Source organism: Portibacter lacus, assembly GCF_021533215.1.
Classification (GTDB): domain Bacteria; phylum Bacteroidota; class Bacteroidia; order Chitinophagales; family Saprospiraceae; genus Portibacter; species Portibacter lacus.
In genome coordinates this window covers 115,344-173,014 of the sequence record NZ_JAJNKA010000008.1, presented here as the reverse complement: position 1 = coordinate 173,014, position 57,671 = coordinate 115,344, and the positions used below count along the sequence as shown (strand labels likewise).

The window sequence follows — 57,671 nt, the reverse complement described above, 5'->3', positions numbered from 1 at the left end:
AACGCATACAATACTTATGGTGCTGGAAGAGGGACCATCATTTATGGAAGCGAAGGATCTGTATTCATTGATAGAAGTTTGTATAAACACTTCGATAGAGCTGGAAAATTAGTCAAAGAAGTTAAATCTGACTTTTCGGAAGGAGGTGTTAATTTAGGTGGTGGAGGTGGAATGACCAATATTCATGTCCATAATTTCCTAGAAGCTGTAAGAGGAAAAGCTAAGCAAAACTCGAATATCGAGGATGGTGCAATCAGTACGAACTTGTGTCATTATGCTAATATTTCTTACAAAATGGGAAATCAAGCATTAGACATTGATCCAGCTACAGGTAGATTCACAGATAAAAATGTAATGAAAAAACATTGGGCTAGAACGTACGAAAAAGGCTATGAACCGCCTAAGGTTTAGCGCTTTAATCAATCTCTATCTTGACTTCAAAAGAGATTGATCATTTAATACGAGTAAATCAATTTAAAATATTATCATGAATCCTTTCTGCTAACATGGAAAGGATTCTTTTATTTATGCTCTTCTGATGCTGCAAATAAAATGAAAGCTCTTTTTCAGTAAACATTGCTACACAAATTCCCATCATTTTATGTTTTATACTCTGATCTTTTATAAGTAGCTGGTTAATTTTATTTCTCAATTCTTGCTCATCTAACCCACCAACATCTATTTTTCTTGTAACTAATTCATGATTGAACAAATTCACTAGTAAATCATTCTGGAACTTTAAAATTGGCCGAAGCACTTCATTTTGAAATATCAGTTCTTCAGAAGCCACACTCGCATTATAGGCAAGCGCTATACTAGGTCTACATTTTCTTAATAATTCATCCCGATCTTCCATTTCTAACTTTTCCATGTAGATAACGCATCTAACATTGACATATATAAACCGAATTTCAAGCTGAATTGTTCTGATTTATATTTGCTATCGACAAGTTATGAGCACAGAAACAAACTCTTACGAATGGTACATTTGAATTCCACTATCAATCAAATCTACAAGTTCATTTTTATTCCTTTTTATCTCGCCGAGTAAATCAAGTATCTCCATCTCTAACTTATCTCCATTAAACTTTCCTGTTAACTCTAAAATCTCAAGCAACAACAGCCACTCCTTAGGATATCCATGAACATAAGCTTCTAGTTTTTTAATAATGCCCATGTTAAATTCAGCCTTAAATCGAATATCTCGCACATCTTGATACGTGTTTTCTTTATCAATAATAACCTGAGACTTATTCTTGTTCTTAAACGAAGGTGACAATTCATGATCTCTTAAATCAAAAGCGTATACGTCTGAGAGTCCCGCAAAAGCAGAAACTACTTTCTTCCCAACAGCCAAATGGAACATATTATCCTTACTTTCAAATAAGACTTCCTGAGCATCTCGAACCGTACAATTCGTTAAACTAATCAGCATAATTTTCCCTTGCAGATTCCGTGTCCCAGTCACTACTCGTCCTAAAACCTCAATGCCTCCCTCATATTTCAAGGACAACTCTTTTCCTTCATAAATCCCGTAAGTTTCTAAGTCTAAAGGAGACATATCTTCTATTGCTAGGTTAATCCCTTTCAATTTTCCTAGTGGAGTAATAAAACCTTCCTGATATTCCAAGGTAGAATGGCCGATTAACTCTTTATTTCTATATGCTAAGGAAGTCAATCCAGTCGTAGAAATATAACTTACTTTTCCATTGTATGATTTAACTTTATCAAAAACACCTGTAATTTGAAGACCTGTGCTTAGCTCAATTGTACCGATAGATTGAGAATCAATTAACATTTCCACACCCACTACGCCACCTTTTCTAAGCGCCATTCTTTCAGCAAACTCTTCTAGCACTTTACTCAGATATGCAAAATTCGGCGTAACGAAAAGCTTCGGTTGTGGACGAGTAATATCAAACTCTACCTCAGCTGCATCTATAGAATAAGGAATTTTCTCAACGTTGTCCTTTAGACACCATATACTCTCCCCTATTGACGACAACAAACCTGCTCCATATATTTTATAATCATCTAAGCTCCCTATCAATCCATATTCAACCGTCCACCATTGTAAATTCCTGATTATGGACATTTCTGACGCTGGTACATCCTTTGACTGCAGTTCATCAACCTTCCTCTGCGCTGCGGCAATTGCTCTTTCATCTGGCTCTTCTTGCTCTTTTAATTGCGACAACTTTCTTACTGCATCATACACATCCCAGTCATGCTTAGAAGAAATGGCTTTACTTCCAATCTCTCCTAATCTTCTTAGGTACTCAGAATATTCAGGATTGGCAATAATAGGAGCGTGACCTGCAGCTTCGTGAATGATATCTGGAGCTGGAGTATACTCTATGTGATCTAATGTTCTAATATCCACAGCGATCACCAGAACATTATAAGCTTGAAATTCCATAAATGCTGCAGGAGGTATAAACCCATCCACAGCTGCTGCCGCCCATCCTATTTCCTTCAAAATCCTATTCATTCCATACATATCTGGAATTTCATCAATAGAAACACCTGTCATCTTAAGTCCATCGACATAGGAGTGATGCGCCACTTTACTTAGAAAGGTTACATTTTTACGCATGACATACCTCCATACAGCTTGGTTTATAGAAGTATAATCTGAGTAATGCTGCGGAATAATATATTGCCGTAGATGAGGTGGCAATTTATCCAATATCGGATTAGAAGGTATATTATTCATATGTTCTGTGTTTTAATACAAATATAGAACAAAGAAGTTATATTTAGCAATATGCAATAACATTACCAACAAATACTAGAAGAATCAGAAACACAAATGGAGAACTACCACATTGTAGCAGGGAGGCTGAAAGGTAAATTACTTAATCGCTCAGGAAGGAACATAAACATGCCTAAACTGCATATGCAATTCAAAAAAGCATAAAAGAAATAATATATGTACGAAATTATAACTCCTTCAAGAAAGCAAGTACCACGAAATCAATCAAACGATTTTAGCCTCTCACCTCTTTAATCAAAGCCAATGAAGATCTAACTTTCTCTTCTAGACCTGCGTAATCTTTATTTTTCAAAACGGTAGAGCTAATCAATTGAGAGCCCATACCTACACAAGTCACACCAGCATCAAACCAACCACGAAGATTACTTTCATCTGGAGAAACTCCACCTGTTGGCATTACTGATGTCCAAGGTTGAGGCCCTTTGATAGACTTTACAAAGCCTGGCCCGTATGTTGAACCTGGAAAAAGCTTTACAATTTCGCATCCTAATTCCTCAGCCTTGCATATTTCAGTCAATGTTCCACAACCTGGAGACCAAAGAACTTTTCTTCTATTACAAGCGATCGCTATATCTTCTCTAAAAACTGGAGTCACTATAAAATTGGCACCTAATTGCATATATAAACTCGCTGAACCTGCATCCGTAATAGAACCAACGCCCATAATCATCTCAGGTAATTCCTCAGCGCAAAATTTATTTAATTCTCCGAAGACCTCATGAGCAAAGTCTCCTCTACTCGTGAATTCGATTAAATGAGAACCACCATTATAGACAGCTCTAAGGATTTCCTTTCCTAATTCAATATCTGGGTGATAGTATAAAGGAACCATTCCCTGGGTTTCCATTTTAGCTACTACTTGTAATCGTGTAAATCTTGCCATTGTTTTATTGTTTGTTTATCTAGCAACTCTGCCTGAAGCATCACCACTCATTAATTTTTCGACTTCTGCTACAGTTGATAAATTTGCATCACCATAAATAGTATGTTTCAAGCAAGATGCTGCAACTGCAAAACCCAAAGCTTTTTCATCATTTCCATCATAAGTAAGTAATCCATAAATTAGGCCGCCCATGAAACTATCTCCACCACCTACTCTATCTACGATGTGTGTTATTTGATAGGTCGGTGCCTCGTGCAACTTCTCTCCGTCATATAGCACACCAGACCAAGAATTATGCGAGGCACTTATCGAGCCTCTAAGCGTAACAATTACTTTTTTGCACCTTGGAAACTTTTTCATTAACTGCTTACATACAGATATATATGCTTTCGCATCAATAGTATCACCGTGAGTAACATCTACTCCTTCAGGATGAATATCAAAATGCTTTTCAGCGTCTTCTTCATTACCTAAGATAATATCACAACCTTTCACAAGTTCTGGCATAACCTCACTTGGCTCCTTACCATACTGCCATAAATTCTTCCTATAATTAAGGTCCGTAGAAACAGTTATTCCCATATCATTTGCCACTTGAATAGCTTCTAAGCATGCATCAGCGGCACCTTGAGATATAGCAGGTGTTATTCCTGTCCAATGGAACCATGTTGCATCCTTGAACACTTCCTTCCAATCCACCATCCCAGGCTCGATAGAAGCCATTGCAGAATGTGCACGGTCATACACAACTTTACTTCCTCTACTCACTGCGCCTATTTCTAAAAAATAGATCCCCAATCTCTCACCACCTCGCACAACATGACTAACTCCTACGCTTCTCTTTCTCATCTCCATTAAGGCACATTCTCCGATATCATTCTTAGGAAGACGTGTAACGAATTCTGTAGGCAACCCATAGTTTGCTAATGAAACGGCAACATTGCTTTCGCCTCCTCCGTACACAACATCAAATTCGCTAGCTTGAGAGAATCTCTTAAAACCTGGAGGGGTTAATCTCAACATTATTTCTCCAAAAGTTACTATCTTTTTCATTGTTTTGTTATCGGTTAAATCTGGATTAAAAACTATTTTCAAAATTTAGGAAGGCAAGAAATACACTAGAACATCTGCTTATAATAGAAGCAGCGCTTGAAAAATCACATTTTCACCTTCTGATAACAAGTAGATATACCAATTTATGTATGGCTACTGTAATTACCAGTCCAAAGAAAGTAAATCAAATGGAATAATTCCTAAAATAAAGAATAAAATTTATGCTTTAATTGCCTTGATCCCAGGAAGTTCTTTTCCTTCTAGGAATTCTAGCATAGCACCACCACCAGTAGAAATGAAACTAACTTTTTCAGATAGTCCAGATTTATTAATCGCCGAAACAGAGTCTCCACCGCCTATTAGTGAAAATGCGCCTAGCTGAGTCGCATCTGCTACTGCTTGGGCTATTGAAAATGTTCCCTTTGAGAAAGAAGACATTTCAAAAACACCAACTGGACCATTCCAAAGAATAGTCTTAGAACTTAAAATAACATTTCGGTAATCTTCGATTGCATACGGCCCGATATCCAGTCCCATCCAACCATCAGGAATCTCCATACTTGCTACCGTTTTCATGTTAGCATCGTTCTTGAAATCATCAGCAATTTTAGAATCCTGAGGTAAATGTAATTGTACACCTTTTTCTTCACACTTCTTCAGCAACTTTTTAGCTAAATCAACATAATCCTCTTCGAAAAGTGAATTCCCAATAGAACCGCCCTTTGCTTTCAAAAAAGTATAACTCATTCCGCCTCCTATCAAAATATGATCAGCGAATTCAGTTATTTTATCTATCAACTGAATCTTATCCGAAACTTTTGCACCTCCGATGATCGCTGTTACAGGATGATCAGGATTATCCATCAATTTTGTCCCATTAGCTATTTCGGACTCCATTAGATACCCGAAAGTCTTATGATCTGCATCGAAAAACTGGGCAACTGTAGTTGTGGAAGCATGAGCTCTATGTGCTGTTCCAAAGGCATCATTTACAAACAAATCAGCAAGGGATGCTAATTGTTTAGCAAAATCTACATCTCCTTTTTCTTCTTCTTCATGAAATCGAGTATTCTCTAATAAAAGTACTTGACCAGGCTCCAACTCTCCAGCTTTCTTAGTTGCCTCCTCTCCTACACAGTCTGAAGCGAAGTTAACTTGAACACCTAGTAATTCCGTTAAATGGTTAACCAAATGTTGCAATGTGAATTTCTCGACATCTAACGTGCCATCTTCCTTCTTTTTCTTCAATGGTCTTCCCAAATGACTCATAAGAATTAAAGCTCCACCATGATCCAAAATATATTTTAGCGTAGGAAGTGCTTTTTGAATTCTGGTATCATCCGTAATTTCATTTGCACTATTTAAAGGAACATTAAAATCAACTCTTACAAGTACTTTTTGTTTATTGAAATCTAAATTCATTGAATTGTTATTAGAAAGGAAGAAAAAAGGCTTGAACCTATTAGATTCAAGCCTTCGAATTATTTATACCATATCAGTAATATCTGCTAATCTTGCAGAGTAACCAGCTTCGTTGTCATACCAACTTACGATTTTCACCATTTTACCTTGAACAGCAGTAAGACCTGCGTCAAATATAGATGAATGTGGGTTTCTAAGAATATCAGCAGAAACAATAGGATCTTCTGTATACTCAAGAATACCTTTTAATGGACCTTCTGCCATTTCTTTAAATTTAGCATTAACCTCTTCTACTGAAGTTTCTTTTTCAGAAAGGAAATTAAGCTCAATTAATGAACCAGTGATTACAGGAACACGTAATGCCATAGCAAACATTTTTCCTTGAACCTCAGGAACAACTTTACCAACAGCAATAGCAGCTCCTGTAGATGTAGGAACGATATTATAAGCTGCAGCTCTAGCTCTTCTTAAATCTTTATGTGGTGCATCCTGGATATTTTGGTCAGCAGTATATGCGTGTGTCGTAGTTAAAGAACCTTGAACAAATCCCCAGTTATCTACAACTATCTTAGCTACAGGAGCTAAACAGTTAGTTGTACAAGAAGCATTAGAGATTAATGTATCTGTATCTAATAATTCTTTGTCATTTACTCCTAAAACGATAGATCTAAATCCTTCACTTTTTGCAGGTGCAGATAAGATTACTTTTTTAGCTCCAGCTTGGATGTGAAGAGACGCTTTATCTTTAGTTGTGAAAATACCAGTACACTCAAGTACAACATCAACGCCTAATTTAGCCCAAGGTAAATCTCCAGGATTTCTTTCAGCCGATGCTATGATTTCTTTCCCATTAACAATAAGAGTTGAATCAGTTGCAGTGACTGTACCTTCGAAAGGTCCTTGTGCACTATCATACTTTAATAAATGTGCCAATGTATGGTTATCTGTAAGGTCATTTATGGCTACAACTTCAATGTCCGGATTTTTCAATAAGTTTCTGAAAGTCAGTCTTCCGATTCTACCGAATCCATTAATAGCTACTTTTTTGCTCATTTTTTAATTTATTAACAGTCAAGAAAAAATTTATAAGTTGACAAAAATAAGTTTTTAAAATCAAAAACGAGGTGTATTAATTTTAATTTTGATGATTATCCATCTAGCCAAACAATTCTAAGTTACCACCTAAAATCATTCCATTAATTTTGGCACTTTCCCCAAACAACCTCATTAACTACGGGAGACTCAGCTCAAAATTCAACGTATTTTCATACACTAGAGGCTATCAGCGCATTATATTTGACTATAATCCATTAAATCAACTATTCATGCTTGGGTATATAATCTTGACTAAAAAGACACGTTAGCTATCAATGCCATTTGATGCTTATGCATTTGTAGCAACACAAGTAAAACAATAGCAATTCATTGATAAAAAGTCTCTTAATCCAACTTCTCAACATAGACATAAAAGGCATTACATTGATCTCCATTTTCCATATCAAAATAAGCCGTTAATTCTGTTTCTCCTGTTTCAACTTGCGCTTCGAGAATAGCTGCTTGATCGCTATTGTTTAGGTCTGTCGTATACTCTTCATCTCCTATTTTCAAGTAAGCTTTTTCAAACTTCATGGCATTCCCATCTATTGACTTATCCATATAGGGCAATGCAGGAAATCCATCATTCACAGATGCCCCTAGAGCTAGACCGCTTTCAGCTGGCCATCTTCTTAAACTAAACTTATATTTTCCAGCTTCTACAAATTTTATAGTGAACTTTGCCGGCTCCATTACATCTCCTTTACGAATCATTTGCTGATTCCATGGCGGATACTTATCAGTTGTACGTGCATCATGACAAGTAATCACATCAACTGAATCAAGGCCTAATTCAATTACAGAAAACTTAGTTTCACTGATCACATCTTGCCACCAAGAATCATAAAAAGCATTCATTTCAGCAACTTTTTCTGGAAACTCATCAGCAATATTATCTATCTGTCCAGGATCCTTACTGATATCATACAATTCTTTTCCTTTGATCAATCGCCATTTATCATCCATCACACAACTGTTCCTTCCTTTTACAGGCCAAGGAACTCTTTGCGTATCGGTAACCAGCATTCTCTTAGGAGCTTCCTTTTCCCCTAATAAATATCCGCTTATATCTGTGCCGTCCATTGTCTTGGTAGGTTCATAATCGATTCCTGTTAAGCTTGCAAATGTTGGCAACATATCCACATGAGCAGTTAATGCAGGTAACTTTTTTCCTCCGGTCAGCCCTCCGTCAGGCCATCTTACTATAAAAGGTACTCGATGTCCGCCATCATAAGCACTCCCCTTTGTTCCCTTCATTCCAGCATTATAACCATAAGTAATATCTTCCTTCTTATCATATCTATACCCACGCGAAGTACCATTATCTGTGGTAAAAACAACAATTGTATTATCAGCAATTCCAAGCTCTTCTACTTTCTTTAATAACCTTGTGAAATTGTCATCTATATTGGTAATCATCCCATAAAATCTATGCTGTATATCATAAATTTCAGTATTGTCTTTGTAAATATTATAGTATTCTTCAGGAACATTATATGGACCATGTGGAGCATTTAGACTTAAATAGCATAAAAATGGGTCCTCTTTTTTATTTTCAATGAAATCAATGGCTTCGTTAAACCAGATATCTGTGCAGTATCCAGATTGTTTTTCCGGAACACCATTTCTAAAATAGGTATCATCGAAATAATCATTATTCCAGTAATCGGGAGTCTGCCCGACACCTCCACCACCGTGATAGAATGCCTCATCGAAACCTCGATCATTAGGCCGAAATGGGTGATTATCTCCTAAGTGCCATTTTCCAAACATCCCCGTTCTATATCCATTATCTTTAAATACATCTGCAAGAGTCGTTTCTTCCTTGTTCAACATGGACGCTCCCATAATCGTATGCCATACTCCATTTCGATTGCAATTCCTTCCTGTCAATAAACCCGCTCTTGTAGGCGCACAAGTAGTTCCAACATGATAGTTTGTGAGGTTGACTGATTCTGTTGAAAATTGATCTATTCCAGGAGTTTGTATAATCGTATTCCCAGTGTGCCCTAAGTCACCATAGCCCTGATCATCAGTAATGACAATAATAACATTTGGCTTTGCAGAAGGATACTCATTCTTAGATGAAGTATTTCCGCACGAAGCCAGAAATATTGATAAGAGAATTGCTAGACATTGGTATTTTTTCATTTGTGTGCTATTGTATTTCATTGATAATCGCTTTGAATGCTACAATATACTTTCATGAAACAGGATATTCAAATTATAAGCAATTTAGAAAAAGCAAAAACGATTGAGAATAAATCCAACACTTACAAAATTACAATTCCATCCAAGTTACTTGAGGCCAAGATTCTGAAATGAATGGCTGCGGTGGTCCTGGTGTAGAACGACCATTTGCAATAATTCCAGTAATCTTAGTTTTGAGAGCATTAACAATCTCTGGATGTTCGAAATATAGATTCTTTGTTTCTGACGGATCAACTTCCATATTATAAAGCTCGTATAATGCCTCTCCATTTTCAGGAATAATAAAATTCGGTTTCAAAGAACCTCCAGAGCCTCGGAACATATTTAGTTTCCACTTTCCATCTCGAATCGCGAAGTGACCTGAAACTGAATGATGGATTATAGGCCCATGTATTTTTTGTCCTGAAGATCCATCTCGTAATAATGACAGCAAACTATAGCTATCCTCACCTCCATTTTCAGGGATATCAATTCCAACAATTTCTGCAATAGTTGCAAGATAATCGGTCTGACATACAGGAGTATTGATTATTTTTCTAGCTTCTATACCAGCAGGCCATCTCATCAAAAATGGAACTCGGTGTCCGCCTTCATAAATATCTCGTTTACCTCCTTTAAAATGCAAGCTACTTAGATGATCGTAAGTTTCTTTGTGATAGGTATAATTCGTTTCAGCACCATTATCAGATGAAAAAATAACTAAGGTATTCTCCGCGATTCCATTTTCATCCAAGACATCCAAAATTTGCCCTACTCTAAAATCCGTTTCTTCCATAAAGTCCCCATAATTTCCACAATTACTTCTTCCTTTAAAATCAGGGTGTGTGCAATGCGGTAAATGTGGACTGGTTAATGGTAAATAGAGAAAAAATGGTGTACCGTTTTTATACTCCAATGATGCATTATTAATGTAATCTACTGCTTTAGACGCAAAAGTTTCCAAAACTAACTCATCATTGAAAGATGGTGCAGCTTCTATCCAGCCTCCACCTTTTCCTTTTTCTTTCTGGAATGGAGGTGTCATCCTATAATCATTAGGACGAACATTATCTCGAAATGAACGAGGATCAGTAACCGCTTTTTTCTTGGTCCAGAGCGTCGGAGCCTCTAAAACTCGATTATTTTCCAAGTAAGTAAGAATTCCGTAATTCATAGAAGCAGGGATTCCAAAAAAGTAATCAAACCCATGGTCAACTGGGCCACCTATTATAGGAACACTCCAATCTCTGTCTTCACCAAGTGTCCCCGCAAAATCCATCTGCAAGTGCCACTTTCCTACCATCGCTGTTTGATATCCTTTCTGCTTTAACAAGGAAGGAATGGTTAACCTCCCATCCTCGATCAGACATGGTCCGTCTGCACCTAGCACTCCTTTCTTCAATGTTGTTCTCCAACTATACCTTCCAGTTAATAAAGAATATCTAGAAGGAGTACAAACTGCATCACTACTATGACCATCTGTGAAGATGACTCCTTCTTTAGCAATTCTGTCCATATTAGGAGTTCGAAACTTAGCATTTGGGTTTAAAGCACCAACATCACCATATCCTTGGTCATCAGTGTAGATGATAATAATGTTGGGATATCTAATGCTGTCTGTTTTAATTTCTTTAGAGACGAAAGCTGGTAACTGAAAATATATAGAACTTCCATTTATTCCAAGCAATACAATTGAATACAAGATTATCGAAAAGCATGCTACACTTCTAAAACTAAAGCCCATTTCATTTACTATTAAAATATGGATCGAAAGAAACCTTCAATGAAGTTTTGCAATGAAAATCCATTTCATCATTCTGAAAATCTATTAAAGATATAAAATTGTACATAGATCAATCCTAGATTAATTCTATAAAAGGACAAGGAGAATAATTGAATCACTTTTTCGAACTAACATTAGCTGTTAATGATTAAGATATGGCCCAGCGCAGTAACAAAAAATTAGTTTAAAGAATGGATAGTAATAGAAATAAAAAAGCCGCCATAAATCTAAGATTTATAGCGGCTTAAAAGTAGCCCCTAGGGGAATCGAACCCCTCTTTCCAGGATGAAAACCTGGCGTCCTAACCGATAGACGAAGGGGCCAAAAATCTGTACTTATGAGTAGAGATTCCTAGCTTTCCAGTAAGTCATCAGTTGAACTGTTTTCAAGACTACAATTTTACTTTTCTTCAAAAGCAGTGCAAATATAGAATCTTTTAAAGAATAAAAAAATAATATAGATTTTTTTATAAACTTTTTTTGAATGGCCTTTATAATCGCTGTATTAGCAGTAAAAGACTCAATATAGAAACGGCCTGTCCGACTGAATCTGCAAGAACTTTAGACCAATCTACGTCTTCTCTATCTTTTTGTTCTTTGGTTTTAGCTGGTTTCGTCCCCACCACAATTTTAGATCCCACGAGAACCTCTGGGTAGTTTTTGTATACGAAGTAATTTCTTGTTCTTTTTATTTCACCATTTGGATTCTCCACAAAAATCTCGTTTCTACTTCCATTATCATTTATTCCACCTGCATAAGTTTCGATGTAAAACTTGGCATCCTTTCCTTTATGAAAAGGAACGTTTAACATATTCTGATCACCGAGAATATCTTGAACATAAAGTTTGTTTGCATTCGTGGCACCAACAATAGATACAAAATCTTTAGATTTTGGAATAACTATACGATCTCCGTTTTTCAATTTAAAATTAAACTTGGAATTATTCGAATTTAAGACCTCATCTAATTTTACAATAACAACTCCTAATCCATCATCACTTCTTACTAATTTAGCACCTGCAGGAAAAGCTTCCATCGTTAATCCACCAGCTCTGAGTACAACATCCTTAATTGTTTCATTGTCTTTTATTAAACTGTATTGCCCTGGAAACTTTACTTCACCTTCAATTTCAACAAAGTTCTGCATTTCAAATTCAGGAACATACCTGACTATAATTTCATCATAGGGTTCAAGCACAAAATCTAAGTTTTCACTATTTTCTTTTAAATCACGATCAATTTTAAAATTGGCGATTATTGTTTTCGTAGGCTCATTGTTTTCTATAACTAGCCGAGATATTTCTATTCGATTAGTTGCAGCTCCAAGTTTAAATCCTCCCGACATGGTTAGTACATCTGCCAGTGTCATACTTTCGCCAAACTGATAAGAACCTGGTCTATTCACGGCTCCACTAACCCTCACTTCCGATCGCTCGTCAAATAAGTTCTTTGAAAATATCTCCAGTGAATCTAATGCTCCTATCGAGAAAGCATCTTCATTTTCAAATGCCTCTAGGATATTTATCCTTCTATATTGCTTAACTTTAGGGTTCAATGGGTCTACCGTGTGAATAATTCCTATACCCGATGCATCTCTCCTTAGCCCCCCAGCAATTTCTATCGCATTCTTTATGCTTAGCTGCTGATCAATAGACAGGGAGAATGATCCTGAATTCCTAACAGCTCCACTTACTTGAAATTCTTGGTTATCATTAAAAGTAGATTGGTTGTAAATAATGATCTGATCTTTATTGATCAATGGGATATTTAAATCCTGACTTCCAGCTTCTATATTTATTTTAATATAAACAACCTTACCATCCTCTTGCATTCTTCTTATATAGCCAAAATCTTTCCGAGCACCTGGCTTCAAAGTCCCTAAGCTAATTAAGTCTTTAAGAAGCATTCCTTCCACTCGTTCATAGTTTCCATCATTAATTACGGCTCCACCTATATTTACAAAGTTATCAACCTCATTATCTATTATGTTTACAGTAAATAAATCGCCATCTTTTAAATCGAAATTTTGAATTTCTTGCTCTCTTACATCCACATACTCCTTACCACCTACATTATATCTTAGAAGCTGAATAAGTGATCTATTCGCGTTACTTCTATAACCACCTGCTAAATTAATTAAATCAGTCAATTTTTCTTTCTCCTTCATTTCATAACGCATCGGTCTTTTTACCCCTCCATTAATTTGAACAATTTTTCTAGCCACCGGAATCACTATCACGTCTCCTTCTTCTAAAAATGCATTCGTACTGGCACTTGGATTTTGTAGAAATGAATAAAAATCAAGATTCACAATATTGCCATCTTTTTTAATCAAAAGAATATCCCGTAAAGAACCAATGGATGTGGGACCACCTGCTGCTATTAATCCATTAAATGCATTGTTGATTGCAGATATAGTATAACCACCTGGACTAACTACCTCTCCTTGTATATTTACATTTATTGTTCTGCTGTAACTTAATGCAACATCAAATTCACCTTGCTTAAATCTATATGATCTAGATAAAGCATTAAATAATTTCTTTTTTGCCTGACCTAGTGAAATTCCTTTCAAGAAGATCCGCTGGTTGTTTACTTCAATTGCTCCCTCAGAATTTATTTCGTGAGCTAGTTCCTGTCTTGAAATCCCATAAATAGAAATTACAATTTTATCTCCTGCGCCCAAAATGTAAGAATCTGGTGCTTTCACTTCAGTAGAAGTTTCAAACACACTTAAATCTCGATTTTTAAAGAAAGAATGACCATAGATATTTACATCAGGTTGCTTGACATTACCTTCTTCCTTTATAATTTGCTGAATTTCTTGTTTAACCGTTTCTGTTTCTTTTGTTGTCGGTTCATCTAGATAAGATTCCTTATCAACGATAGTATCCGGAGTCACTTCGGTAGTTTTTTTCTCTGCTTCGAGTTGTTGAACAATCTGCTCTAACTCAGCTAGTTGACTTGGGCTCAAATTTTCAAGATCATCGATTTCGATTCCTCTTGCATTCATTTCTCTTATTAAATCCTCTTCTGCTATACCTCGCTTCTCTAATTCAGCCCTTACTTCTGATTCCGTCACAGGTATAGTTTGCGCAAATCCATTGCTTATGCAAAAACAAAGAATTACTAGAAAATATACTCTAAAAGTCAATTTCATCATACTTTTTTTAACTCAATACTTCTTTAAAATATTCGAATGTAACATCCAATCCTGCTTGTCTATCAATATTGGGTTCCCAGTTTAAAAGCTCCTTAGCTTTTGTTATATCTGGCCTTCTCTTCTTAGGGTCATCTTTCGGCAAATCTACGTGAATAATCTTAGATGTGCTACCTGGAACGTACCTAAGTACTTCTTCTGCAATTTCTTTTATGGTAATTTCTACAGGATTCCCAATATTAACTGGGAGATGATAATCACTTAAAAGTAACCGATAAATCCCTTCTACTAAATCTGAAACGTAACAAAATGATCTCGTCTGTGATCCATCTCCGAAAACTGTAATATCTTCATTTCGAATGGCTTGAGAAAAAAATGCCGGCAAAGCTCTACCATCATTTACTCGCATCCGGGGACCATATGTATTAAAGATTCTTACGATTCTAGTTTCTAATCCATGAAATGTATGATAAGCCATAGTAATTGCTTCTTGAAACCTCTTAGCTTCATCATATACACCTCTAGGTCCGATTGGGTTAACATTCCCCCAATATTCTTCCGTCTGTGGGTGGACTAATGGATCTCCGTAAACTTCGGAAGTAGAAGCAACCAAGATTCTTGCACTTTTTGCCTTTGCTAATCCTAGCAAATTATGCGTTCCTAATGATCCTACCTTCAGGGTCTGAATAGGCATTTTCAAGTAATCAATAGGGCTCGCTGGAGAAGCAAAGTGTAATATATAATCCAACTCACCTGGAACATGAACGAATTTCGAAACATCACAGTGATAATATTCAAATTGCTTCAAAGGAAATAAATGCTCGATATTAGAAAGTGAACCTGTTAGTAGATTATCCATACCTATAACATGATAACCTTCTTTGATAAACTTGTCACATAAATGTGAACCAAGAAAACCAGCTGCACCAGTTATAAGTACTCTTTTCATAAATTGAAATAAATATTAGAGCGCAAATATAAAATATTCTTAGCAATGTCTACTTTTGCAACACATGCAATATAAACTATTATCGCTTTTAACATTCCTATTCTTCTCCTTTTGGCTTTTAGGCCAGAATGAGCCAATGCATAATTTCAATTTGCAAACTTCTTTCTTAATAGAAATACCTGGTGCTGATTTAGCCGATCGATATGGTGCAAATAATAAATTTGAATTCAAATTAGAATATGCCAGTCCTTCATTACTAGCCTATTACATTAAAGCTGGCTTAAGAATTAATCAAAATGTTCGCGAAGATGTGCTAGCTTCATTAAGAACATCGGACGGATTTCTTATTGGAGTCAATGGTTTTTATGCAGATGTTTTCGGACGGCAACGAGGATATGACATAGGTATAGGTATTGACAAATTAATAAGTATAAAAAAGCAGTATCTAAGAATCGGTCTTGGGACAAGCTATATAACTCACTTTGTCAAGTTAGTCGATGATTCTCAATCCATTCCCCAAATCATCGGAGATTCCGGTCATTATTTCGATCGATTCACAAGTGGATTTGGATTAGAAGAAAACATTCAATATCAATACAATTACAACAATAATAGAGCAGGTTTTATATTTGGATTTCAATTTGGTCAATTTTTCACAAAAGAACACCGATATAAACTATTACCAACAGGCACTCCGGAGCGTAGAATCGATTTATTTTTCGGTATTAAAGCAACTTACTTAATGCCAATTTACACTTTTGAAAAAGGTCAAACAATATACTATTAACCAACCCTTTACGTTTTCTTTACGTCTACCCATGTAAAGAAAACATCATGAAACACAAGCTCGGATTTTTAATTATCATCAGTATTTTATCCATTCAAGCAATTCATAGTCAATTATCTATAGGCTTTAAAGGAGGTTACACCAATTCTTTTCAAGAATATGGAGACGTAGATCTTCCTCAAGATGCAGAAATAGATGTAGAAGGATTTAATATTGGAATGCTGATCAACTATGATTTAAACAACTCTTTTGCATTAGAAGTATCGCCTGCTTTCGTACGTCGAGGAGCAGCATGTATGCCTGGATTTATCAATTTCTCAGGAGATTCTGATTTATTATTAAGCTATGCAGAATTGCCAGTCTATTTAGCTTTTAAATATCCCTTTATGAAAAACAGAATTACTCCTTTTGTAAAATTGGGATACAGTGGGAATATCTTACTAAAGGCAGAAGAAAAAATTGAAGTGAATTTCATAAATGATCCATCTTTCAACTTTACAGATATTACTGACAATAATACCATCAGAAAAATTGATCATGGTATTGCTCTAGGTGCAGGTCTCAATATCAATGCTGGTTTGAATACTTTTGTGATCTCAATCGAACATTATAGAGGTTTTCCTGATGCCGAGAAACTAAACACCTCTAAGAATAGAAGTCTTTCTTATAATTTTGGAATAATGCAAAGAATTTGATTTTAGCAACTCCCTAAAATGACTTTTGACAAAGAAATCCAGAAAAAACTAAGATAAAATCATATCTTAAAATTCTGAATTCTCAACAATGACACGATACATTTATTTTTTACTGCTTTTATTCCCAATTAGCTTAACATCTCAATCTGCTTCTAAAGCAAGCAAGACGGAAGGTTTCTCTACTGAAAGATTGGAACGAATTACAAACATGCTTACTTCAGAAATTGAAAATCAGCATATTCCTGGAGCAGTTGCCTTAATTTCAAGAAATGGCAAAATCGTCTATCTAGAATCATTTGGAAATGCCGACGCTGAAGGAAAACCCTTAAAAAAGGATGCTATTTTCAGAATTGCTTCTCAAACCAAAGCGATCACTTCTACCGCTGTAATGATGCTTTGGGAAGAAGCAAAATTCAAATTAGACGATCCTATTTCTAAATACATACCAGAATTTAAAAATCCTAAAGTTTTAAAATCATTTCATTACAACGATACAACATACACCTCTACTCCGGCGAAAAGAGAAATAACCATTAGAGACTTGCTCACTCATCAATCAGGCTTAGGTTATGGAATCATAGATGGCGATGAGAGAATGAAGATGATTTACAAAAAAACTGGAATCACTGATTTATTTACCACTAAGAATATTACCATTAAAGAAAGCGTGCTAAAATTGGCACAATTACCTCTTCACCATAATCCAGGTGAAAAATATACTTACAGCGAAGGACTAGATGTTCTTGCTTATTTTATAGAGATCATTTCAGGAATGCCCGTAGATGAATTTATGCGCACTCGTATTTTCGAACCATTAGATATGCAAGACACATATTTTTATATCCCAGATTCGAAAAAAGATAGACTGGTTGCTATCCAACATAAAAATAATGGTACGTGGGAAAATTTCCCGACTACATTCTATGATCCAGATTATCCAATTAAAGGCGCTAAAACATTTTTCTCAGGTGGTGCTGGACTTTCCAGTACTGCAGAAGACTATGCTAAGTTTTTACAAATGTATCTGAACAATGGCAAAAGTAATGGCGTTCGTATATTAAGTAGAACAACAATAAACATGATGATGCAAAATCAATCGAGCGATCTATGGGCTGGAACTGGCAGACATTATGGACTTGCCTTTGGAGTTATTGATGAGGTCGGATTAAAGAAAGGTGGAAGTGGAGGAATCGGAACTTTCGATTGGGGTGGTTACTTTAATACTCAATATTTTGCAGATCCTAAGGAAGAAGTGATTGGCGTTCTTATGAAACAAACTCAAGGAAACACAGGAGATCAAACTAGCTGGAAATTTCGCCAATTAGTATTTTCAGCAATCGATGATTAATGATAGAAGGAATAACTAAGCATGATTTTTTAAACCACAGTGTTGCAATCAAGGAATTATTGCAGGAAATTCAATTTGTTGACCAGACAAAGTCAAATTCGATTTTCGAAAAAATAGAAAAATCATTCGCTGATTATAAAGACTTCTCTTTATTCCATTTTACCGACAACCGATTATCAGGGGCAATTTTCGCTCAAGTCATTAATGATTTCACTGAAATAGGTCGTACAATTAAGATTGCTTACATGTCAGTAAGAAAGGAATATGTCGGACAAGGGATTGCTAAAGATCTATTGGATTATTTTATTTCAACCGCTCAACACAGTTTTGCAAATATCGTCCTAACTTGTTACGAGAAGAACGGTCGAGGTATTAAATTTTATACCAAATTCCACTTCATTCCTTATACTATTAATAAGGTTCCACAGCATGTTATCAAAGATCAAGGCACTGAAAATCAACACATCGATATTACATTCATAAGACGCTATCCTCTTAAAGACATCACCATAAGACCCTTAAGAACTTCTAACATTGAATTCCTAAAAGAAATGGTCTATCAATCCATATATAAAGAAGGAAAACTATTCGACAGAGAGAAGATTCTTCAGCAAAAGGAAATCGCTCGCTACTACGAAAACTGGGACAGTAAAAAAGAAATCGGCTTCATCGTTCGTTACGAAGACAAAGATATCGGCGCAATTTGGTGCAGGAAATTACCATATTATAATCAAGGATATGGTTATGTAGATGATAACGTTCCTGAAATGGGCTTAGCCGTATTCTACGAATACCGTGGTCGCGGATTGGGCCAGCTCCTAATGGATCATCTTTTTTCCAGACTTAAGCACAATGGCGAAACAGCCGTTTCATTATATGTACACAATAACAATCCAGCCAAAAGAGCCTATACTCGAAATGGATTTCTACCCGTAAGAAGAGAGGATAACAACTTAATAATGCTTAAGAAGTTATAGCACGCTTATTTGTCCTTTTAAGATATCATCCATTGTCTCTCTTTCCCTAATCAAATGATGCTTTCCTTCATGAACCAAAACTTCAGCAGGTCTATATCTCGAATTATAATTAGATGACATCATATAGCAATAAGCTCCGGCATTATGAAAACACAAAACATCACCTTCTGAAATTTCTGTCATTTTTCGATTAACACCGAAGGTATCGGTTTCACAGATGTATCCTACGACCGTATAAATCCTTTTCCTGCCTTCTGCTTTTGAGATATTAGTAATATTATGGTATGCATTATAAAACATAGGTCTAATTAAGTGATTCAGACCAGAATCCACTCCTGCAAATACATTGGAAGTCGTTTGCTTAACAACATTAACCTTAGTTAAAAAATAGCCTGATTCACTTACTAGAAACTTACCTGGTTCAAAAATCAACGTTAACGATCTTCCATAATCTTTACAGAACTCATTAAACTTTGTACTCAATTGCTCCCCGAGATCTTCCATGTCGGTTTCTATTCCATCATTCTTGTACGAAACTTTAAACCCAGATCCAAAATCTATAAATTGTAAATCTTTGAAATCTTTAGCTGTGTTCAATAAAATATCGGCTACACGTAAGTAAACTTCTGTATCTAAAATCTCACTTCCAGTATGCATGTGAAGCCCTTCTATATTCAGCCCATACGTCTCTATAATTCTATGAACATGAGGCAACTGATGAATCGAAATACCAAATTTAGAATCAATATGTCCTGTGCTAATCTTAGAGTTTCCTCCCGCCATAACATGAGGATTCAATCGAATACATAGTGGATAATTCGGGTAATGATCTCCGAACTGTTCCAAAATCGAAAGGTTATCTATATTTATCTTAACCCCTAATTCTACCGCTAGAGACAATTCTTCCAGCGAAACACAATTAGGAGTGTACAATATTTCTTTAGGTTTGAAACCAGCATGCAGACCAAGTCTTACTTCTTGAATAGAAACCGCATCCAGTCCCATTCCCCACTTCTTCATCAACTTCAGAATATTTATATTCGTCAATGCTTTACATGCATAATTCAACTTCATCTTCTTTACTGAAAATGCATTATTGAATCTATCAATCTGTTTTTTGATGATTGCTGAATCATAAATATATACGGGCAATCCGTATTGTTCAGCAATTTCTAAAGGGTCTACTCCTCCAGTCAAATAAAATTTTCCGTCTTTAAGCTCCATATTGTCAATTATTAAAGGCGACAAATTTATAAATTAAAATTGCTTATTATTTTAAATCCATGAAATTATAACACAAACACACCTTTTATGTGAAAATTTGCATCTTTATAAAAGAACACAAGATCACGACAATTTGGACTTGGAGAAAAACATAAAACTTTGTAAAGCAGGAAATCGGAAAGCCCAAAAGGCACTTTACGATTTCTACAGCCCTATTCTATTTGGTATCTGCAGAAGATATCTAAAGAATACGGCTGATGCTGAAGATGTTTTTATTCATGGAATGTTCAAAATATTTGACAACATTCATAAATACAAAGGTGACGGTAGCTTCGAAGGCTGGATGAAACGTATTATGGTTAATGAATCATTAATGCATATTAGAAAGCACAAAAAACTTAATCTTACCGTTGAATGGTCACAAGTAAATGATTCTCAAGATCCCGTAATTCTTGACCAATTAGCAGAAGAAGATATTAAAGATATCATTATGGAACTCCCTGAAGGATATCGCACAGTCTTCAATTTGTATGTAATCGAAGGTTATAAACATCGAGAAATTGGAGAAATGTTAGGCATTAGTATAAATACATCGAAGTCTCAACTTATTCTTGCCAAAAAGAAAATGCGAGAATTTATCAAAAAAAAAGACTTAGATGAAAAGGCATCTTATAATGAAAGATATAAATAAAATATTTGAAGAAACACCAGACAATAAGCTCTGGAACAGTATTGAAAATAAGCTAGAGCAGAGGAAAAGTGCTAAGAAAATCAAGTTGTACAGAATTGCTTCTCTTGCAGCGATGTTTGTTGCTCTGATTGCAGCGATATCGTATTTTAATTTGATTATTAATGATCACAATCCTCACTTATTCGCTTCGAATGAAGGCTTTTCTTCTTATGTTTTAGAAGATCTAAGTAATGACCAAGAAGGTTTATTTAATATGGCGAGCTTTGATGAAATCAGAAAAGCATATAATGACCAGTTCGGTCCTAAGATTCCTATTCAGATGGCGGGCAACTATGTAGCACAAGATGGTGAGATTTCTATAGACATCTATATCAAAGATTACACTTATTACTTAGAATTCAGCTATGCAGAATTCCCTACTTTCGTGTTAGATCATAAAGAAGACCAAACGCTTTATTTTGCTTCTAAACATTATAACTTAACGCTGAATTTAGAACAGAATGGGTTGAAATTAATAGATTCTAACTTTTTGCCAGAGTATCAAAACTTTACTTTTAACCGTCTAAAATCTATTTAAATGGTTTTCGTTGCACCCATTCTTCCGTTGGATTAAGTGCACCGACAATCTTAGCAACGATTTCATTAATGAAGAAATTCTGATGAGTTAGATAACAATACATGTCATATGGCTCAGCTCCCATGGAACTCTTAATTTCCATCGCTGTTCTAGAATAATTAATCGTCTCGAAATTATATTCTACTGAAAGCGCTACCATATCGTAAAGGCTATTCAGGTATAACTGGTGCTCCCTATTTTCATCTGGATCATAACCTAAAAAATGAGCATTCATTTCAGTTAGGTTATCAATACAGGTATAAAAGGCAACCATTTTTTCATTTTTAAAATAGGCGAAAAGCCTGAATTTATTCTTAAGATTCTTCTTTAACTCAGCAAAATAATGCTCGTCTAAGAGGAACAAATTGAAATTAATATTATCAACTATATTATGGTAAAGTTTAAAGATTTCAGCATTGTGTTTGATAATTCCTGCATAATCTAACTCTACGCATTCGATCCCTTCCATTTTCTTCCTTGCCCGCTTCGCTCTCACCCTATATTTCGACTGGAATGCGGCCAGATAATCTTCATAGCATTTCCACTCTGGCTTCAGATGTAGGATCATATTGGGTTGCACTGAAAATTCTTTATATCGCGTCTCTTTAACTGAAATGTTATGCTTTTCTAATTGCTTATCTGCATAATAATCTTTTAAAAAAATTACTTTGATATTTTTGCCATGCTCATTCAGGTGAAGTCTATATTTTTCAACAATCTGTTCAGCTCTTAAAAATTGCTCCTTGTGATCATTTATGTCTACAAAATGATAAGCATACATCCCAGTTAACAACACAGAACCACAAACCAAACCTTCGAATTTAATCAAACTCGAAACACCTCTTTTAATTGCGTTTCCGCTTCGATTAACAAATCCTGGCTGATCTTTGAATTTTATACTCTCTCGCGCATTAAATGATGTAAGCTGACAATTAACTACACCTATATGTACATCATTCTTATAAATTAATAAATATCGATTCTCCAATCCACTAGGTGGTGCATTTTCTACACTCCGCAAAAAATCCGGACTATAAAAAACAGATAGGTCTTTGGTTATTAAATTCCACTCTGCAATAATTTCATCTATATGAGCATACTCTACAAATGAAATTTCATCATCTACAATAATTTTCTCGTGCATTTATATTTATTAATCTGACACTTAACAAGATTTTTCCTAAATTGTTAAATCGTCAAATAATTTATCGCCATATCTTCATTTTCCCACTTCACTTCCTTCGCCTCTCCATACCCTTTCGAATACGTTATCCATATTTCTATCATTTTCTGAATTCCATAGTGAACACTGATTAATTCGAAAAAATTATCCACTTTAGCTGTTACATATTTCAGTTCTGTAGGTCGAGCAACTATTAAAACATTCGACACTCCTGCCCTATCTATGTAGGTCAATTTAGAAATAGGTTTAAAACTTATTTTTTGGCCTTGTCTAATACTCTTCCCTATAATAAAAACTTGCTTCTCCTGTTTTCTGCTATTCTCAAAGATGCCCACATTAAAAGGGAAGGTTAGATAATCTAAGGTATCCTTATTGATATGGTCAATGTAATCTCCAGCACTAATTTCGATTTGCGCTACATAACCTTTCCCTTCTTCACTTAATTTATTTAATCTTGAATTTTTACATGAAGCAAATAATAGCAAAACTGCAATAGTAGTGACTAAATATTTTATTTCATGGGAAATATTAAACATATGGACTTTAGTTTTGTCTAAAAAAACATAACGGACTGCAATATAAAATTAATTAAGTTCATTCTTTATTTTGCAATTACGGAAGTGAATTAAAAGTATTTTTGATATATAAATCAAACATCCTAACGTTATTTTAGTATTTATATTTGTACCAAGGACATTGCTATTGATGATATTAAATTTGTTTTTTTTAACTGTTAAAGACTAATAAATAGATTTCTATATCTTAGCATCCTTATTCAATAACTGTTTTATGCTTATTAGATTATTTCTTGTTTCTATAATTCTAGCTTCACTTACATCTTGTGTTTCTTCTAAGAAGTATAAAGCATTAGAATCTGAGAACAGATATCAAGGCAGCCAGATTCGTAGTCTTGAATTGGCAAAGAAAAAAGGAGAAAAAGCAGCAGCCGATCTTGCATCTACTAGAACAGAATTAGAACAAACCAAAGATATTTTACTAGATCTTAATACTAAGTACAATGGTCTCCAAGAATCCTATGACGAAATAGCCCAGTCTTATAAAGAAGTCCTTGATCAAAACTTAAAACTCATAGACGTCACATCTCGGGAAAAAACCAATCTAACGAACGAGATTAATAAAAAGCAAGAAGCCTTAGATATTAAGGAAAAAGAGCTAGATGAGAAATTAGAAGAAATTAAGGAAAGTGAGGCTAGAATAAATGAACTAGAAAGTCTACTCCAACTCGAAAAAACGAGAATGGATTCCTTACAGTCCAGAATTAGCAATGCATTGTTTGTTTTCGGTCCTTCAGACTTAAGTGTAGAACAAAAAGAAGGTAAGATTTATGTTTCGCTTAGTCAAAAACTGCTTTTCGCTAAAGGATCAGACAATATAGATAAGCAAGGAAAAAATGCATTAACAAAACTAGCTGAAGTTCTAGAAGGCCGAAACGACCTCGACATTATCGTAGAAGGTCACACCGATGTCGATGGTGATCCTAATTTCAACTGGGATCTTAGTACTAAAAGAGCTACCTCAGTGGTTAAGTTACTGCAACAATCAGGTGTTAATCCTGATCACCTAACAGCTTCAGGGCGTGCATTCTATGAACCAATAGCTAAGAATGATACCGAATCGAATAAAAGTAAAAACCGAAGAACTGAAATAATTCTCTCTCCGAAACTAGATCAGGTGATGGAATTGATTAGACCCAAATAAATGAAGTACTTATTGGTTACAATGGGATTCATTTTCTGTGCTTCAATGTTGAATTCACAGGTCGCTCCATGTGCCAATTTAATACAGCAATCTTCAGAACTACCATCCACATTAACCAGAGAGCAAAATACTATTGTTCCCGTCGTTTTCCATATCGTCTACCGTACAGAAGAACAAAATATTGAAGAAGAAATAATAAAGGAGCAAATGGCCTTTCTAAATGCTGATTTCAATCTAGCCAATCAAGATCTGGACAAAGTTCCTCAGGAAGCAATTGCCAATCTTGGGAACGTCGGAATTGATTTTAAACTAGCAGAGATCGACCCAGAAGGAAAGTCTACAAATGGTATTATAAGAGTACAAACTGAAGAAGAAAAAATAGGAAACACACTTAATTCATCTGGAGTTTCTTGGATAAAGCAGAGTGACTATGGTGGATCAGACCCATGGCCGATAGATGAATACCTCAATATATGGATAGGCGAAAGAACAATAAGTATTGGCTACACCATCGCGATGAATACCTTAAGTGAAGACTTAATCGGTATTGTTATCAATTATCAATCTATCGGTCAAAATGGAAGAACACTAACTCACGAAACGGGACATTTCCTAGGTTTGCTCCATCCGTGGGGAAACTTCACTGGTTGTGATGGAGAAGATGATGGAATAAGCGACACACCCTTTCAAGCCTTTCCAGACTTTAACTGCGAACCTATTCAATCTTGTGGTATAGTGAGCAAAACTGCAAACTTCATGGATTTCAGTGCTGACGAATGCCTACTCTATTTCACAAAGGAACAAGCTGTGAGAATGCAAGGATTTCTTCGCCATAACATGCCTCAGCTAATCGATTCTGATGATTGTTTTCCCAATAATCTTCCTGAAACGGGAGTAAAAATCTGCTACAATCCAGCGCACCGTAGTATAGACCTTTATTTTGCTCAGGAGCAAGAAAATGTAAATTTCACCTTATATTCTATTAATGGACAGCTTATCAAACAGGGTATTTCCAAAAGTGAATATTATATTAATATTTCTACAAATGGAATTCCAGTTGGTGTATATGTGTTAAACCTAGAAATAGCAGGCCAATTAACTGCTCACAAAATTTTCAACTATTAATTTATTCTTATGAATATTATCACTTGTCTTGTTTTTATGATTTTGCAAACACCAAGTAATGTTGCAGGCGAAACTCCTTACATCCAATTCAAAAAAGGTGCTTGTATGGGAGAATGTCCTGTATATCAGATTACGGTGGACCATGATGGCAAATTAACCTTCAAAGGTGTAAGGTTTACTAATAAGGATGGTATCTATGAAAGGATGCTTACTAAGAAAGAATTTAGAAAATTGAAATGTACTTTTAAAAAGTCCAAGTTGAAAAAGTTCGAAGATGGTTACGGACTTGACGTGATGGATGCCTCCGCTAGCACATTAACCGTGAATAAAAAGAATTTTACGAAGACGATCGTATCGAAGATAGGAATGCCCGAGAAACTCGAAAAGGCAGAAGCTTACTTAGTCTCATTAAGTCCACAATCAGCAAATGCAGCCTATGAGTGGACCACTATTAAGGAAAGCAATTCACCTGTCATTTCTGGAAGAAAAGAAATAGCAGCTAAGGAAATCATCCTTCAGCTAAAACCTAATGTCACCATTGAATCTTGGGTGACAAAATATAAAAAATACGGAGTTCAAGTAAACCGACAAATCGTGCCTAATCGACCTCTTTATCTTTTGCGTTACGATCCTAAGACCGTCCAGTTTACTCAGTTATTGAAAAAAATGAATACCGATATAGATGTGGATTCTGCAGAAGAAAACAAAAAGGTAGAAATGAGATAGTATTAGTGAATATATGGTATATAATAGACACAGTTATCCAGCTACATCAGCGCCCGAATTGAGCGTCTCCCACATTCTTATTGTAATTCGTCTTAATGAAATTTAGCGTATTCGAACTTACACCAATGAAAAAGGAGTAAGTTCCAAATCTAGGTTGCCAGCTGAAACTCATTTCCCAGCAATGTAAATTTCTTTCGAATCCGAAATCAGGGTAAGTAAATCCCTTATTTTTTAAATCGTACCCGAAGTTCCCAACTCGTATACTCCAATTTTCAGAAAGTTTTACATTTCCTCGTAAGCTGACCGTATTGGTAGATATAAAGAACGTGTCTCTTGAACCCATATCCATTCCAGTATATCTGAATGAATGCGAAATACTAAAATCATTAAACAAATCTAAGAAAGTCTCTTGCTTCTCAAGCTTATTAGCACTTCCTCCTCGCTCCCCTCGCCCATTTCTTGCTCCTCGTTCATTACCTTCTCCTCGACCACCTTCTTCCTCTTGATTTCTTTCATCGACGACTTCTTCTTCACTTTTCAATGAACCTGCTAGCAACTCTCGGATTTTCTTAACAGTAAAACGTGTGGTCAATGTTAAATTCATCTGATCAAATCTCAAAGGAGAATTGTTTTTGCTAAATTGAAATTCTTGCAACCTCTGACGGTTATCATTAATCTGATATGGATCGAAACGCATATTGAAACCTAGATTAATAATCCCTTTTAAAAACGATGTGTTACCTGTAGAAAAAGCAATCGGGCTTAATTGAAATGAATCAGCCAACATATTATAGCTCCCTGAAAAATTCCAATTCGTAAATATCTTCATCTTTTTCAAGGTAGAATCCTGACGTGACATGTACTTAGCCTCCACATCGTTCTTGAATCGATAACTCATATTAAAGTTTCCTTCGCTATTTAGGCTTGGCGTTCCGAACACTCCTGATGGAAAAATACTATACTCATCTACGGCATTATAAATTCCGCCTCGATAATCAGAGTCTACAAATTCGATATAGTTATCTCTATTATTCGGCTGATAATTCAACGAAATACTGGGTTTTATAACGTGTCTTAGTCCTCTTAGCTTTCCTCTTGAAAATTTCTTTGTTCCGAAAATGGTTGTACTTATACTAGCCGACGCCGAAAAATTTCGATATGGCGTAAAAGCGGTCACAATAGTATCCAATCTTCTCCCATAGGTTGTATCTATATCGTAGATTATTGTTCCATCTGGAGACACTTCCACCTGCGTTGAATCCAATACTAATTCATTTAGTAAAGTACTTTGATTTCTTCTGAAATACCAAGTCTCATTATAATTTACACTTGGATTAAAATTGAAATACTTCAGAAACTTGAAGGATGTGTTAGAGCTTGCGGTATGCTTCACCCCATATTCCAAATCAGCTAGTGTCTGATTAGTGAAAAAAGTAGAGTCATTTGCCTTAACGTAATTCTTCGCCTCAGAACTATAATTCAATGTGATGCTTTCGTACCATTTCGCTTTTCCAGATGTTTTCTTCTTCTTGAAAGGATAAATTTGGTTCATTCTTAACTGCAGATTCGGAAAAGTCATTGTTATATCTCCAGTTCTAAGGTTCTGAGAATGATTAAAACTTGCACTTGCAGAAAAAGGTGTGCCAGGTAAGGAGTGACTTAAGTTCACATTCGAACGCTGAGTAGTCCTTGATTGTGCAGCAAAACTTGGATTATTTTGTTGTGTGAATCCTCCAAATTCCATATTCACAGATCCTCCAATTTTGAAATAAGGATGGGCTTTAGCATCTTGGTTATGATTCCATTGAATCTTGAATGAATTATCTCTCGTAGGATCTACTTCTCCTGAAATTTCATTTAGTCTAGATGCATATGAAACGTTTAGGCCGCCCCTATATTTGTATCTTTTTGTATAACTAGTTTCTAGTCCGACACCATAACTTCCTCTAAGGTAGATATCTCCAGTTACTTTCATGTCAATGTAATCATTGATCGCGAAATAATAACCTATGTTCTGAAGACCGAAACCCCATTGCGGTGAATACTCATAGTTATCAGGAAATATCAAACCTGAACTCTTCCCTTGGACCAATGGAAAAAATCCAAATGGTAGAATCAATGGTGTAGGAATATCCGCAATTTCTAACCTGGCAGGACCTAATACAGCTAATTGTTCTGGGACCACTTTTAACTTCTGAGCTCGAATACCAAAGTGCGGATGATCTAGATTACAACTGGTAATGATTGCATTTTTGTTAAATATCTGATCGTATTGCATTGTCGAATCAGAATCTGCACTGACAAATTTTGTCTGGGCTCCTTGCACATACAAATCACCTTCTTGCGTATAAGTGTTATAAACAAAACCTTTCTGTGTCTGAAAATTATACCTTAATTTATTATAACTGAATTCACTATCTCCATCTACAAATGTGGGCCGCTGGGCTTCGTTTCCCGCACTGTCCAATACGCCTTCTGCAGTTGCAATATTATTTTTAAAATCGAAAACGATGTAACCGGCCTTTAATTTTAGAGTACCGTATTCCACGAAAGCATTTCCATATAAATGAACCAGGTTACTATCTAGATCAAACCATTTCTTATCTGTCGCTCCATATACGATCTCCGTTTGTGGAGCATCTGCTGAGAATTTCACATTTGCCGGTTTTCGAAATGGAGGCAAAGGAATAGAATCTTGTACCGGAGGAATCGTATCATTCAGCTGAAAATCACCTAATGAATCTACGACCACCTTCTGAGTAGAAGTCGAATCTATATCCTGCCCCACCATGTAAATGGAACCGAAAACCAAAAAAAACAAAATAAATATATAATTTCTCCGCATTTAATATTGCGCTAGTTCAATCTTTGTATTATCTTCATATTATGAATTTCTCTCATATAATATGAAATTGTTGGGCAAATATAAGTTATTAGTTCTAACGATTGCTGTTTTGTTAGCGCCGCTTACTAAATCTTTCTCCACAGGTAATAGTATTAACGATGTATTGCATAGGCTGAGTGTATCGAAGTCTCAAGACAATGTTAAGGTTATCTTAATTGATCCAGGCCATGGAGGAAAGGATGTAGGATGCAGTGGCCATAAGCTTTTAGAGAAAGATATTGCTTTAGAAATAGCTCTTAAAATTGGTACTTTATTAAACGAGCGTTTTCCTGAAATTGAAGTTAGATTCACTAGAACAACAGATATTTTTATTCCGCTACACGAAAGAGTTTCTATGGCCAACAAGGAAGATGTTGATTTATTTATCTCTCTACATTGCAATGCTATCCGAAATCCACAGGCACATGGAATAGAATCATATGTCATGGGGATGGAGACTAGCCAAGAGAATATGGATATCGCAAAAAGGGAAAATGAGGTGATTTTGCTCGAAGATTTATCAAGTTTTGATCCTTATTCAGATGAGGGGCACATTATGATTGCCATGATGCAACAAAACACACTAGAGAAATCAATTAAATTAGCAGATTTCACTCAACAATCTATTTCTGGGCATACTACTTTTAGAGATCGCGGTGTAAAACAAGCTGGCTTTGTGGTATTGAGAAAAGTTTTAGTGCCGAGTATATTAGTGGAGGCGGGCTTTATTTCTAATCCAGAAGACGCGAAAAAATTGAAAGACCATAAAGAACAAAACAAAATAGCCCATTCCATAGTTTCAGGTATAGGAAAGTATGTAGCGTACTATGCAGCTCCGTAAATAAATGTCTTATTTATTGGCTTCGAGTTAAATGCTTCGTATCCTTGTACATTATTTTAACAACATCAAAACATGGCTCGTAAATTTTCTAATGAAGCAAAGCTTGGACTTCTAGCAATTGTAACATTAACCGTTTTAATCTGGGGGTATAGGTTTCTAAAGGGAAAAAACTTACTCGATAATTCTAACACTTATTATATTACATATAGTGATGTAGGCGGATTGAATACGTCTGCTCCAGTTTTTATCAATGGTTTTCAAGTGGGTTCAGTTACCGCCGTAAAATTAAAACCTGATGATGTTGAAAAGATAAATGTTACCATAGAAGTAGATGGTGAAATCGAACTTCCTAAAACAACGACTGCAGTTCTAGCGTCCTCAAGTATTATGGGTGGAAAATCTATTTTACTGGAATATGGAAATGCTGATATGCAGAATGGTATATTGGAAAACAAATCCTATATAGATGGTACCACCCAAGGATTACTGGGTTCTATGGTCGATGTGAACGAGGTAGATGTATATTTTGATAAATTGAAAAACGGATTTTCTGGATTAATAGATACCATTACTCAGAGCTCCCCGAATGCTGAAGAAAGCATCATGCAAAGCATTGAGGAGTTTCAGACGACGATAAAAAACTTATCGGGAATAAGCAATAAGATCAATATCATGCTTGCGAAATCAGCGAGTAATTTTGATGAGACTTTGTCTAATGTAGCGTCTCTCTCTGAAACACTTAAGAACTCTAATGCAAAAATTGCAGGTATAATTGACAATCTGGATGTAGTCACGACAGATCTAAAGAATGCTGAAATCAGCAAGACAGTAGGAGCCGCTGAAGGTGCCATAACAGAGGTGAAAACGAGCTTAACGACGATACAAGGCACTGTTAAAAGTGCAGAAGAAGCAATCGCCAATATAAATCAATTGATCTCAAAAGTGGAGAACGGAGATGGATCTCTTAGCGCATTGATCAATGATAAAGCACTTTACAACAACTTAGAAAGCACCAGTCAGAATTTAGATTTGCTGCTTCAAGATTTCAGACTCAACCCGAAACGATATGTGAATGTGTCTGTTTTTGGAAAAAAGGATAAAGAGTATGTTGTACCGGAAGATGATCCAGCAGAAAAGATAAAGGATTCAAAAAATTAAAAAGTAACAGTAAAAAGTCCTGCTAAACATTAATTGCCGTAGATTTAACAAACTTATAAATACTTAATAGGTATCTATTTTTAATTCAAATGGCATTTAATTTTTTCTATTTCTTTTTAAAAACCTAACATCATTATCTAAAAACATATTATCAATTGGTGTTTTCCAGACGATGCCAATCGTTGCTACTGACACAAAACTAATTCAAAGCTTCACTTAACTAACTTAACATTTCATAAAGAGGAATATAACTACAATTTGAGTTAAAACCTCCAAAATGGAAAAGTTAGATGTACAAAAGAGTGAGTTTAACCGCTCAAGTGCTGACCATCAAACAAACAGTCAACCAGAGGTTGCAACTGAAATGCGAACTCCACCACCTTTACAATTTAAGATTGAGGAAAGTGAGCAAAATGAACTTTCTTCATCTGAACCTGACCAACTTATTGCAAATGGAGCAGAAGATAACCCTACCGAGAATGCAGAAAATCCTGAAGATAATTTTCCAAATGATGCACGAGGAAGTGATATTATAGGCCAAATGGAATCATCTTTCGGGCAAGATTTTTCTAATGTCAATTTCATCCAAAACTCTCAATCAGCTTTATCCATTGGGGCAAGGGCTTTTGCACGAGGTGAAGAAATACATTTTGCTCCTGGAGAATTTAATCCATCAACTTCTCGGGGTCGCCAATTAATAGGTCATGAACTAACCCACGTAATTCAACAAAGGCAAGGACGAGTAAGTCCAACAAGGCAACTAAAAGGATTCCAACTAAATGATAATTCAACATTAGAACAGGAAGCAGATGATTTGGGTGAAAAAGCTTCCAGAGGCCAGAAGTTAAACATAGAGCCATTTCAATTGAAATCACGTGGGACGGTTATTCAAGGCGATCTATTAGGTATGATAACTGGCGAATCACAAGAAGAATATAATGAAAGAAGGCAAAGATCATTACATGAAAATCAAGAAACCACATCAGAAAATCTTGCATTAAGGCAAGAGCAACCAGATCAATGGTTAGTAGCATTTGATATAGCTGGCGAGCAACATATTATTAGAGAGTATAACAGTAGTCATGAGATCGTTACTGATTCTACTTATGTAAATAATAGAAATTTTTATCGGGTCGGTGATGTTATTTTATCCTCCTCCTTCACTCCAGCATGGCTTCGTAGAATTTTTCCAGGAATTGATGAACTGATAGGTGAAGAACAAGAAACAACTTACTGGGATGTATTAGGAGCTTATCTTGATTCTCACTATGGAGAGAGAAAAATAGGCTGGAAAATAAGCGCAATTAATACCTCAAATAACGAATCAGGCGAAGGTACTGTAAGTTTACAAGCTGTTTTATTTATATCAGAAAATGAAGCAGTTTCCATTCCTGGAAGAAATGGCACACGATCTAGGAATAGGGATTCGCTCCACAATGACTTCAGTACTAATGCTAGTTTTGCATTCCTGACAAATGCCATGGATGTAATTGCAGTAGTTACTGATTTCTGTGTAGGTTTAATTTCAGGAAGTATTGGCCTAAATGTTATTCGACGAAGTTTAGGCGCAGCAGGACTACGATTGCTCCCAAATGTTCTCAGAGGACCAATATTAAGAATTGTAAGGTTCTTAGGTGGAAGTATAGCTGCAACTTCTGCACGAGTAGCGAACAAGGTCATTAGAGATATAGGAGCACAAGAGGAAAATAATCAGATCAGAGAAAGAGCTGGCGTAGATCAACAAGAAATGCATTATGAAGACATTATTACTGATGTTTTAATAAGTGAGCTTACTTCAGTTATTTCTGGAAGGTTTACTAATTTCTTAAATGAAAGAATTTCATCCGGCTTATCTGAAGCATTACCTGCCTACTTGCATCAATCATTAGGAACTAAAGTTAAAACATTTATTGCTCAACAAATTGCTAGTGGATTAGGACGAGGGTTGCATTTAGGATCAGCAATTACAGCTGCAAGAAGAAGAGCAAGTCGGGGCGAAAATTATAATCAAGCGCTAGAAGCTGAAGTAACTAGTAAATTAGCTCCGGTCTTAAGTAATCCTTCTAATACGGCGAGTTCTATATTAGGAAATTTTGTTACAACAATTACAGCTAGCGAATAAGTTAGACGCTAAACAAGTATCATCACCCCTATTATGTAGCACCTAATCATATTATCTCTCTGACTTTAAAGATAGCAAGAGCTAAACTATTCATTTCATAAAAGTACGATCAACTATAACAAGTAGCGCCGTAGGTGCGATACCCTATCTATAACTTTGCACCCCATAAGGTTCCCAAAAAAACCCGTTGGATCATTAGACACTTATTTAAATGCTTTTCGACCACTTAGCACATAGTTTAAAAATTCTTAGGTATCGCCGCTTCTACAGAGCTGTTATTACATAGGGTATCGCCCACTAGAACTATAGGCTCAGTATCTTTCATGAATATTTAATCTATACCAGTTAATAAATTACTTTAAGCAGAGCATGTAAGCAAAGATAATTCTCCTCTGGGACTAAGATAGCGCCGTAGGTGCCAAACCTTTGTAACTTAGGCTAACAACGAAAGCAAGCGCCGTAGGTGTGACACCTTATTTTTTTTTGAATCACATCCTTATCTTTTAGAACAAAAAATCCCCGCTGGAAGTAACTCCAACAGGGATAAGTTCATGGGAGGAAGGTCAATTTTGATTATCCGTCAAAAATTGAGAAATAAATCTTTACAACTTCAAGAACTTACTTGAAAATAGACTTCCATTGTTTCTTCCTTTAATAATATAAAAACCACGATCTAGATCGGATATATCTAATTGAGTTTCGGAACTCATCTTCACTTTCTGCCCTTGGACATTAAAAACATTGACCTGAAAATCTGACGCTGCATCTAATTTCACATTAATTAAGTTAATCGCTGGATTAGGAGTTATTCTAACATTTTCTAACACTACAACATCCTTATTTCCTGATGTAATTTCATTTTCAACTTCTCCATTAATAACTATATTTTCTCGATCTTCTGTAACAAAAAGAGACACTTCATTGTCGTCTAATCTAATAAAATCAGCACTAACTCCATTTTCTGAGGACTTAAATTTAATGTTAAATAAGACCTCATCTTGATCAACGTTTTCCACCTTATTATCTAAATGATAAACAATACGTAAATTTCTGTCTTCATCAACAAACCATAAATAGCCTTCTTCCGTGTTAGGGAAAGTTACATCAAGAATAGAAATAGTTTCCGGTATCTTATAAATAAATTGTGCGCCTATAAAATCAATATCCTCAGAAGATCTGATATCGATCGCATATTCCTCTCCTGCATTGACCAAGATATCAGAGAAAACTACGGATTGCTTCTCTAGTTCATCAAGATTATAATCCAGAATACTAGAGTCATCTATATCACCATATTTGTAACCTACGAAATTTCCTTTCACATTGCTAAAATTAGGATCTGAAGCAAAATCCCAACCTGTTTTTTCTGGAGTGCCATTTCCCGTAATGTATTTCTGTAAAACGACCACATCGAGCGTAGAAATATTTTCATCTGGTGTGATGTTAGCAGCCAATTGCTGAAATTTATTCAAGACAACTTTTGCTAGTATATGATCATACAGTAGAACTAAGTCATTGACATCCAAACCTTGTCTTGGATTGTCTTCATAAGCTAATTCTATTCCAGTATCTTCAGACACAACGGCAACTCCGCTATTATTTGTCTTATAGACATCATTAACCGAAACATTTGGCATTGGTCTTCCTGTTGTTGTAGAAACCATCACTAAATCCTCCTCATTATCCGGAATCCCAACACTAATACTCTGGAAATAATCGGCACTAAAGCCTGAACTTTTTCTAGAGCTCACAGTCCATTTTCTTGAAACGATACTATAATTTTCATTGCCCTCTATGAATTGATCTTCATAGGTTAAGTTATACTCATCTTCATTATTAGTAAAGATCGGTCGAGTATTCTCCACACTTACATTGGATATATATTTTAACTGATTAGGATGGATTCTAGCATCTATACTTGCTATATCACTTGGCCATTCTATGTCATCATCTAACGAGTGCCCTGATCCACAATCCCCTACTTGACTGCTATTAGAATTTGTGTCACAAATATTCCAAATTAAGTCAGCATCAACTGCGTCAAATAAAATTTCTTGTGTATACGAAGCAACATAGATCGTTCTGAATTCTATAATCGTCCATTCTCTGACCACTTTCACCTTATCCTCTATGTAGAAAACTTGATCGGTGTACGTAATGCCTACAGAATGACAATCAACTTCTACTACTGTAGGTTCTGAATTAAAGATAAATATCCCATAATTTGCAACTAAATTTTCAGGAGAAGTTCCATCAAATCCAGGATAAGGAGATGAAATATCCAAATCACACGGCCATTCCACATAATCCTCTGTAGTATGTCCAGAATTACAATCACCTAGGGTTGTTTCATTACACTTTGTATCACAGATATAAAATGACTCACATTCATTTCCACTTACATTAATATTCGTAGTGCATGAAGTTCCATCAGCAGGTCTAGTTAAAATAGCTGTAACTGTTTTACCTATTTGGCTTTGATCTATGATATTCCCAGACAAAACCACACCTTGGTCATCGAATAATTCTAACTCCTTTTTCGAACAACTTCCGTCTGATTGAAAAATCAAATCAACAGGAACATAAAATTCATTATCTACTACTAGATCTATATCTGCGTTACATGTCAATTCAGAACTTAAGTCTCCCTTAACAAGCAATGTAGTATACGCTTCATTTATATTCCCAGATTCATCTTCTACATTTAAGGTTACATCTATAATACTCCCGATATCTTCACAAAATATTTCTGAAGGAGTTACACTCAATGTTACATCACCACATTGATCATAAGAGCCGTCATCGATTACTTGAGGATTAAGAACAATACTAGAAAATCCAGCAGGAAAAACCAATTCAACATTTAAGTCTGCCACAGCTACTGGTGGCACGTCATCGATTACATTCACTACGGTTGTACAAAATTCTGTCGTTCCATTCACATCAATGGAAGCCTTCACGGTGACTGGAATATCCACATCTGCACAGCTAAAAGAAGATTGATCCAAGACAACACCGCTTGGGATCACTCCAGTAATCATATCACTAGGATTTAAAGTTGCTTGTCCTACTATGTTTAGCGGCAGGTCCAAGGTGGCTTTACATGTAATTTGGGCCTCTAGGCCAATGTTACAAAAACTAATCAGCAGCATAGCCATGATCGATTGATAAAACTTTTTCATATTTTTAAATTTAGTTTTAGTTCCCATTCAGGTAATACCGCGTACCAAGTTGTATACCTGTCTGGGAATTTTTGATTTGATAATTTTCAATTTGTGTATTAATGGGACTTAGATTCCATTTATAATTTGCACTTAGAACAAGTTCTACATTTCTTAAGCCATAGCATAATTCTGCACCGACTACAGGCTTTAGCCCAGCATTCATTTTGTAATTCTGCTCTTCGTCACTCTCAAACTTATAGAAACCTGAACTTTCATGGTCATACCCATAGCCTTTGGTAGTTGTATATAGGTTATAGGCTATTCCTCCTGCTACCCCAACTTTCCATCGGCTCGATAAAAGAAAGTCCTTCTGAAGCTGAACTTGGAAATCAAAACTGTGCTGAGTTCTATGCCAATTTATATCCCGTTTCCAAATCGATACTTCCTCTACTACTCCTTGAACTGCTTTAGACACACCCAAGGCATCAATATTAATTTGTGAAATACCTGGTTGACTTCCAATTTCTCTTACTTCACCTTGATCAATGTATCTCGTATTCAACTGGTTATATACGAGACCTCCAGAGATCGTCCATCGTTTCTCAAGATGATAATTAACCTTCACACTTGAAGCAATTCCGTATAGTCCAGTCTCTCTATCTTCTATTCCTGTAACCTTACTATTCGATTTCAAGCCACCACCTAGTAAGATAACGCTCCACTTTTGATCTACGCAACACAATGTTGGTGTCAAATGAGCATCTAATTCTAATTGTAAATTAGGTTCTCGATCTTCAAGTGATTCGGATAAGTTAATGTCTATTTTCTCTAGTGTTACAAAATCAAGCTGATTTCTAGTGGTCCATTCTGAAAGATCAGATTCGGTTTTGATTAAAGCATTCTCATTTTGGTTTATTGAAGACGATGCAGGGTTTATATTTTGAAATTCAGTACTTACAGACGTATTAATATTATTTTCTATTTCTGAAACGCTTTGATTAATTGTAGGTAATTCTGTGTTGCGGCGACCTTGCGTACTACTTGATGTATAACTCGTAACTTCCTGATAATCTAAATCTTTATCATTTTCCACTTCACCAATGGTCTGAGCATAAATTTCAGTTATTTGATCAACTTTTGTTTCTATTCCTTTGGTATTTCTATCTATTCGAGCATCGCTTAGACCTTTTTCCGCTATGAAGATGTCTTCATTATCATGCTGGTCAGCCACTAGATTTGTCCAATAAAAGCCACCATAAGCAAGTGGAATGACTAGCAAAAGTAACCACAAAAATCCACGACGTTTTCGCTCTTGTTTTGGCAATGTATCAGCCATACCAGACCATAATGCATCTTTATCTAGATCAAATTTTTGGCCTTTCAGAATCTCACTTATTTTTCTTTCTTTCTTATCCATAGTTCTGATTTAAATAATGGCTTTTTTATAAATAGAATTACGAATTCTTTTGACTTGGGTATTTTTAATACTTTCAGATTGATCCGGCTCTTTGAAAGCATCTTTTAAAAGCTTCAATGCTCTAGAAAGTAAAGACCTAGAACTACTTTCCGTTATCTCTAAAAAAGCGGCAATCTCTTTGTGATTATAACCTTCTACAAGATAAAGATTGACAACCATTCGATATCGCTGAGGTAATTTATCCAAAAACATATTTACATTTTCTTCCTCTATGATCAGGTCTTCTACATTGCTATCCAGACATTCATCTATATGATCTATTGCTGAGACTTTCCATTTTCCTTCTTTTCTAAGCATTTCTTTACATTTATTAATGGTGACCATTTTAATCCAAGATTCCCACTTTCCTTCCTCTTTATATTTGTCAAGGTTCCAAAAGATCTGAATCCAGCTTTCTTGTAGACAATCCTTCGCAAATGACTGATCCTGAACATATCTACAGCAAATGTTAAACAGATCGTCGCTGTACATCTCTACCATCTGCCGCTGAGCTTTAGGTCTACCCTTCTTACATCTACTAATCAATGATGATACTTTCAAAAAATCGCTTAGTTTATCTTTTGCTTAAAATATATCCTTCTACATTGAAATTTCCTGCTTGCGCCGGAGCAATCGTCTGCATCCATATGGTTCCTTCGAAATAAATCCGGTTCCATTCGTCACCGTCTTCTTTATAGTAAGTAATCTCACAAACTTCAATTCCACAACCATCTGGAGCATTCTCACAGGAAACGGAATATCCAGCATCCCCGAATGACTCATCTTTTATACTTATGTTTATCTTATCTGATGATAGACTCCCTTTCGAATCAGTCTCTAGGATTAAATTTATTCTATTCATTTCATCCTTTAGTGCAGTTCTATCACCAATCATTTCAGAGTTAAAAGCTGGAAAGAGTTTCTGATCATCCCGAATTTTCATGAATGTAAATCCATCTTCATTCCCAGCACAAGCGCTCAAATAATGAATTCCACCTTTATCTGTAGACCAGTCCAACTCAGGTCCATTACCACTGGAAACCTTAAAATTTTCATGTGCAACTGGAAATAATGATACTTTCTCACTGTCTAAATAAAAGGATTCTCCCTTTCCATTATCATAGACTAGATTTATTGATTTTACTGATGAGAAAGTACCATCACAGTTTATCACTTCGAAATCACTCTTTAAGAAATTGTTAGCAACAACGCTTTCTGGAATTTCGATTTGGATAAAGTCATTGAGGTTATTTAATTCATCTTCAAGGATTACTTCTGATTCTTGGTTAAGAAGATTCATTTCAATGCTTTCTGTGTTTGGGATAAAACATTCAAAATTCCCTTTCGAAGTAGTAAAAATGTTCGTCTGGAAATCTCCAGTTACAAATTTCAGCTGTTGTCTAGCGACATTTACTTGCTCTGCTCCTACATGTCCTTTCACCATAGAAGCTGCAACACTTCTACCTATAACATACCATCCTGTTTTTACAATTTTTTCAGTGTTCAGATTCTGGGCAAAATCAGAAACCCATTCCCAATTATTCTGATCTCTGTTAAAGTAGAATAAGGATAGATCTGAGTCACCATCATATCGAACAATAATTTCACCCTTCGTCAATATTAATTCACTTCCACTATTTTCTACTCCTATATAAAAAGAGGCTCTAGAATCAACGACTTCTGATGCACCTGACTTTCCATATGCAAAACTGACCAACTGATTCAGATATGGTTTTTCTTCTGAAAAATTATACACCATTTCTAACCCATCTGTTACTACTCCAGCCTGAGCATTAGAGAATTCAGTGTCTATAAAATCAAGGCTGATGTCGGAAGCCAAATTCAGATTTTGATTAAAATCAGATCGGCTAAATGGATCTGTACCAATTAGTTGAGTATAGTTGATTTCGTTTTCCACAAAAGGAATCTGCGCTGCTCCTGTTCTCACATTATCTTCGAAGAACTCGATAAGCTGACCTTTTTTCTCAACATTCTTAAGCTCAGTATATGGAATTTGTTCAGCTTCGATTTCGAAATTGACATCATTTATACTTAGAGAGAAAGCGGCATTACTTGATGTAATATTACTTTTATAACTTCCGACTAAAGTTGTGTTAACAACAATTCGAGGACCTCTTTCGGTAGAGATGACTTCTGAATAATCTGTGTCTTTATAACATCCAGAGATGATAAAAAGGGCTAAGAAAAATAAGCTATATTTTCGCATGGTTAATTTTGTCTTCTACTAGTATAAGACTATTCTCTCCACAAACGCTGCACAAAATTTAAATATTTAAATAATATTTACTTCCGGGCTTAAAGTTATACCAAATTTTTCAGCGACATCACTTATGATTTGTTGAGCTAATGCCCATATCTCTGGCCCTGAGGCTGTCCCGTGATTAACCAAAACTAAAGCTTGATTTTTGTACACACCAGCATCTCCTACTCGCTTTCCTTTCCATCCTGCTTGCTCTATTAACCAACCAGCCGGGATTTTCATATAACCTTCCTTCATAACATAAGCTGGCATATCTGGAAATTCTTGCTTTAATTGATCATGAAAAACTTGCTTTACAATTGGATTTTTAAAAAATGACCCCGAGTTACCAAGCACCTTCGGATCAGGTAACTTGCTTTGTCTGATTTCAATAACCGCATCGCTAACTTGCTTAATAGTAGGTTTCTTTTCGAATCTTGCTGCTAAAGGTGCATAGGATATATTAATTTGATGATTTTTCTTGGTGAGTCGATAAGTTACATGTGTAATGAAAAATTGACCTTTATATTTTTTCTTAAATACAGAATCTCTGTATCCGAAAGCACAATCATCCTTGTGAAAAGTAAATTGCTTTCCATCAGATAATCTTACCGCATTCAAACTGTGAAATACTTGGTCTAATTCAACACCGTATGCACCGATGTTTTGAATAGGAGACGCGCCTACAGTTCCAGGAATTAGTGAGAGATTTTCCAAGCCGCCGTATCCATTCTCCACTGCCCATAAAACTAATTCATGCCAGTTCTCACCTCCTCCTACTGTTAGGTGAATCATCTCATCATCTTCTTGAGTAATTTCACGACCACTGATTTCATTCTTTAGAAAAGTAATATCTTGATCTTTGGAAATTAAAAGATTTGAACCACCGCCAAGAATAAAAAAAGGCGCTTTTTCAGCAGACAATATAGATTTCAGTTCCTCTACAGAATGAACTTTATATAAGGTCTCGCACTTAGCATTGATCATAAAAGTATTGTAAGCGCTTAAGCTTATATGCTCATATCTATTCATATTACAAAAATATGAAATATAAATGGAAATCCTTTAAACTAATAGTGATCAACTGTTTAATTATCGAATCGTTCTAACTTACGTTTCAATTTCTTAAAACCAACAAAATTGACATTATAACTTAAACCAAAATTCAAGGTAGATGCCTTAGATTGAGTGTCCCATCCGTACCTTCCGAATAATTCTACATAAAAACCACCTATTCCGTATCCGTAAGAAAGTTCGCCTACCATAACAGGATACAAATCCCGAATAACATCTTGTTCTATTGCACTTAAGTTAACTCCATATAACTCAGTTCTAGCGATTTGGTATCCGCCACCTATTGACCAACCTGAAGTTAATTCGGAATTAAAACCACTATTTCCTTTAAAATTCAACTTAGCCATTAATGGAAAAGCGATCGATCCCATCCCCTTGTAATCGACTACTGAAAGTGAAGTTGCTCCCCAATTCGCATATGTTTCAACAGAAACTGAAAAGCTTTCTCCACCAACCCATAGTTTTGGACCAAATTGAAGGTTTAAGATGGCATTTCCAGAAGATCCGCCATCTGGATTCGTATATCTTTGATAAATATCATTTCCAGCAACGATGCCAAATCCGAATTGTGCATTCGATTGAATAACAACACTTAATAAAATACATAGTAAAAGTAAATATTTCTTCATTTTCTTATGGGTTTGTATATATAACCTATTGACGAATGAAAAATGAAAAAGTTGCATTATGCCGTCTGAAATTGCAATTTTGCCAAGTTAGAATACGCACCATTTTCTATATTGGATAATTCAGTATGTGTTCCTTGTTCTACAATAACTCCATTTTCTAATACATAAATCTGATCTACATCTACTATCGTAGAAAGCCTATGAGCTATAATGATAGAGGTTCTTCCTTTCATCAATTTATTCAGTGCATCTTGTACCAACTTTTCAGATTCAGAATCCAAAGAGGACGTCGCCTCATCCAGAATCAATATTTCCGGATCATTTAAGATGGCTCTTGCAATAGCGATACGTTGTTTCTGTCCTCCAGACAATTTTATACCTCGTTCTCCAATCATCGTTTCGAAACCATCCGGGAACCTAGAAATAAATTCATAAGCATTCGCCTGTTCGGCAGCATGTTGGATCTCTTCATCTGTAGCATTTGGCTTACCATAAGCAATGTTTTGCTTAATGCTTCCACCGAAAAGCAATACTTCTTGAGGTACAATTGATATGAGAGAACGGAATGCTGTCAGGTCATATTCGGTTATATTCTTCTCATCTAGCGTAATCGAACCAGCGCCTATGTCATATAACCTCATCAATAACTGAACGATGGTAGATTTCCCAGAACCACTCTGCCCTACTAGTGCAATTTTTTCGCCTGGATTCACTTCCAGATTAATACCTTTTAATACAGGTAAATCAGCTCTAGATGGATAAGAAAACTCTACATCATTAAATTTAATTCGACCACTAACGTCAAGTGTATCTTCTTTAAAGTTATCTATGTCAATTTCTCCAGGAGTATTTAAGATTTCTCTTAATCGCTCTGTCCCTCCTAATGTAGAGAGAATCTGAGTATAAAATGTCCCAAGACTTCCGAGTGATCCTCCAATAAAAGCCATAAAGGTGATAAATGAAACCAAGTCCCCGACGGTCATGGTTCCTTCTAGAACTAGTTTCGATCCATACCACACAATAAAGAAAATTCCACCAAATAAAACAACGATGATAAAGCTGGAAAATAATGCTCTCACACTTGCTAGGTTAAGTGAAATTTTCACCAAGTTAGCGATCTTATCTACATATCTATTGAATTCGAATATCTCATTAGTGAAGGTCTTCACTGTTCTAATTCCTTGTAATGACTCTTCTACTACAACATTCGTATCCGCTAATTCTTCTTGTCTCTTCTTAGAAAGCTTTCTTACAAATCGACCAAAAAATACTGCTCCGACAACAATGAATGGAAACGAAGCTAACATGACTAAGGACAATTGTGGCGCAGCATATACGACATACGCAATACCTACAACCAAAATTAAAATCTGTCTTAGAAACTCAGCCAATGTGACAGAAAAAAGCTGCTGAAGTTGATCTACATCCGATGAAATCCTACTCATCAACTCTCCCACTCTATTTTCTTCGAAGAAGAATACTGGAAGCGAAATTAGTTTCTGATATAAATTTTTCCTCACATCTGCCATTCCTCTTTCACTCACTTGTGCAAAAAATATTACTCTGAAGTAGGAAACGATCCCTTGTATGACTAATATGATAAGTAATATATATCCTGATTTTTCAAGCGTCAGACCGTACTTGCCTTCATTATTTGCGATATCGATCAATTGTCCCGCTAACCATGGAAATACCATTACCAGCAAACTCGAAATAAATAGGAGAATCAGACCTCCAATAAAATACCACCTATAAGGTTTCACAAACTTAAACATCTTCCAAGCCTCTCTTAATTGCTCCTTGTTTAACTTTTTAGATTTTTCTTCTGTCTCTTTCATACTTTATTTCTTAAGACAAACTTACAAATATTCAAAATGGTGTTCAGCACTTTGCTAATTTTATAAGATTATATAAATTTGTCTTTATTCATTTTAAAATTTTAACACTAATGAAATCATTATTAACCCTAATATGTTTAAGTTTTCTAATTATTTCATGTGGTAAGAAACAAATCACAGTTCCTGGTGGAAAAGATCTTACCGGATACGAAATTAATGATATAGATGGTAGCACGTCTTCTTATGTCATTAAAAAAGACGAAAATGGTAATATTATAGAGGAAGGTATGATTACCGACGGTATTCAAAATGGAACCTGGATAACTTATTTCCCTGAAGAATCGAATAAAATGAAAACGGTGATTAACTATGTGAATGGCGCGATGAATGGCCCTTATCTAGAATTTAATGATAGAGGACAAATAGAAAAGAAGCAATCCTTTACCAATAATAAGATTCACGGTCTATATGCAGAGTATAAATTTGGTCGTCCATTAAAAGAATATATGTATCATGATGGTATGCTCGATGGCTACTCCAGAGAATATAGTGACAGAGGAAATCTTAGAAAGGAGGCTTTGTATAAAAAGGGCAAATTAGATGGTTTATTCAAGCAATTTGATGAAGAAGGAAATGTCGTTTTAGAATATGAATACAATAATGGTGAAAAAGTAAGTGGAGGAATTGTCTCCAAAAACGAATAAATAATCAATAAGAACATATAAAATTATTTTTAATATGTATATTTAGCCTTCTAAATATACGAATTTGAAGCCCAATCTTTTTAATCTTCCTAAGGAAGAGCAGTATTTACGTGACTTTCTGGATAAGGATAAAAGTATTGCTTTTATATCAAGCAATAATCCTAGAAAGAAACAGTCCTTTATGAAAGCGTTCTTGTGTGAAAAGCTACAAGACGGTAAAACGTTTGTTATTAGGACCAATAAAACGAATGTCGTGGCTCAGTTACTGGAAGAAATAGGTGTTTCGAACTTAGCACTTTCTCTAAAAAAAGACACTCATATCTATCGCAATTCGATTACGAGCCAGGTAAATGAGGACAAAGATTATCAGATAGAAGCCATTAAAGCTAAAATCAGTTATGATAAAAGTCTTGAAAAGTTAAATGAAATTAAAAACATTTATAATGCTCCTGTCTTCGGAGATCATCCAAGACAAAAGCTAAGCGAGTTATTGTTTCTATCGAAAAAGAGGAAAAACGAATACAGACTTAACCTAGATGTTTCTTCTAGTAACTATGATTTTAACCAGAATGAATTCTGGAAAATTAGAAGCAAAATTGAAAAGGCAGCTAAATTTTATAGGGCTCAATTTAGTTTTCTAAGAACGGGCGATGAATTCAAAGCTGACATTTACAAAGACTACCATTTGGCTCAGAACAAACTATCCGTTCTGAATACGCTTGATGGTTTTATATCAGCAACCAAGCAGCTTACCAACAAATATAGAAACTTGTTCCAGACCATTAGAGCTGACATGGTTTCGAAATTAAATGATCAGGTTAAACTCATTCGAAAATTAAGTGAAGAGTTAGAGACACAGCTAGAGTTTTATAAAATTGAATCAGAACTTGCTACTAGAAAAAGAACTTTTGGAAAAAGTAAAGATCCGATAGAAAAACAGAAAATAGCTTTACGTACACATTATAGTATGCTATTAGAAGCTCTGCAAGAAATACAGTTGTTCAAAATCAATTTTCCTGAAAATGGATGGATTCCAGATACAGAAAAATTGGAGGCATTTTGTCATACGTTAAATGAACAGTTAAAAAGTGCGCACCAAAGCATCCAGAACAAAGTTGATGAGCAGCTTGAAATTCTGAACGCTAATAACTATAATGCTCCTGAATTATCTATTCTTTCTAGAGATCAAATAGACCTAATAGGTGCAATAAATAAGAGTGAATTGTTCAAATCTGAAATTCATAATTTAAGCATTAGCGCTTGGAAGAATTATGGATTTCTAAGAAAACTAGATAAGACTTTAACGAAGCGAAGACTATTTTTAGAAGAGAATTCCGATTATGCCGTTTATCGATCATTCGAATTTACGCTAGAATATAAGATAAATGAAATCATAAGTGCTCTAGAAGATATAGAGAATGAAAAATGGGTTGCTAGTTTCGAATCTTGGTACTTCGAAGCCTTATTTGATAAATATTACTTAAGTCAAATTGATGACTTAGATATCAGATTCGATCTGTTTACTCAGCAAAAATTCATCTACGAGAACTTTCTAGGACACCGCATCCAGACCGTATTTAATGGCCTTCGTTATTCATTAAGTGATATCCAGAAGAAAATTGGTAAAGATGGAAGGGACTGGAAGTCACTGATGATTGATCTAAATGATTCATTTAAGTACAGTTTCCCAATAATTGTATGTGATGAAGAATTCTTTTCTTCAGAAATTGCAAATCTGAATTACGATTTCTTAATCTGCATCGATAATGATGATATTCCGCAAAATATTTTTGCCAATTCACATTTTGAGAGTATCCTATGTTTCCACCAAAACAAAATAGATACTCAGATTAAGGAAAGCGCTTACACCTCTAAGAATTATAATGAGAAAGGTCAATTTCAACTAAAATCAAAGGAGATTCCGACAGACATGAAAATAGGTCAGAATCTAAAATTTAGCATAGAACTTTCTAAGTCACTGACCTATACACTTAAGGAATCCAGATATGAAAAGCAATTCTACAGCGCGAAGGATTTCTCTATCATCTCTTGCGTTTCGGATTTCTGTTCGAAACTGATTGAAATTGAGTTTCTAGATATCCGAATTAAGTCATTAAAATACACTCATCTAGAATCTGGAATCGTAGATGACATCATCATGAAAGACGATCGAAACAAGTATCTTATCGTACAAGATTCTTTCTTAGATCCTTCTTTAGATATAGAGTGGCAAATTTCGGTTCTGAGAAAAATCGAACAAGCTGGAATAAAAATCATTAATATCAATACTGCTCAACTTGCACAATCTGCTGATGCTTCGATCATTACGTTAATGGAAATACCTGAATTAAAGCAGATGGCTGTTAGATCTGAAAAAGTGGTCTAAAATGAGCCAAATAGATTTATTAAAATATAGTCAGGAAGTTAAGATCTCTAAGGTAGAAGGCAAAAGCTATATCTATGATGTTATCCGTAAAAAGGATATTGTCCTACAGCCTGAAGAATTGGTTCGTCAGTGTGCCGTTCTTTATCTCATTCATGAATTAGAAATCTCTAAAAACCTAATTAGAGTAGAAAAAGGGATTAAAGTAAATGGTCTATTTCGTCGATGCGACATAATTGTATACGATAGAAATGGGATTCCACTTTTAATCGTAGAGTGCAAAAGGCCAAATCAAGCAGTAAATCAGAAAGTTTTTAATCAAATTGCGATGTACAACATTCCACTGCAAGTCCCTTACCTTATGCTTACTAATGGAAGTACCAATTATTTTTGCTCCATAAATTTTGAGGAATCAAATTATAAGTTTCTAGAAGAGCTTCCTAAGTATGAAAAATTAAATGGAAAGTCTTAAATTTGAAAAAACTATAACATGAACTGGAATCAGGAAGAATTTATCGCTTACTTGTTGATATACGCATCTTATGCAGATGGTGAGTTCTCTCTTGAAGAACGTCAAATGATCCTCAATAAGGTCAACAACGATAGTTTTCATAAAATCATGGCTGAGTATGCCATGGACGATGACGATGCTGTAAAGATGGAAAAGATCAAAGCTTACGAAGGTATATACTACCCTACTTCCGTTCAGAAGCAGGAATTGATGCATTTTGTAAAGCAACTCTTTTATTCTGATAATGTATTTTCAGATGATGAGCAAGATTTGTGGGAGCGTCTGCGCGAGATTATTTAATTTTCTTTAACACTTTTGTTAAAAAACACCTAAGCATTTTCTTTTCTGTTACTTTTTGAAATTAGCCTCGTTCTTCTTAAAAACAAGGAATTATGAAAAATATAACAATTGCATTGGCGCTCTTTTTATCAATAGGAGCATTTTCCTCTTACGCCCAAAGCTCTAATTGGAAAGACGGAAACAACGAAATAAACATTGGAATTAAGCCATTTCATTTCGGACCAACAAGTATTCAATACAAGACAAAATTAAGTCAGAAAAATTGGCTTAGAATGAGCATTACCGATCTTCGTGTTTTAGATGGTGCTTCTGGTTTCAGAATAGGAATCGAAAAACAAAAAAACTTAATCATGCGGTCAAGAATTACTTATGGCTTAGAGCCAGGAATTAACTTTGACTATGATAGAATAGATAATGACTTTTCAAGTTATGATGTCGATTTAGGAATTCCAGTAGGTGTACAGATTCATTTGAGTAAGCGACTTTTACTTGGATTTGAATCAAGACCGAGCATAGGTATCTATGAAAGTTATGTAGAAAATGATAGTCCAGAAAGAGTGACGAATTTTGGTGGAGGACTTGATTTTTTCAACGGAATTAAAACAACACTTGGTTATAGATTTTAAGTAAATAATAAAAAAGGATAGACTTCTACTTGCCAGAAGTCTATTTTTTTTTATCCCATACTTCCTTTTACCAAGCCACCATCCACACTAATCGTCTGACCAGTAATATAGCCTGAAAGTGAGGAAAGTAACCAAGTTGCAAGCGACGCAAACTCTTCAGTCTGCCCCAGTCTTCCTACACTTACTTCCTTCTCAAAAATTGCCCTCGCTTCATCTGCATTGATCCCTAGAAGGTTACTTTTATTAATGTATAATCTTTCCATTGCTGGTGTCGAATGATATCCCGGAGCAAGAATATTACAAGTGATTCCATCTTGTGCAACTTCTTGAGAAAGTGTTTTCATAAAGCCCACAACTGCCATTCTTAGCGAATTACTTAGCACTAAATTTTCTATCGGCTGTTTAACAGAAATGCTTTCGATAAAAAGTATTCGACCATAATGATTCTTTATCATTAGAGGTAGAATCAGTTTGGTCAATTTCACCTTCCATCTCAGCAATAAAGCATATGCATCATCCCAATCACCAAGGTCTGTATGCTGAAATGTTGCTGCTGGGGGACCACTAGCATTGACAACAATCCCGTCTAATTTCCGATCTCCAATCTTGCGAATCAGTTCACTTAGCGTCGCGTCCGTGGTTATATCACCTGCTACTATTTCTATCTTACCTTTATTTAGCTTTTGCAATTCAATAAGACGTTCCTCCCCTCTTGCATTAATAATCACATGAGCATCTTCAGCAACTAAGGACTCGAATATTGCTTTGCCAAATCCACTGGTCGCTCCCGTCACTACAAATAACTTATCCTTAATTCCTAAATCCATATTTAAGCTTTCCTTATCATATTAGGCACATCTTTCACCACAATTTGTATGGTTTTCTGGAGACGCTCCTCAAATAATTGAATTTTACCCTTTTTTAGTTTTTCAACTAAATCCTCCGTATAATGTCGTATGGTAATTAATTCGAGGCCATGATCTACGACCATATTGAAATCTCCTTGGATGTCCTTCTTTAAATTTTGAATTCTGTCTTCTATATTATTAGTACAGACAGAAAAGCTAATCGCTGTATTCCTCATCATATTAACACGGACACGATGTTTATTAAAAGTCTGAAATAATTTGCTGAGATGATCTTCTCCTACGAATGAAAAATCTTTTGTCGAAATATGAATCAAAGCTTGATCAGGTTCTATTACGATCATGGGTGGATAAGTTAACTCTATCTCACCGCTAATTAAGGTTCCTATTCCATTAGGATTCACAAAAGACTTCACCCAAAGCGGAATATTCTTGTTCTGGATCGGCTTGATGGTCTTCGGGTGAATTACCTTCGCACCATAATAGGTCATTTCTATAGCTTCTCTGTATGACAAGCGATCGATCTTTGCAACATTATCAAACAATCTAGGATCTGCAGTCAGAATTCCAGGGACATCTTTCCAGATGGCCATATAATCTGCATCAATACAAAAACTCACGATAGCAGCAGTGAAATCTGAGCCTTCTCTTCCTAGCGTGGTTGTTTTTCCATCTTTCGTAGACCCGATAAAACCTTGCGTGATAAAAATCTGTTCATCTGATTTCTTTTCAAGCTGAGCTTTAACGGCCGACAAGGTATCCTCCCAGTCAACGATTCCTTCTCGGAAGGTATCGTCCGTAATAATCATTTGCCGAGCATCTATAAAATGTGCAGACAATCCAAGATGTTCCAGATACTTATAGACAATCGTAGTTGAGATTAATTCCCCAAATGAAACGACCTGATCATAAGCATAATCATATACTTCTTCCCTTAGATTTGCTAGATTCTCATTTAATTCATCAAATAACTTATTGAGAGCCGGTATTTCCTGCGCAAAGCCAAATAATTCTTTAATGATCTCTTTATGATTATCAACTAGAAGATTAAATCGCTCAGAAAAATCCTTTTCCGAACGTGAAATCTTCAACAAATCTTCTAACGCATTGGTCGTTTTTCCCATTGCGGAAATTACAACTGCAATGTCTTTCTCTTCTGAATTCTTAATGATTTCAGCTACGTTCTTAATATTACTAGCATCTGCTACGGATGCTCCACCAAATTTATATACTATCATACTATCCCCACAAGTTCTCTGGATAAACACCATCCGCAATAAGCGCATTCAATTTCTCAATAACAACGGGTTTATCCTCCTTATAGGTTACTCCGAACCACACAGATTCTGATTTCAAGACTTTAACATCTACAATTTCGTTTTTAATCAATGTATCTAATGCCGTAGGAATGTAGAATTCCGATTTTAATTCTTTACCATGTTCTTGTAAGAATTTAGTGAATAGCTGACCTGCATGCTCAAACAACGAAGGATAAAAAGCAAAGAGGTTCATAGAAACTAATGTTTCAGGAGCTAATTCAATCTTACCATCATTTTCTGGATAGCTAATCGTACCATCTTTTTCAATTCCAATTTTCACACATTCTTTTATATCGATAAGACTGCCTTCATCACTTACGTTACATACACCTCTGTTAACTGTACCATGTTCTGAAAGAGTATTAGATAATAAGTAACTGATTACTGCATATGTATCTTGATTTTCATTTTCCTCGAAGAATTTAGCTGCTATCTTGAAACAATCCTTACCATAGTAATCATCTCCATTGATTACACAAAACGGTTCCTTAATTTCCTCAGCAGCTACAAGAACGGCATGCATTGTTCCCCATGGTTTTTCCCTTTCTGGATGAACATCGATCCCTGATGGAATATTTGTCAATTCTTGAGTAACGTATTCTAATTTAACTTTATCACCAAATTTGCCATCGAAAACTTCCTTAAATTCAGAAAGGAAGTGCGCTCGTACGATAAATACAATTTTATTAAATCCGGCATCAATCGCGTCATATATAGAGTAATCAATAATAGTTTCACCATTTGGCCCGAAAGCATCCATTTGTTTTAGCCCTCCATATCGGCTTCCCATCCCAGCTGCTAGTACTAATAATGTTTTATTCTTCATTTTATTTTTTTTTCTGCTTGTTTGTTTTTTTTCAGCTTGCAAGATAATAAATTAAAAAAATTACTAAATTGTTGTTTCGTTAATTTTTCATCTCTACTTAATTCATAAATTAACAACGTTTTTATTTATTTAAAAAAAATTAAACATGACATTATCTGGCTTAGACTGGACAATAGTTGGCATCTATTTTCTCTTTGTACTTACAGTAGGGCTTCTTGTATCTAAAAATGCAGGAAAAAGTATTTCAGAATTTTTCCTATCGGGTAGAAACATGCCTTGGTGGTTATTGGGTATTTCCATGGTTGCTACAACATTTTCTGCAGATACTCCCAATCTGGTAACTGATTTAGTAAGACAAAGCGGAGTCTCAGGTAACTGGGGTTGGTGGTGCTTGTTGATTACAGGTATGCTTACTGTTTTTGTTTATGCTAAACTATGGCGGAGATCCATGGTCTTAACAGATATAGAATTTTATGAATTAAGATACAGTGGTAAGGCTGCGGCATTTCTTCGAGGATTCAGAGCTTTATACTTAGGTCTGATTTTCAATGTTGTAGTAATGGGAGCTGTTTCCCTAGCTGCAGTAAAATTCGGTGAAATTGTTTTAGGTTGGCCAGGATGGTTAACCTTATTAATAGCTGGGTCTATTACCGTTGCATATAGTACATTCGGAGGACTTCGAGCAGTATTAATAACAGATTTTGTTCAGTTTATTCTGGCAATGATCGGTGCAGTGTGGGCTTGTATATATATTATTAATTTACCAGAAGTAGGTGGTGTTGCAGAATTGATTTCTCACCCGAATGTTTTTGATAAGATTAATATTTTCCCTGATTTTTCTGATCCATCGATATATGTTCCTGTTTTAATTGTACCATTGGCTGTACAATGGTGGGCTTCATATTATCCAGGTTCGGAACCAGGCGGTGGTGGATACATTGCACAGAGAATGTTTTCAGCGAAAGATGAAAAAAATGCAATTGGTGCAACTTTAGTATTTAACATCGCACACTATGCGTTAAGACCTTGGCCTTGGATTTTGATCGCATTAGCATCCTTAATTATATATCCAGAATTATCAGATATCCAGCGGGTTTTCCCTACACTTTCTGAAGGCAAACTTGGGCATGATGCAGGTTATCCTGCCATGTTAACCTTACTTCCTTCAGGACTGTTAGGCCTTGTTGCTGCTTCCTTAATTGCGGCATTTATGTCTACGATGTCTACTCAATTAAATCTAGGATCATCATATTTAGTAAATGATTTTTATCAGCGATTCATTAATCCTGAAGCAAGTCAAAAAGAATTAATTAAATGGGCACGAATTTTTACAGTAGGGTCTGCATTTTTAGGATTAGGTTTTGGTTTATTACTGACAGATGCATCTGGCGCATTTAATTTGTTATTATTACTTGGTGCTGGAACTGGTTTAATCTACATTCTAAGATGGTTCTGGTGGAGAATAAATGCAGTTACAGAAATAATTGCAATGGTCAGTTCCCTTTTCATCGCGAGTTACTTTTCTTTTATTAATCCATACATCAGCAGAATGATAGCAGGTTCATCTGTTGCACCTGAGGACGTTGTAATAAATCACGGGTTGACAGATTGGCAAACATTAGTTGTAGGATCACTAATTACCACGTTGGTATGGATCGTTTCAGCATATTTGACAAGACCAACTAAAATGGAAACATTAATTTCATTTTACCAGAAAATAAGACCGGGTGGAAATGGCTGGAAGAAAGTAATCGATGAGGCCAAGAAACGTAATATTGTTATGCCTACAGATACGGGGAACTTAGCATTAGAGCTTGTTTGTGTGGTTATTGGATTCGTTACAGTATACAGTTTATTATTCTGTGTAGGTAACTGGATTTACGGAAAACTTATTCTAGCAGCTATTCTTGCCTTAATTGCTGGCCTTGGTATGACATTTTTAATGTTTGCCTGGAGAAAACTAAAATTCTAAGTATTAGATAATTAGCTGGACTTATTGGTAATAGTTTAATATATTTGCATTGCAAAATGTAAACCTAGAATTTCTATATATTATATATATGTAATATATTTGGCGTTCTTAAGAACTGAATTTTATTATCCATGAATCGAATTGTTTTTAGTATTGTAGCGGTGTTAATCATAATGAGTTCTTGTGTTAAGGATCAAATGACACCAGTGCCTGATTTAGATTATAAATTACAAGCTTTACTTAATAAAGTATCTCCTACGCGTACTGCGAAGTATTATGTCGTTCCAGATAGATATGATTTAGATAATATTCCTCAGGATCCTAAGAATCCACTTACTCAGCCTAAAGTTACCCTTGGTAACATGTTGTTTTTTGAAACAGGTATTGCTCAGGCGTCTTTAAAAGACGAAGGGCTTGGTACATACTCTTGTTCTAGTTGTCATGTTCCAGAAGCTGGTTTTAAGCCTGGTACTGCACAAGGAATTGCAGATGGAGGTTCTGGATTTGGGATTTTAGGAGAAGAAAGAGTTAGAAATGTAAATTTCAAAGAAAGTGAACTGGATGTACAAGGTGCACGTCCTATCAGTATGATTAATGTGGCGTTTTCTGAGAATACAATGTGGAATGGGAAATTTGGTTCAACAGGAACCAATGCAGGACAAGAAGACCTTTGGGAACTGGATCATGAATTATTTGGGAATTTCCTAGGCTATCAAGGAATCGAAGCTCAGAATATCGAAGGGATGAATACACATAGACTGTTAGTTAATAAAGAAATTGCTGATAGTCTTGGATATACTGAACTTTTCGATCAGGCATTTCCAGAATTTTCCGAAGAAGAACGTTATAGTAACTTAACTGCATCATTAGCACTTTCTGCCGCTATAAGAACAATATTTCCAAATGAAGCCCCATTTCAAAAATGGTTAAAAGGCGAACAATTTGCCATGTCTAAAGATGAAAAAAGAGGTGCGATCTTATTTTTTGATAAAGCAGGATGTGTGAATTGTCATAAGTCGCCAGGATTAAGTGCAGTAGAGTATTATGCCCTTGGAGTTTATGATATGTATCAAAGACCTTCTTATGGCACATCTAAAGATGATCTACGAAACTTAGGGAGAGGTGGATATACTAAATCGACTGAAGATAATTTCAAATTTAAAGTTCCTCAGTTATATAACTTGTCTGATACTCCTTTCTTTTTCCATGGAAGTAGTCATACGGATTTAGAACAGGTTGTGAGGTATTTCAATGATGCGGTTCCTGAAAATCCTAATGTACCGCAAGAACAAATTTCACCATTATTTCATCCACTTGATATGACAGAAGATGAAATAAAAGATCTGACATTGTTCTTGAGTAAGTCTCTTAGAGATCCCTCATTAGAAAGATACTATCCTAGTTCAGTTGGTTCTGGAAATTGCTTTCCGAATGCAGATTTCCAATCAAGAATGGATATAGGCTGTAATTAAATAGCTTTTTTCATTTTTAAATGGGGAATCCCAACTTCTGTAAAAGGTTTTCCAACAGAAGTATAGTTCAGGCTCTTGTAGAAATTAACAGCTGTATCTCTGGCATTTAATATGATCGCCTTGTAATTGCGATCCTTAGCAACTTGCTCAGCATACAACACTAACTTTGATCCGATTCCCCTACCCTGCATATCGTCATGAACTGCTACTTGTCTCATTTTAATCGTATGCTCATCCACTTTGCACAACACCAAGCATGCGCAGAGCTGGTCATCTACAAATGCACCTAAGTGAATGTCTTTCCATTCCTCCTGTAAGTCAGCTAATTTAAATTCAAGACCCAAGGGAGCTCTAAGAACTTGATCTCTGAGAGTAACACTTAATGCATAAAAAGGAGTCGCAAATGCATATTCTTCAAATTCAATATCCATTATAATTAATTTTAATGTTAAATATTCATTAAAACTAATATGTAAAGTCAAATACGGTGGATTTTTATGAATAAAATTTGTACTTTTAAGTAATAAGCGTTAACAATTTTCGTTTTATAAATATAAATGATAAAAAGAGTCGAAAGACTTAAAAATATAAGTAGTGAGAGTTTTTTCGTAAGTGGGTTAGAGCTGGAGAGTTCTAACCCTTCTTTTATGCATTTAACTAATTTTCGCTCCTTAATGAATCGTGCTCCAAGGCTAACAAAACAATAAGCACTATTCACATCACAACAACATCCTTCTCTACTTCAATTCTATTCTTATTATCTATTAATTCCATAAGTGAAATTTATAAAATTTGCTTCCACTTTTCTGACTCAGCAAATTCCTTAATCATCTCATTTCTTTCTAATAGAAACTTGGTCATATATTTTTTAAGAATGAGGTCATCCACTATCCTACCTAAAATGCCCAGAGGAGATGAAAAGCTAAACGTATCTATCATTATGGTATCTTTTCCACTTACCTTAAACTCATGTTTATGTTTCATGAACTTAAAGCTTCCTTCTAACATTTCATCAACAAAGTAATGAGGACTTTCGTATGCAGTAATTTTCACTCTCATTCGATGCCACAAGCCAAAGTGCTTAGCTCGCCAGGTAACTGTTTCATTTAACTTAATTAGTCCTTGTGTAACGCCGCCAATCGCCTCTTCTTTTGATTTATTTGCCGAAATCTTATGTAGGTCTATAGAAGTAGAGAGATGGAAGCATCTTTCTATGGGTGCATTTATGATGGTCTTGAGCACAATTGTATTCACAAGCTAATTATAATTCCAGTAGGGCATTCTAATTATAAAATGGTAACATCTAATCTCTCATTAATGTTTTCACACTAAGAATATTGACTTTAAGAATTATAAAACTTATCTGTAGAAAGGGTGAGCTGGAAAGTTGGCAATCACTTTAATAAGTGTAAGTAAGACTCTTTACATTGTAACCTGCAAATATGCCGAGTCCATTGTCTACACCTGATCTCTTGATATTAGAGAATACACGCACCGCAGAAGAATTACCAGACCCGATGGTCTTTTGTGCTAATTGATATTCTTCAAGGCTCTTATAATAATTATATAATTCTTGGCTCACATTCATCATTCTGATCTCTGTGATGCCTTTGCCTGCAACTTGACTGGTATCATTAGGAATCCCCTGCTTTGTAAAAAAGTCAAGATTCTTTTGGCTTCCATTAAAATTAGCATCTCCCAAAAATAATCTTGTAGGGCTCATTTTATCTCCGAAAATCTTTACATCCTTTTCATCAGGATTTTCTATCATAAGCTGAGCCAATACTCCTTTTTCTTTTAATTCGACTTCGAAAACATACTTATCATTTAAGTTATGAAGATCATCAATTAAAACGCCCACTTTAAGTGCAGGTGCATTATCAATAAAGACGTGATTAGTATCTATGATAGACATATTACTAATTTCTGGTGCAGAACTAGAGGCCGTAAAGACCGTCCCACTCCAGTTAGGGTGTGTAACCTCGAGGTGATAAGTATTTCCTTGATATGCTTTGAGAGAATCAGTCGAAACATACAAACCTAAGTTGTTGTACTCTTGCAACACTTCTAAAATTTTCCCTTCATCGTTTTTAATCGCAACGTAAGCATCAGAAACTCTCTCTATCTTACTTTCTGGATCAAGAATATTCCGACTTGTGGTAAGTGCTATCTTAAAAGTCTTATTCGCAGCAAAACGTCCATTTATGATTAGTTTCTTGTCAGTATTGCTAAAATCTAGATTCAAATCTTTAGTGCAGGTGATTAGGAATAAACCACACAATAACAGCAGAAGTACATTATTGAATCTAAAAGTTCGGAACATGTATAGTGTTTATAAATGAACGACTCTAAATTAAGTCATTTATTTAATATTTTATACTAAAAATAAATTTTAAAACCAAATTCTAAAATATATTTCTAGCATGAAATCTTATTAACTACTATAGTACCGTCTTTTATTGTGTAATCTATATTAAAAATCAAGTCAATTTCTTCCAGAATTTCAATAATCGTAGACTGACCAATTTTAGTTGTAATTCTACAATCTGATTTTTGAATAGCCTTATCAATTTTTAAGTGTCCGAATTCTTTAGCTAATTCATTTAAAACGTGAGAGATAGACTCATCTTCAAAGTTTCTTGCATATAATCCCCAATTCTCATTTTTAAGCTTAGAAATATTAACATGACCGTTCTCTAAGATAAAAGATTCGTTAGCCTTCAAAGTATATTGTGAGCCATCCATATTGGTAATCAATACTTTACCATCTCTCACCTTTACTTTCGTCGCCTCTTCATCTTCTTCCACTTTAAAAGAAGTGCCAAGCACCTCGATCGAGATCTTATCTGTTTTTATAGTAAATG

The 57,671-nt window shown here is 35.3% G+C and carries 48 protein-coding genes and 1 tRNA gene (2 of these 49 cut by a window edge); 20 read left to right on the top strand and 29 right to left on the bottom strand.

Annotated elements, in window-relative coordinates:
- On the top strand, window positions 1-411 hold the end of the coding sequence (locus L2586_RS15130) for a Gfo/Idh/MocA family protein (protein ID WP_235293763.1). It extends 918 nt beyond the left edge of the window; the window shows 411 of its 1,329 coding nt (coding positions 919-1,329); its start codon lies beyond the left edge, outside the window; its stop codon occupies window positions 409-411.
- A 58-nt stretch (window positions 412-469) separates the two neighbouring features.
- Here L2586_RS15130 and L2586_RS15125 read toward each other — a convergent pair whose 3' ends face one another.
- The 11 genes from L2586_RS15125 to L2586_RS15075 form a co-directional block, all read right to left on the bottom strand.
- The gene (locus L2586_RS15125) at window positions 470-871 is read right to left on the bottom strand and encodes a hypothetical protein (RefSeq protein WP_235293762.1); all 402 of its coding nucleotides are present in this window, start codon (window positions 869-871) and stop codon (window positions 470-472) included.
- A 102-nt stretch (window positions 872-973) separates the two neighbouring features.
- Window positions 974-2,716, bottom strand: a complete 1,743-nt coding sequence (locus L2586_RS15120) for an aromatic amino acid hydroxylase (protein WP_235293761.1) — start codon at window positions 2,714-2,716, stop codon at window positions 974-976.
- 274 nt (window positions 2,717-2,990) lie between these two features.
- Window positions 2,991-3,659: a bifunctional 4-hydroxy-2-oxoglutarate aldolase/2-dehydro-3-deoxy-phosphogluconate aldolase gene (locus L2586_RS15115; RefSeq protein ID WP_235293760.1), complete on the bottom strand. Its 669-nt coding sequence runs from the start codon at window positions 3,657-3,659 to the stop codon at window positions 2,991-2,993.
- Window positions 3,660-3,674: 15 nt separating this feature from the next.
- A complete protein-coding gene (locus L2586_RS15110; RefSeq protein ID WP_235293759.1) occupies window positions 3,675-4,712 on the bottom strand; it encodes a sugar kinase in 1,038 nt (345 codons plus the stop codon).
- 219 nt (window positions 4,713-4,931) lie between these two features.
- Entirely contained in the window at window positions 4,932-6,134 is a 1,203-nt protein-coding gene (locus L2586_RS15105) for a phosphoglycerate kinase (RefSeq protein WP_235293758.1), read from the bottom strand.
- Window positions 6,135-6,197: 63 nt separating this feature from the next.
- Window positions 6,198-7,187, bottom strand: a complete 990-nt coding sequence (gene gap, locus L2586_RS15100; RefSeq protein ID WP_235293757.1) for a type I glyceraldehyde-3-phosphate dehydrogenase — start codon at window positions 7,185-7,187, stop codon at window positions 6,198-6,200.
- A gap of 387 nt (window positions 7,188-7,574) precedes the next feature.
- On the bottom strand, window positions 7,575-9,401 hold the full coding sequence (locus L2586_RS15095; protein WP_235293756.1) for an arylsulfatase: 1,827 nt from the start codon (window positions 9,399-9,401) through the stop codon (window positions 7,575-7,577).
- Window positions 9,402-9,510: 109 nt separating this feature from the next.
- Window positions 9,511-11,163 (bottom strand): sulfatase family protein, encoded by a 1,653-nt coding sequence (locus tag L2586_RS15090; protein ID WP_235293755.1) that lies wholly within the window; start codon window positions 11,161-11,163, stop codon window positions 9,511-9,513.
- Between the two features lie 290 nt (window positions 11,164-11,453).
- Window positions 11,454-11,525 (bottom strand) — tRNA-Glu (locus tag L2586_RS15085).
- Between the two features lie 167 nt (window positions 11,526-11,692).
- Window positions 11,693-14,284, bottom strand: a complete 2,592-nt coding sequence (locus L2586_RS15080; protein ID WP_235293754.1) for an SLBB domain-containing protein — start codon at window positions 14,282-14,284, stop codon at window positions 11,693-11,695.
- An 88-nt stretch (window positions 14,285-14,372) separates the two neighbouring features.
- Window positions 14,373-15,311 (bottom strand): UDP-glucuronic acid decarboxylase family protein, encoded by a 939-nt coding sequence (locus L2586_RS15075; RefSeq protein ID WP_235293753.1) that lies wholly within the window; start codon window positions 15,309-15,311, stop codon window positions 14,373-14,375.
- A 64-nt stretch (window positions 15,312-15,375) separates the two neighbouring features.
- On the opposite strand from L2586_RS15075, the gene L2586_RS15070 reads away from it, so the two are divergent.
- The 4 genes from L2586_RS15070 to L2586_RS15055 all read left to right on the top strand — a co-directional run bounded on the left by L2586_RS15070 (window position 15,376) and on the right by L2586_RS15055 (window position 19,118).
- On the top strand, window positions 15,376-16,098 hold the full coding sequence (locus tag L2586_RS15070; protein WP_235293752.1) for a hypothetical protein: 723 nt from the start codon (window positions 15,376-15,378) through the stop codon (window positions 16,096-16,098).
- A 47-nt stretch (window positions 16,099-16,145) separates the two neighbouring features.
- Window positions 16,146-16,793 (top strand): outer membrane beta-barrel protein, encoded by a 648-nt coding sequence (locus L2586_RS15065; RefSeq protein ID WP_235293751.1) that lies wholly within the window; start codon window positions 16,146-16,148, stop codon window positions 16,791-16,793.
- Between the two features lie 88 nt (window positions 16,794-16,881).
- A complete protein-coding gene (locus L2586_RS15060; RefSeq protein WP_235293750.1) occupies window positions 16,882-18,141 on the top strand; it encodes a serine hydrolase domain-containing protein in 1,260 nt (419 codons plus the stop codon).
- Window positions 18,141-19,118 (top strand): GNAT family N-acetyltransferase, encoded by a 978-nt coding sequence (locus L2586_RS15055; protein WP_235293749.1) that lies wholly within the window; start codon window positions 18,141-18,143, stop codon window positions 19,116-19,118. Before L2586_RS15060 ends, L2586_RS15055 begins: the two co-directional genes overlap by 1 nt.
- Here L2586_RS15055 and lysA read toward each other — a convergent pair.
- On the bottom strand, window positions 19,113-20,342 hold the full coding sequence (gene lysA / locus L2586_RS15050; RefSeq protein ID WP_235293748.1) for a diaminopimelate decarboxylase: 1,230 nt from the start codon (window positions 20,340-20,342) through the stop codon (window positions 19,113-19,115). The two genes, L2586_RS15055 and lysA, sit on opposite strands and share 6 nt — an antisense overlap.
- 139 nt (window positions 20,343-20,481) lie before the next feature.
- Between lysA and L2586_RS15045 the strand changes: the two genes are divergently transcribed.
- Window positions 20,482-21,033 (top strand): RNA polymerase sigma factor, encoded by a 552-nt coding sequence (locus L2586_RS15045; protein ID WP_235293747.1) that lies wholly within the window; start codon window positions 20,482-20,484, stop codon window positions 21,031-21,033.
- A complete protein-coding gene (locus L2586_RS15040) occupies window positions 21,017-21,610 on the top strand; it encodes a hypothetical protein (RefSeq protein ID WP_235293746.1) in 594 nt (197 codons plus the stop codon). The genes L2586_RS15045 and L2586_RS15040 overlap by 17 nt, the downstream gene beginning before the upstream one ends.
- On the opposite strand, the gene L2586_RS15035 is transcribed toward L2586_RS15040, so the two are convergent.
- Both L2586_RS15035 and L2586_RS15030 read right to left on the bottom strand, forming a co-directional pair.
- Window positions 21,603-22,793, bottom strand: coding sequence for a peptidogalycan biosysnthesis protein (locus L2586_RS15035; protein ID WP_235293745.1), 1,191 nt, complete (start codon window positions 22,791-22,793; stop codon window positions 21,603-21,605). The two genes, L2586_RS15040 and L2586_RS15035, sit on opposite strands and share 8 nt — an antisense overlap.
- 44 nt (window positions 22,794-22,837) lie before the next feature.
- Window positions 22,838-23,368, bottom strand: a complete 531-nt coding sequence (locus L2586_RS15030; RefSeq protein WP_235293744.1) for a hypothetical protein — start codon at window positions 23,366-23,368, stop codon at window positions 22,838-22,840.
- Between the two features lie 253 nt (window positions 23,369-23,621).
- Here L2586_RS15030 and L2586_RS15025 point away from each other — a divergent pair, with 253 nt between their 5' ends.
- From L2586_RS15025 to L2586_RS15015, 3 genes are read left to right on the top strand one after another with little or no spacing between them, the layout of a single operon-like run.
- On the top strand, window positions 23,622-24,551 hold the full coding sequence (locus tag L2586_RS15025) for an OmpA family protein (protein ID WP_235293743.1): 930 nt from the start codon (window positions 23,622-23,624) through the stop codon (window positions 24,549-24,551).
- Window positions 24,552-25,676: a zinc-dependent metalloprotease gene (locus L2586_RS15020; protein WP_235293742.1), complete on the top strand. Its 1,125-nt coding sequence runs from the start codon at window positions 24,552-24,554 to the stop codon at window positions 25,674-25,676.
- A gap of 9 nt (window positions 25,677-25,685) precedes the next feature.
- Window positions 25,686-26,402 (top strand): DUF6438 domain-containing protein, encoded by a 717-nt coding sequence (locus tag L2586_RS15015; protein WP_235293741.1) that lies wholly within the window; start codon window positions 25,686-25,688, stop codon window positions 26,400-26,402.
- A gap of 46 nt (window positions 26,403-26,448) precedes the next feature.
- Here the strand turns inward: L2586_RS15015 and L2586_RS15010 are convergent, their stop codons facing one another.
- Window positions 26,449-29,247 carry a putative LPS assembly protein LptD gene (locus tag L2586_RS15010; protein ID WP_235293740.1) on the bottom strand — a complete coding sequence of 933 codons (2,799 nt, stop codon included), beginning with the start codon at window positions 29,245-29,247 and terminating at the stop codon, window positions 26,449-26,451.
- 70 nt (window positions 29,248-29,317) lie between these two features.
- Here L2586_RS15010 and L2586_RS15005 point away from each other — a divergent pair, with 70 nt between their 5' ends.
- The 3 genes from L2586_RS15005 (at window position 29,318) to L2586_RS14995 (ending at window position 33,407) form a co-directional block, all read left to right on the top strand.
- Window positions 29,318-30,127, top strand: coding sequence for an N-acetylmuramoyl-L-alanine amidase family protein (locus L2586_RS15005; protein ID WP_235293739.1), 810 nt, complete (start codon window positions 29,318-29,320; stop codon window positions 30,125-30,127).
- A 72-nt stretch (window positions 30,128-30,199) separates the two neighbouring features.
- Window positions 30,200-31,285, top strand: a complete 1,086-nt coding sequence (locus L2586_RS15000; protein WP_235293738.1) for an MlaD family protein — start codon at window positions 30,200-30,202, stop codon at window positions 31,283-31,285.
- A 277-nt stretch (window positions 31,286-31,562) separates the two neighbouring features.
- The gene (locus tag L2586_RS14995; protein WP_235293737.1) at window positions 31,563-33,407 is read left to right on the top strand and encodes an eCIS core domain-containing protein; all 1,845 of its coding nucleotides are present in this window, start codon (window positions 31,563-31,565) and stop codon (window positions 33,405-33,407) included.
- Between the two features lie 602 nt (window positions 33,408-34,009).
- Here the strand turns inward: L2586_RS14995 and L2586_RS14990 are convergent.
- The 7 genes from L2586_RS14990 to L2586_RS14960 all read right to left on the bottom strand — a co-directional run bounded on the left by L2586_RS14990 (window position 34,010) and on the right by L2586_RS14960 (window position 43,828).
- The gene (locus tag L2586_RS14990; RefSeq protein ID WP_235293736.1) at window positions 34,010-36,589 is read right to left on the bottom strand and encodes a T9SS type A sorting domain-containing protein; all 2,580 of its coding nucleotides are present in this window, start codon (window positions 36,587-36,589) and stop codon (window positions 34,010-34,012) included.
- Window positions 36,590-36,605: 16 nt separating this feature from the next.
- Window positions 36,606-37,988, bottom strand: a complete 1,383-nt coding sequence (locus tag L2586_RS14985; protein ID WP_235293735.1) for an outer membrane beta-barrel protein — start codon at window positions 37,986-37,988, stop codon at window positions 36,606-36,608.
- A gap of 9 nt (window positions 37,989-37,997) precedes the next feature.
- Window positions 37,998-38,588 (bottom strand): RNA polymerase sigma factor, encoded by a 591-nt coding sequence (locus L2586_RS14980; protein ID WP_235293734.1) that lies wholly within the window; start codon window positions 38,586-38,588, stop codon window positions 37,998-38,000.
- A gap of 13 nt (window positions 38,589-38,601) precedes the next feature.
- A complete protein-coding gene (locus tag L2586_RS14975; RefSeq protein ID WP_235293733.1) occupies window positions 38,602-40,254 on the bottom strand; it encodes a hypothetical protein in 1,653 nt (550 codons plus the stop codon).
- Between the two features lie 66 nt (window positions 40,255-40,320).
- Window positions 40,321-41,319 (bottom strand): UDP-N-acetylmuramate dehydrogenase, encoded by a 999-nt coding sequence (gene murB, locus L2586_RS14970; protein WP_235293732.1) that lies wholly within the window; start codon window positions 41,317-41,319, stop codon window positions 40,321-40,323.
- A 56-nt stretch (window positions 41,320-41,375) separates the two neighbouring features.
- Window positions 41,376-41,990 carry a hypothetical protein gene (locus tag L2586_RS14965; RefSeq protein ID WP_235293731.1) on the bottom strand — a complete coding sequence of 205 codons (615 nt, stop codon included), beginning with the start codon at window positions 41,988-41,990 and terminating at the stop codon, window positions 41,376-41,378.
- A gap of 56 nt (window positions 41,991-42,046) precedes the next feature.
- Window positions 42,047-43,828 carry an ABC transporter ATP-binding protein gene (locus L2586_RS14960; protein ID WP_235293730.1) on the bottom strand — a complete coding sequence of 594 codons (1,782 nt, stop codon included), beginning with the start codon at window positions 43,826-43,828 and terminating at the stop codon, window positions 42,047-42,049.
- A 110-nt stretch (window positions 43,829-43,938) separates the two neighbouring features.
- Between L2586_RS14960 and L2586_RS14955 the strand changes: the two genes are divergently transcribed.
- The 5 genes from L2586_RS14955 to L2586_RS14935 all read left to right on the top strand — a co-directional run bounded on the left by L2586_RS14955 (window position 43,939) and on the right by L2586_RS14935 (window position 48,352).
- Complete coding sequence (locus tag L2586_RS14955) at window positions 43,939-44,532, top strand: toxin-antitoxin system YwqK family antitoxin (protein ID WP_235293729.1); 594 nt, start codon at window positions 43,939-43,941, stop codon at window positions 44,530-44,532.
- Window positions 44,533-44,596: 64 nt separating this feature from the next.
- Window positions 44,597-46,918: a hypothetical protein gene (locus L2586_RS14950; protein WP_235293728.1), complete on the top strand. Its 2,322-nt coding sequence runs from the start codon at window positions 44,597-44,599 to the stop codon at window positions 46,916-46,918.
- A 1-nt stretch (window position 46,919) separates the two neighbouring features.
- The gene (locus L2586_RS14945; protein ID WP_235293727.1) at window positions 46,920-47,387 is read left to right on the top strand and encodes a type I restriction enzyme HsdR N-terminal domain-containing protein; all 468 of its coding nucleotides are present in this window, start codon (window positions 46,920-46,922) and stop codon (window positions 47,385-47,387) included.
- A gap of 18 nt (window positions 47,388-47,405) precedes the next feature.
- Window positions 47,406-47,726 carry a tellurite resistance TerB family protein gene (locus tag L2586_RS14940; RefSeq protein ID WP_235293726.1) on the top strand — a complete coding sequence of 107 codons (321 nt, stop codon included), beginning with the start codon at window positions 47,406-47,408 and terminating at the stop codon, window positions 47,724-47,726.
- 92 nt (window positions 47,727-47,818) lie between these two features.
- Window positions 47,819-48,352 (top strand): hypothetical protein, encoded by a 534-nt coding sequence (locus L2586_RS14935; RefSeq protein WP_235293725.1) that lies wholly within the window; start codon window positions 47,819-47,821, stop codon window positions 48,350-48,352.
- A gap of 50 nt (window positions 48,353-48,402) precedes the next feature.
- Here L2586_RS14935 and L2586_RS14930 read toward each other — a convergent pair whose 3' ends face one another.
- The 3 genes from L2586_RS14930 to L2586_RS14920 are packed head-to-tail and all read right to left on the bottom strand — an operon-like array spanning window position 48,403 to window position 51,363.
- Window positions 48,403-49,179 (bottom strand): SDR family oxidoreductase, encoded by a 777-nt coding sequence (locus L2586_RS14930; RefSeq protein WP_235293724.1) that lies wholly within the window; start codon window positions 49,177-49,179, stop codon window positions 48,403-48,405.
- 2 nt (window positions 49,180-49,181) lie between these two features.
- Window positions 49,182-50,456, bottom strand: a complete 1,275-nt coding sequence (locus L2586_RS14925) for an aspartate kinase (RefSeq protein ID WP_235293723.1) — start codon at window positions 50,454-50,456, stop codon at window positions 49,182-49,184.
- Window position 50,457: 1 nt separating this feature from the next.
- On the bottom strand, window positions 50,458-51,363 hold the full coding sequence (locus tag L2586_RS14920) for a nucleotidyltransferase family protein (protein WP_235293722.1): 906 nt from the start codon (window positions 51,361-51,363) through the stop codon (window positions 50,458-50,460).
- 145 nt (window positions 51,364-51,508) lie between these two features.
- Between L2586_RS14920 and L2586_RS14915 the strand changes: the two genes are divergently transcribed.
- Window positions 51,509-53,335: a sodium:solute symporter family protein gene (locus L2586_RS14915; protein ID WP_235293721.1), complete on the top strand. Its 1,827-nt coding sequence runs from the start codon at window positions 51,509-51,511 to the stop codon at window positions 53,333-53,335.
- A 131-nt stretch (window positions 53,336-53,466) separates the two neighbouring features.
- Complete coding sequence (locus L2586_RS14910) at window positions 53,467-54,807, top strand: cytochrome-c peroxidase (protein ID WP_235293720.1); 1,341 nt, start codon at window positions 53,467-53,469, stop codon at window positions 54,805-54,807.
- On the opposite strand, the gene L2586_RS14905 is transcribed toward L2586_RS14910, so the two are convergent.
- From L2586_RS14905 to L2586_RS14890, 4 genes are all read right to left on the bottom strand, one after another.
- Entirely contained in the window at window positions 54,804-55,238 is a 435-nt protein-coding gene (locus L2586_RS14905) for a GNAT family N-acetyltransferase (RefSeq protein WP_235293719.1), read from the bottom strand. The genes L2586_RS14910 and L2586_RS14905 overlap by 4 nt on opposite strands.
- A 352-nt stretch (window positions 55,239-55,590) precedes the next feature.
- Window positions 55,591-56,061, bottom strand: coding sequence for an SRPBCC family protein (locus tag L2586_RS14900; protein ID WP_235293718.1), 471 nt, complete (start codon window positions 56,059-56,061; stop codon window positions 55,591-55,593).
- Between the two features lie 145 nt (window positions 56,062-56,206).
- Window positions 56,207-57,130 carry a DUF4249 family protein gene (locus L2586_RS14895; RefSeq protein ID WP_235293717.1) on the bottom strand — a complete coding sequence of 308 codons (924 nt, stop codon included), beginning with the start codon at window positions 57,128-57,130 and terminating at the stop codon, window positions 56,207-56,209.
- Window positions 57,131-57,225: 95 nt separating this feature from the next.
- A protein-coding gene (locus L2586_RS14890) for a FecR family protein (protein ID WP_235293716.1) crosses the window boundary here: on the bottom strand, window positions 57,226-57,671 show its final stretch. 502 nt of this gene lie beyond the right edge of the window; the window shows 446 of its 948 coding nt (coding positions 503-948); the start codon falls outside the window, past its right edge — the gene reads right to left on this strand; the stop codon is at window positions 57,226-57,228.

Bases quoted from the DNA above. Each gene is read 5' to 3' on its own strand.
- L2586_RS15125 (WP_235293762.1), bottom strand. From the start codon at position 871: ATGGAAAAGTTAGAAATGGAAGATCGGGATGAATTATTAAGAAAATGT.
- L2586_RS15120 (WP_235293761.1), bottom strand. From the start codon at position 2,716: ATGAATAATATACCTTCTAATCCGATATTGGATAAATTGCCACCTCAT.
- L2586_RS15115 (WP_235293760.1), bottom strand. From the start codon at position 3,659: ATGGCAAGATTTACACGATTACAAGTAGTAGCTAAAATGGAAACCCAG.
- L2586_RS15110 (WP_235293759.1), bottom strand. From the start codon at position 4,712: ATGAAAAAGATAGTAACTTTTGGAGAAATAATGTTGAGATTAACCCCT.
- L2586_RS15105 (WP_235293758.1), bottom strand. From the start codon at position 6,134: ATGAATTTAGATTTCAATAAACAAAAAGTACTTGTAAGAGTTGATTTT.
- gap (WP_235293757.1), bottom strand. From the start codon at position 7,187: ATGAGCAAAAAAGTAGCTATTAATGGATTCGGTAGAATCGGAAGACTG.
- L2586_RS15095 (WP_235293756.1), bottom strand. From the start codon at position 9,401: ATGAAATACAATAGCACACAAATGAAAAAATACCAATGTCTAGCAATT.
- L2586_RS15090 (WP_235293755.1), bottom strand. From the start codon at position 11,163: ATGGGCTTTAGTTTTAGAAGTGTAGCATGCTTTTCGATAATCTTGTAT.
- L2586_RS15075 (WP_235293753.1), bottom strand. From the start codon at position 15,311: ATGAAAAGAGTACTTATAACTGGTGCAGCTGGTTTTCTTGGTTCACAT.
- L2586_RS15070 (WP_235293752.1), top strand. From the start codon at position 15,376: ATGCAATATAAACTATTATCGCTTTTAACATTCCTATTCTTCTCCTTT.
- L2586_RS15065 (WP_235293751.1), top strand. From the start codon at position 16,146: ATGAAACACAAGCTCGGATTTTTAATTATCATCAGTATTTTATCCATT.
- L2586_RS15060 (WP_235293750.1), top strand. From the start codon at position 16,882: ATGACACGATACATTTATTTTTTACTGCTTTTATTCCCAATTAGCTTA.
- L2586_RS15055 (WP_235293749.1), top strand. From the start codon at position 18,141: ATGATAGAAGGAATAACTAAGCATGATTTTTTAAACCACAGTGTTGCA.
- lysA (WP_235293748.1), bottom strand. From the start codon at position 20,342: ATGGAGCTTAAAGACGGAAAATTTTATTTGACTGGAGGAGTAGACCCT.
- L2586_RS15040 (WP_235293746.1), top strand. From the start codon at position 21,017: ATGAAAGATATAAATAAAATATTTGAAGAAACACCAGACAATAAGCTC.
- L2586_RS15035 (WP_235293745.1), bottom strand. From the start codon at position 22,793: ATGCACGAGAAAATTATTGTAGATGATGAAATTTCATTTGTAGAGTAT.
- L2586_RS15030 (WP_235293744.1), bottom strand. From the start codon at position 23,368: ATGTTTAATATTTCCCATGAAATAAAATATTTAGTCACTACTATTGCA.
- L2586_RS15025 (WP_235293743.1), top strand. From the start codon at position 23,622: ATGCTTATTAGATTATTTCTTGTTTCTATAATTCTAGCTTCACTTACA.
- L2586_RS15020 (WP_235293742.1), top strand. From the start codon at position 24,552: ATGAAGTACTTATTGGTTACAATGGGATTCATTTTCTGTGCTTCAATG.
- L2586_RS15015 (WP_235293741.1), top strand. From the start codon at position 25,686: ATGAATATTATCACTTGTCTTGTTTTTATGATTTTGCAAACACCAAGT.
- L2586_RS15010 (WP_235293740.1), bottom strand. From the start codon at position 29,247: ATGCGGAGAAATTATATATTTATTTTGTTTTTTTTGGTTTTCGGTTCC.
- L2586_RS15000 (WP_235293738.1), top strand. From the start codon at position 30,200: ATGGCTCGTAAATTTTCTAATGAAGCAAAGCTTGGACTTCTAGCAATT.
- L2586_RS14995 (WP_235293737.1), top strand. From the start codon at position 31,563: ATGGAAAAGTTAGATGTACAAAAGAGTGAGTTTAACCGCTCAAGTGCT.
- L2586_RS14990 (WP_235293736.1), bottom strand. From the start codon at position 36,589: ATGAAAAAGTTTTATCAATCGATCATGGCTATGCTGCTGATTAGTTTT.
- L2586_RS14985 (WP_235293735.1), bottom strand. From the start codon at position 37,988: ATGGATAAGAAAGAAAGAAAAATAAGTGAGATTCTGAAAGGCCAAAAA.
- L2586_RS14975 (WP_235293733.1), bottom strand. From the start codon at position 40,254: ATGCGAAAATATAGCTTATTTTTCTTAGCCCTTTTTATCATCTCTGGA.
- murB (WP_235293732.1), bottom strand. From the start codon at position 41,319: ATGAATAGATATGAGCATATAAGCTTAAGCGCTTACAATACTTTTATG.
- L2586_RS14965 (WP_235293731.1), bottom strand. From the start codon at position 41,990: ATGAAGAAATATTTACTTTTACTATGTATTTTATTAAGTGTTGTTATT.
- L2586_RS14960 (WP_235293730.1), bottom strand. From the start codon at position 43,828: ATGAAAGAGACAGAAGAAAAATCTAAAAAGTTAAACAAGGAGCAATTA.
- L2586_RS14955 (WP_235293729.1), top strand. From the start codon at position 43,939: ATGAAATCATTATTAACCCTAATATGTTTAAGTTTTCTAATTATTTCA.
- L2586_RS14945 (WP_235293727.1), top strand. From the start codon at position 46,920: ATGAGCCAAATAGATTTATTAAAATATAGTCAGGAAGTTAAGATCTCT.
- L2586_RS14940 (WP_235293726.1), top strand. From the start codon at position 47,406: ATGAACTGGAATCAGGAAGAATTTATCGCTTACTTGTTGATATACGCA.
- L2586_RS14935 (WP_235293725.1), top strand. From the start codon at position 47,819: ATGAAAAATATAACAATTGCATTGGCGCTCTTTTTATCAATAGGAGCA.
- L2586_RS14930 (WP_235293724.1), bottom strand. From the start codon at position 49,179: ATGGATTTAGGAATTAAGGATAAGTTATTTGTAGTGACGGGAGCGACC.
- L2586_RS14925 (WP_235293723.1), bottom strand. From the start codon at position 50,456: ATGATAGTATATAAATTTGGTGGAGCATCCGTAGCAGATGCTAGTAAT.
- L2586_RS14920 (WP_235293722.1), bottom strand. From the start codon at position 51,363: ATGAAGAATAAAACATTATTAGTACTAGCAGCTGGGATGGGAAGCCGA.
- L2586_RS14915 (WP_235293721.1), top strand. From the start codon at position 51,509: ATGACATTATCTGGCTTAGACTGGACAATAGTTGGCATCTATTTTCTC.
- L2586_RS14910 (WP_235293720.1), top strand. From the start codon at position 53,467: ATGAATCGAATTGTTTTTAGTATTGTAGCGGTGTTAATCATAATGAGT.
- L2586_RS14905 (WP_235293719.1), bottom strand. From the start codon at position 55,238: ATGGATATTGAATTTGAAGAATATGCATTTGCGACTCCTTTTTATGCA.
- L2586_RS14895 (WP_235293717.1), bottom strand. From the start codon at position 57,130: ATGTTCCGAACTTTTAGATTCAATAATGTACTTCTGCTGTTATTGTGT.